This is a genomic window from Acidihalobacter sp. (assembly GCF_037381185.1).
Taxonomy (GTDB): domain Bacteria; phylum Pseudomonadota; class Gammaproteobacteria; order DSM-5130; family Acidihalobacteraceae; genus Acidihalobacter_A.
On record NZ_JARRQY010000010.1, the window covers coordinates 56,659 to 113,657 of the forward strand.

The following is a 56,999-nucleotide window of genomic DNA, read 5'->3' on the forward strand; positions in this document are numbered from 1 at the left end:
ACCTCAAGCGTTGCCAGTAACACCAAGCTCCATAACAGCATCAACCAGCAGCTCTCCGCGCTGGATCAGGCTTTGGGCAATATCATCAATAAGCAGGCGGGGGTGGGATCACGGCTCACGGCGATCAGCAGCCAGCAGTCGCTACAGCAGGACTGGGGGACGCAGTTGAAGAGCGCGCAGTCCAAGATCCAGGACGTCGACTACGCCAGCGCCATCAGCCAGTATCAGCTGCAGCTTACGGGGCTGGAAGCGGCGCAGAAAACCTATACCCAGGTGCAGGGGCTTTCGCTGTTCAAGTATCTTTGAACCCCGTAGGCTGATCTGGGCTGCCGCGCCATTCCGGGAAGCCGGTGTGGTCCCGGACGGTCGTTCGTTTCGAGTATGGCATGGGATGGATCCGGAGGTTTGACGTATGCCGCTTCGTGATTGCCGGATTATCGAACTCCCGAAGGTGTGTGATCAGCGCGGAAATCTGACCTTCGTGGAAGGGGGCAACCATGTGCCCTTCGAAATTCGGCGGGTCTACTACCTGTATGACGTGCCCGGCGGCGCGGAGCGTGGTGCGCATGCGCACAGGAATCTCAGCCAGTTCATCGTCGCGATGTCCGGCAGTTTCGATGTCGTGCTAAACGACGGCTTCGAGTCGAAGCGGTTTCATCTGAACCGTTCGTATTTCGGTCTCTACGTGTGCCCCCTGATGTGGCGCTACCTGGATAATTTTTCATCCGGAGCCGTATGCATGGTGCTGGCCTCCGAACACTATGACGAGGCCGATTACATCCGGGACTACGACACTTTTTCCGCCACGGTCGGGGCAGGATGAGCGTTCCCTTTCTGGACCTCAAGGCGGGTTTCGACGAGCTGTCCGACGAGCTTGAGGCGGCTCTGTCGCGCGTTGCCCGTGCGGGCTGGTACGTCGGCGGGGACGAGGTGGAGGCGTTCGAGCACGAATGGGCGGGCTATGTCGGCGCGTCCCACGGCGTTGGCGTCGGCAATGGGCTGGATGCGCTGCATCTGACTCTGCGCGCGTTGGGCGTCGGTCGTGGCGACGAGGTGTTGGTGCCAAGCAATACGTTCATTGCGACGTGGCTGGCCGTCAGCCATTGCGGGGCCACGCCGGTGCCGGTAGAGCCGGACGAGCACAGCTGCAATTTGAGCGCCGCCAACGTCGAGGAAGCGCTGTCGCGCCGTACGCGTGCCATCGTGCCGGTTCATCTCTACGGGCAGGCGGCGGACCTGGGGCCGATACTCGAGATTGCGCGAAGCAATGGATTGGCCGTGGTCGAGGATGCGGCCCAGGCACACGGCGCGCGTTACGAGGGACAGCGCATCGGTGCGCATTCGGATGCGGCGGCCTGGAGCTTCTACCCGGGGAAGAATCTCGGCGCGATGGGGGATGCGGGCGCGGTTACGACGCATGACGCTGAGCTGGCCGCACGCATCCGCAGCCTGCGCAACTATGGCTCCGAAGTGAAATACGAGCATGACCTACAGGGTTTCAACAGTCGGCTCGATCCCTTGCAGGCGGCGGTGCTCAGGGTGAAGCTGAAGTACCTGGACGAATGGAACCGTCGGCGGAGGAGCATCGCCGAGCGGTATGCACAGGGTTTGGAGGAAACCGGTCTGAAACTGCCGTGGACGCCCGACCATTCCGAGCCCGTATGGCATGTCTATGCGGTTTTCCACGAGTGCCGCGACGTACTGCAAAAGGCTCTGAGTGCCGCCAACATCCAGACCCTGATCCACTATCCCATACCCCCGCATCTGCAGCCCGCATACGCTGAATTGGGCTATCCGCGCGGGGCGCTCCCGGTCGCCGAAAAACTGGCCGCCCGAGAGCTGAGTCTGCCCATGGGGCCTCATCTGGCTCTTCAGGATGCCGATTGCGTGGTCACGGAAGTACGGCGCGCATTAGAATCCATGAGCTTTCAAGCCTGTCCCTGACCTTCTCCCAGAGCCTTGTTCCGTATGCAGAAGAATCCTGTTAGCACCGACCGGAAAGACGAGCAGCCGCCTGTAACCGTCGCGTTGTTTTCCTACAACCAGGCCGACACCGTCACGCAGGCCCTGGATGGAGTGCTGCGGCAGACCTACCCGATCGATCAGCTCATCGTCAGCGACGACTGCTCCACCGACGACACCTGGAGGCGGATCAACGAATATTTTGCCGGCCGGGAGATGCCCGCCTCGCTCATCGGCGATGTCACGCTGCGCAGAAACAGTCGCAATCAGGGGCTTATGGGGCATGTGGGCCACGTGCTGTCGCTGGTCAGAAACGATCTGTTCATGGGCCACGCCGGCGACGACGTGTCGCACCCCGAGCGTTTGCGCAAATGTGTCGAGCTGTACGCGTCACTGGGGTGTCCGCGGGATTTCCTGGTGCATACCGATGCCCGCATCATCGACAAGCCGGGCCAGCCGGTCTGGGTTCCGCCTGTGGTGCAGGCCAATATGGGGACGCAGCAAGGGGCGTTGTCTCTGGCGCTGCATATCGGCGCAACGGCCATGTTCACCAAGAACCTGTGGCATGACTTCGATGGCGTCGCCTATCCGGGGGTCTACGAGGACCTGATACTGGGATTTCGTGCGTTTTTGCGCGATGCCTATCACTACATCGCCGAACCCCTGGTGGACTACCGGATGCACGGCGGCCTGGGCGACCCCGAGGCGCAGGCCAATACCCCCGAGCGGCACGCCGCCATGCTGCAGCGCCAGCATGACGTGTATTGTCAGCGCATGCTCGATGCGGGCCGTGTCGGACGCGCGGATCTCGTCGACCTGCTGTCCGAAGCGCTCGCGCAACTGCGGGCGAATGGCGTCGGGGCCGGAAAGCAGGGCGCCCGGGTGCCCGAGCGGGACACCGGGGGCCCTGCGCAGCCGCCGGCTGTTGCCCGCGCGGTGGCAGCGTCGGGCCTGCCGCAGGAGCGGCAGTGGGCCGACCTTGCCGTCGCCGCATGGGAGGCCGGGGAGACGCCGGTACCGACGTTTGGCTTGGCGCTGCTCGAACACGGAACGATTTCTTCATCGCCCACGCGAGAGAGCCTGGATGCCCAGTGGCTCGGCTGCCGGCGGATCGATATCGCCCCGAAAGCTGATCCGAGCGCTTTGCTGGCCGAACTCAATACGGCACTGCCGGCCTCGGAGGGGGATTGGCTGGGTTTGATCGACGCGGGGTGCACGCTTGCTCCACAGGCATTGTTCCGCATTGCGCAGACGATACGTCGGCACCCGGACTGGGCGCTGGTCTACACCGACGAAGACAGCCTCACGGAAGACGGGCTATACGGCAATCCGCATTTCAAACCCGATTTCAATCTGGATTACCTGCGCAGCCTGCCTTATGTCGGTGGTCTCGTTCTGATTCGCCGCGACTTGTTCGAAGCTCTGGGTGGTTTCGACCCCGAAGCTGTGGGCGCGGACGAATATGATCTGGTGCTGCGTGCCTGGGAACGCCTTGAAGCCGCAGGGCAGGGAGACCGGGCCATTGGCCATGTGGCCGAAGTTTTCTATCACCGTATGCCCGGGGCCGGTCATGCGGTTCTGCCCTTGGCGGAAACGCTTGCGGCGGCGCAGGGAGCGTTGCGGCGGCATTTCTCCCGGTGCGGCGTCGATGTGCAGATAGAACCGGGTGTTCTGCCCGCGACCCAGAGGGTGCGCTATCGGCACGCCACGACTCCGCTGGTGTCGATCATCATTCCAACGCGCAATCAGCGCGTCATGCTCGAACGCTGTCTAGAGTCGCTGTTTTCGCATACGGCCTGGCCCAGCTACGAGATTCTGGTGGTGGACAACGGCAGCGACGAGGCGGATGCGCTACAGTACCTAGACGGCTTGCGCACCTTGGGGCGCGAACTCGAAGGGCGTTTGCGCGTACTGGACTATCCTCAGCCGTTCAACTACTCGGCCATGAACAATCTTGCGGCGGAGCAGGCGCGAGGCGAATACCTGTTGCTGCTCAACAACGATACCGCGGCGCTGCACGACGAATGGCTGGATGTCATGATGGCGCACGCGCAGCGTCCCGAAGTGGGCGTGGTCGGCGCGAAGCTACTGTATCCCGACGGAAAAGTGCAGCACGCGGGCGTGGTGCTGGGAGTGAACGGCCCCGCCGAGCATCCGTTCATCGGGCATGAGGCCAAGGAGCCTGGCTATTACGCGCGGCTGCAGGTGGATCAGGACTATTCTGCCGTGACGGGCGCCTGTCTGCTGGTACGCAAGACCCTGTTCGATGAGGTCAGCGGGCTCGATGCCGATGAACTGGCAGTATCCTACAGCGATATCGATCTTTGCCTGAAGATCCGCGAACGGGGCCAGCTCGTGGTGTGGAGCCCTTACGCGCTGATGCTGCACGAGGGATCGAAGAGCCAAAAGTCCGGCGTGGAATCGGCCGGCGATCAGGTCAAGCTTGAGCGCTTCGGGCGCGAGCAGGCGGTGATGTATCGGCGCTGGATGCGGCAGATTGCCGGCGATCCGGCATATAACCGTCATTTGAGCCTGAAAAGTACCGATTTCGTTGCCGAGTCCGATCCTGCCTTGTGCTGGGACCCCGGCTGGAGACCCGTGCCTCGGATCATCGCGCAGCCGGCCGATCGCATGGGCTGCGGCGAATACCGCATCATCGCTCCGGCACGGGCGCTGATTGAGGCGGGGCGCATTCAGGGGCAGGAGACCGATTGCATCTACGCCCCGGCGGAGTTGGCCCGAATCAAGCCGGACGCGTTGGTGCTGCAGCGCCAGGTCGAGCCGCACCAGATTGAGGCGATCGAACGCCACAAGCGTTTCAATGACGTTTTCTGCGTGTTCGAGATCGACGATCTGGTGACCAATGTGCCGGTCAAGAATGCACACAAGAAACATCTGCCCAAGGACCTGTACAAGCGTCTGCGGCGCGCGGTCGGCGTCTGCGACCGTCTGGTCGTCGCGACCGAGCCCCTGGCCGAGGCCTACAGCGGATTGAATGCCGACATCAAGGTGGTTCCCAACTTCATCGAGGAAGCGCGCTGGGGAGGCTTGAGTTCCACACGTGGAGTGGGGAGCAAGCCGCGCGTCGGCTGGGCCGGTGGTATCAGTCACGCTGGAGGATGTGCCGTTCAACCACGCCAAGAGTCATTTACGCCTGCTTGAATACGGTATCCTCGGTTATCCGGTGGTCTGTTCGGATCTCACGCCCTATCGCGGAGACTTCCCGGTGACGCGGGTGCGCAATCGCCACCGCGACTGGGTCGAGGCGATTCGCGAGCATGTCACGGATCTCGCAGCGAGTGCCGAGCGGGGTGACGTTTTGCGCGCTCATGTGCGCAAGCATTGGTTGTTGGAGAACAACCTCGATGTTTGGCTCGAGGGCTGGCTGGCGTAAGCCCGTCGATGAATGACCTGAGGCGGCCGTTGTGCCGCGGCGCCCGCCGCGGCTTCCGGCCGATGCCGCCCGACCGGCTCCGACTCCATCCGCGAGGGGACCGGATACCGGAGCAAATTTCCCCTAAAGTTTCCCCGGCGCCGGTCGATACCATGGGCGTAGGCAGCCAAGTGAGCTGCGCTATGAATCAGGGCGGTCCGTTTGAAGGGCCGTGGAGTCACAGCTTAAGGGTATTTGTAACGGAGGTTACGTCATGGCCCTCGTCATCAACACCAACGTTGCGTCTTTGAACGCTCAGAACAACCTCAACAAGTCGCAGGGGCAGTTGGATCAGGCGCTGGCCCGTCTTTCCTCCGGTTTGCGGATCAACAGCCCCTCCGACGATCCGGCCGGCTATGCGATTTCTCAGCGCATGAGCGCGCAGATCAATGGTTTCAACCAGGCGGTGCGCAATGCCAACGACGGCATTTCCTTCGCCCAGGTGGCCAACGGTGCGCTCAATACCGTCACCGATTCGCTGCAGCGTATCCGTACGCTGGCGGTGCAGGCGGCCAACTCGACGAACTCGGCGCAGGACCGTCAGGCCCTCAACTCCGAAGTTCAGCAGTCCATCGCGCAGGTCAACAGCACGGCGCAGGACACCCAGTTCAACGGTCAGTCCATCCTCAATGGCAGCCTCACCAGCCTGGTGTTCCAGGTCGGCGCCAACGCCGGCCAGACCATCAGCGTCAACGGGTTTGACGTGCGAGGCCAGAATCTGGGCGCCGCCTATGGCGATGGTACGAGCATCAACACCTCCAATCTGTCCTCCGCCAGCGGCACGATCACCATCAACAACGTGGCGGTCGACCTGAATGGTCACAACGGCTCGGTGAGTGACGTGGTGGCTGCGATCAACAATGCCAGCAGCCAGAGCCAGGTCTACGCCCAGCGTGCGGACAACACCAGCGGTACGGTCGGTTACACGAATACCGGCTCCGGCACCGTCTCCATTGACGGGGTGTCCATCAACGTCGCCAGCGGTGCTACGGTTTCCGACGTGGCGGCCGCCATCAATGCCTACACCACGCAGACCGGTGTTACGGCGACGACGGGCAGCGGTACCTTGACGCTCACCGATTCCACCGGCGCCGATATCACCGTGACCGGCACCGGCGGTGTTGCGGTCGCCAGCGGCGGTACCATCACCGCCGGCGTCGAACTCTATACCAAGATCGGTGGTTCGATCAGCGTCGGTGGTGATGCGACCACGTTGAGCAACACCGGTCTGTCCGGTAGCAGTGTCAACTTCGGCAGCTTGACTACGCTGACTCTGAATAGTACCAACGTGCTCACCTACGCTGGAGCGAAGACTGGGATAAAGGCGATGGACTTTGCACTGAATCAGCTCAGTCGCTGGGGTGGTCAGCTCGGCGCCCTGCAGTCGCGCTTCCAGTCGACGATCTCCAACCTGCAGTCGGCCTCGCAGAATACCGAGGCAGCCCGATCTCGCATTCAGGATGCGAACTTTGCTGCCGAAACGGCGGCATTGAGTCGGGCTCAGATCCTGCAGCAGGCGGGCGTGGCCATGGTCGCCCAGGCCAACTCCCAGCCGCAGGTGGCGCTCTCGCTGCTCAAGTAAGCAGCCGACTAGGACAAATGCGCCAGGCTCTTCTTCTCCCGCGCGAGCGGTCAACAGCGACAGCGGCAACGGTTTGCCGGTGCAGGGGCAAAAAGAGACAAAAGCGGCGATGGGAAGCGCGGTTGACAAGGCGGTGGTGCAGGTGAACGATTACCTGCAGGCGCAGAATCGGAGCCTGGAGTTCAGCGTTGATAAATCCACCGGGCAAACCATCATCAAGATAGTGGATCAGGCCAACGGCAAGGTGCTGAGGCAGATTCCTCCGGAATACGTAGTCCATCTGGCGCAAACTTTGCTTGAGCACAATGGCGTACGTAGTACCGGAATCGAATTGAAAACCTGAGGATCGAAGTTCGCGAGACTCAGGGAAGCGGTCAGCAAGGGAGCATTGTCGCCGCAGCGCATTCCGGATTCATCGGGAAACGAAGCGCCGGCAAGGTGCAAACTCAACGCTCTGATTGCGTAGGAAGGTAATCGATCATGTCCGGAACAGTCAGCTCGCCAGGAATCGGTTCGGGGCTCGATATCAGCTCGATCGTTTCGAAACTGCTGCAGGCGGATTTCGGCGCCCAGCAGAACCAGATCCAGAATCGTCAGACGACGCTCAACTCCGAGTTGTCGGCGTTCGGCACGATCAACAGCCACGTTTCCTCCATCAACGACTCGCTGACCACACTGACGGATCTCAAGCAGAGTTACAGCGCTTCTTCTTCTGACCCAGGTGTGGTCAACGTGTCCACGCAGGATGGCGCGGCTCCGGGCAGTTTCAACGTCAACGTTAGCAAACTGGCCAGCGCCCAGAGCGTTGCAAGCTCAAGCTACAGCTCGCCGACCTCGACGGTCGGCACCGGGACGCTGACCTTCCAGTTCGGTAGCTACGCCAGTGGCAGCTTCGTCGCCAACAGCAGCAGTCCCGTGCAGGTCACGATCGATAGCAGCAACGACACCTTGCAGGGCGTTGCTGGTGCGATCAACGAGGCGGACTTCGGCGTGTCGGCGACCGTGGTCAACGACGGTAGCGGTTACCGCCTGGCGCTGACTTCGAAGACCGGTACGGAGAATCAGCTCAATATCACCTCGCCGGACTCCAGCCTGTCCGGGCTGACGTACGACGGCGGCAGTACCGGCATGACGGAGACGGCTACCGCCGCCGACGCTCAGCTCTCGATCAACGGTGTCTCGGTGACCTCGCAGAGCAATACCATTTCCGATGCGGTGCAGGGGGTGAGTTTCACGCTGGGAGCAACAGGCTCCTCGACCGTGAGTGTGGCGCCGGACTCGAGTGCCGTGACCAATGCGGTGCAGGCCTTCGTCAAGGCCTATAACTCCTATGCGCAAGACGTCAGCAAGTACGCCAGCTACGATTCCAAGACCAAGACCGCCGGTGTCCTGCTTGGCGACGCCACGCTACGCGGGCTCACCAGTCAGTTGCAGAACGGCGTCGCGCAGCGTATCGCCGGTGCACCCTCGGGGTACTCGACTCTGATGGACCTGGGCATTACCGCCAACGCCGACGGCACCTTGAGTCTTGATACCAGCAAGCTGACTTCGGCGATCGCCAGCAATTACTCCGGCGTACTTACCGCGCTGCAGAGTGCCGGTACGCAGCTCGGCGGTGTGGTCAGCTCGATGACGGGCACCAATGGCATCATCACCGCGCGCACCGACAGCATCAATCAGCAGCTTACCGGTTTGCAGAGCCAGCTCACCGCCCTGAATGCCCGGATGCAGCAGGAGCAGCAGTCACTGTTGCAGCAATACAATGCGATGGACACGACAGTCGCCAACCTGAAAAACACGGGGAGTTATCTGACGCAGATGCTGGCGAGCCTGCCGGGAAGCAGCAGTTCGTCCGGTTCGTCCAAGTCATCAAGTTCCTGAGCGGCTCCGGCTGACCGGCTCAACAGACAAAATTCAAGGGCATGACGTCAATGAACCAGCAAGCGATGAAGCAGTACCAGCAGGTGGGGGTGGAAGGCTCCGTTACCGATGCCGATCCGCACGTCGTCATCCAGTTGCTCATGCAGGGTGCGCTGGAACGCATTGCCAGGGCCAAAGGCGCCCTCGCCAGAGGAGATGTCGCCCTCAAGGCCAAGCTGATTCCCCAGGCGGTGCGTATCATTGATGGTCTGCGGGTGCACCTCGATCATGAACGCGGTGGGCAAATTGCGGAAAACCTGGAATCGCTGTATGACTATATGTCGCGCCGCTTGATCGAGGCGAATGTGCAGGATGACTCCGCGGCATTGGATGAGGTGACGGCGTTGCTGGTCGAGATCAAAACGGGTTGGGATGCGATCGCGCCGGCAAGGGGCGAGGCGGGACGGGTGTGAACGACGGGCAGTCGACGCGCGTGGAACGGCTTGCGGCTCTGGTGGACGAGAGTCGGGGGCTGCTCGAACAGGCGCAGAGCACCTCTGACTGGGAGGCGCTGATGGCGCGTGAGTCGCATCTGCGCGCGCGCCTAGCAGGACTGCTTGCCGCGTCGGTAGGAGACCATGAGCTGACTGCGGTGCGTATCGCTTTGCAGGAACTGCTTGCGCTCAATCAGCAGACCGTACAGGCGGTTGAGGCGCGCAAGGCGGACGCATTCCGTGGTTTGAAGCACACTGCGCTGGTGCGCCGTGCGGCCAAGGCTTATGGGCACGCCGCCAGCGCGTAGCTGCGGTTGATAGAGCGCCGGGCCATTTTTTGTAAAGGCCATATGCTTTTTCCATAACGAAGTTCGGCTATTCTTCCCCATATGGATACTCCGGACACGACTCTCGGTGATCGCATCGTTTTTCATGGCGATCTTCCGATAACCTGGCGGCCTGTGGAGCACGACCCGAGCCGGGCCAAGCTGGCGGAGCTGAACGAGAGCAATGGCTCGCTGTTGCGGCTGTTCTCCGTGCTCGATGAGCACCTTTCCGACCCCCCCGATGGCAGTCCCGAAATCCAGCAGGCTTTCGTTCGGCTCGATGCGAAATTGAATCTGGTGCTGGACCTGGTCGGTGAAGTGCTGGCGCGGCAGCTGCAGCTGCCGTCTCTCCATCAGATCGCTTTGTCCGAATTGGGCGTCCACTGGCTGGAGCCCAAACCCGAGGCGCTTCCGGCGCGTGCGGGTCAGAAAGCCTATGTCGATTTGTACCTCAAGCCCACCTTTCCACGGCCACTGAAATTTTTCGTACAACTGGGTGTGAGCGGGCGTACGGAGAAAGGGGTGCGTTTCTCCGCGAAATTCCTTGGCGTGGGCGAAGAAGTGCAGGACGGGCTCGCCAAACTCATCTTCCGTCAACATCGCCGCATGGTCGCGAGTCAGCGTGGCGCGTGAATCTTGACGCTACCGTGACAGCTATCGTTTTTTACGCTGGTATTTTGACATCGCTGTCGGCCTGATGCATGCTTGCGGCAACTGTCGCTGATTGGCGACAGCTTGCGGGCGGATGTTCGAGCGGCGGCGCATAGCGCATGTGGCAGCCGGCTGCAGGCAAGTGCCAGGCGTGCCTGGAAGGCGTCGGGTTCAGTTGATTTCTGAACAATTTAAGAACAAAGCGATGACGAGTGCAGCAGAATCTATATCAGCGGCTGGCGATATGCCTCTGGCTGTGATCGCCGAGCCTGACAGCACGCGCGCCGGGCAGCTTCAGACGGTGCTCGAGTTCCTGGGTTACCGCGTCGAACCGCTGGCCAGCGGCGTCGGAGATGCTGCCGTGGTGCTGGTCAGTACGTTGGATGGCACCGATGCGTTGCGGCGGCTCATGGAGTCGCAGCCCGCCGGCCTATCCTCGCTGCCCCTGCTGATTCTAGGGCCGACCGAGCCGGAGGAGGCCGCGGTCGACAGGCTCGATTGGCCGCTGAGTGCGGGTGAGTTCATTTTGGCGTTGGAGCGCGTACGTGCCGGCTTTGTCTCCTCCCGCCCTCATGTGGCGGTGCAGGAAATTCCCCAGCTCGCGCGCGTGCTGGTCGGTCGAGGTGTGGCCATGCAGCGGCTCAGGAGACTGATCGAGCAGGTGTCGAAGTCAGATGCCACCGTCTTGATTCAGGGTGAGACCGGCACCGGCAAGGAAGTTGTCGCCTCGGCGGTTCATTACCTTTCTCCGCGACGTGATCAACCGTTCGTAGCGGTCAATTGCGGCGCCATTCCCGCCGATCTGCTCGAGAGCGAGTTGTTCGGCCACGAAAAAGGGGCGTTTACCGGTGCGATCACCGCGCGCCAGGGACGCTTCGAACTGGCGCAGGGCGGAACGCTGTTCTTGGACGAGATCGGCGATATGCCTCTGCCCATGCAGGTGAAACTGTTACGTGTGTTGCAGGAGCGCAGTTTCGAACGCGTCGGCAGCAACAAGAGCATCGCGGTTGACGTGCGGGTGATCGCCGCGACGCATCGTGATCTTGAGGCGGAGATTGCCGCCGGACGTTTCCGTGAAGATCTCTATTACCGCCTGAACGTATTTCCTCTCGACGTGCCGCCGTTGCGTGAACGCTGCGAGGATATCCCCGTGCTGGCCGAACACCTGTCCGCGCGCCTGGAACGAGAGGGGCGGGAGGGGGTGCGCCTGTCGCCCGGGGTGTTGGAAGCGCTGCGGCGCTACGACTGGCCCGGCAATGTACGGGAACTGGCCAATCTGATCGAGCGCCTGTCGATTCTGGTGCCCAATGGTGTTGCCGAAGTGGCCGATCTGCCGCATCGCGTGCTCGATCGCATCGGTATCGCACCGATAACGCAGGCTCCGACGGAAACGGTCGAAAGCGCTGGGCTTGTCGCCGGCCTGCCGGAAGGCGGTATCGATCTGCGTGACTATCTCGGGCAGCTTGAGGTGTCGTTTATCCGCCAGGCGCTCGAAGAGGCAGGCGGGATCGTGGCGCATGCCGCGGAGCGCCTGTGCATGCGGCGCACCACCTTGGTCGAGAAGATGCGCAAGTACGGTATCCAGCGCTCGGACGAGCCGGCCGAGGCATGAAAGGTGGGTTGAGCTGCCGGTGATAGTGCGTACGGAGGATGCGATGAGCGAGAGCACGCCGTCACAGTCGCCGCCTTCGGAGAATTCGGCGGATGCCCGGGAGCGGGCGCTGGCCGACGCGTTTGCGGCATTCAATAAGCTGTCGGAGGATCTGGCGAAATCCTACCGGGAACTGGAACTGCGGGTCGAGCAGCTCAGTGAGGAGTTGGCGGCGGCGCGCTCCGAACGCCTTGTGCAACTGGCCGAGAAGGAACGTCTCGCGAATCGTCTGAGCCAGTTGCTCGAGGCCTTGCCGGGTGCGGTCATCGTGACCGATGCCGAGGGCGTGGTGCACGAAGCCAATCCGGCTGCACTCGAATTCATGGGGAAACCGCTGCTAGGCGAACGTTGGGTCGACGTGGCGAAGACGCGTTTCGTCGGCGGTGTTGCCGAGGGTGGCGAAGTACGCCTCACCGACGGGCGACGCCTCAGTTTCACGGCGCGCGCTTTGGGCTCGGAGCCAGGCCAGATTCTGCTGCTGCAGGACGTGACGGAGGCGCGTACGCTGCAGGAGCAACTCGATCGTCATCGGCGTCTGGCGGCAATGGGTGAAATGGTCGCCGGACTTGCGCATCAGATCCGCACGCCGCTCTCGTCGGTGTTGCTTTATCTATCGCATCTGGAGCGCAAGCGCCTGGGCGATCGGCAGCGCGAACGCGTCGTGGAGCGTATTCGCGGCCGGGTTCTCCACCTGGAGGGTATGGTCGGCGACATGCTGCAGTTTGCGCGTGGGGGGACTGCCGAGCTGGTGCCCTGTAGACTGGATGCGCTGGTTTCGGAGTTCGAGGAACTGGTTGCCGTATCGCTGGCCGAGCGCGCCGCGAGCCTCGAGGTCAGTTGGGAGAGCGAAGAGCTGCGCGAGGCCTCGGTGTCCTGTCAGCGTGCCCCTCTGGCCGGCGCCTTGTTGAATCTGGCCACCAACGCGTTGCGCGCCGGGGGGCAGGATGTACGGCTATGGCTGCAGATATGGCGCCCGAGGCTGGACTCGATCGCCCTGAGTCTCGAGGACAGCGGGCCGGGTATCGATGCCGAAATCGCCGAGCGGATATTCGAACCGTTCTTCACCACGGATACGCAGGGAACCGGGCTGGGGTTGCCGGTTGTCCGTGCCGTCATGGATGCGCATGGTGGTGAGGTGGTACTGGAGTCGCCGTCGAAACTGCGCGGCGCGCGTTTCAGCTTGCGCCTGCCGGCCGGAACGTCAGGGACTGATGAGCGGGCATCCGGCGCTGACGGTTAGTGGAGTCCGGCGCGGAGTATGTCCGCGGGGTGGATGGTCGGCTTTTATGGCGGATTTGGAGGACAAGGACTTATGGGCGAGCGGCTGGCCGTACTCATCGTGGAGGACGACCTGAGTCTGCGTGAGGCGCTTTGCGACACGCTCGATATGGCGGGTTTTGAAACCCTGGCCGCTGCGGATGGCAGCGAAGCGTTGACGATCATGGCTCGGGAGGATGTCGGCATGGTCGTGGCCGACGTGCAGATGGCGCCGATGGATGGGCACGCGCTGCTGCGGCGGGTCAAGGCCGAGTATGGCGAGGTGCCGGTGGTGATGATGACGGCCTACGGCACGATACAGAAAGCGGTTGACGCCATGCGTGACGGCGCCGCCGACTACCTGGTCAAACCGTTCGAGGCCTCGGTACTGGTCGAGGTCGTCAGCCGCCTGTTGCCCGAGGAGGTCGATGATGGCGAGTTGATCGCTGCAGACCCCCGGACCCAGGAAGTGGCGGCGTTGGCGGCACGGGTGGCCGCATCGGAGGCGACGGTGATGATCACCGGGCCATCGGGTAGTGGTAAAGAGGTGTTTGCGCGCTATATCCACGCTCATTCGGCGCGCGTCCAGGGGCCGTTCATCGCCATCAACTGCGCGGCGATCCCCGAACAGATGCTCGAGGCGATGCTGTTCGGCTACGAGAAGGGAGCGTTCACGGGGGCGCACGAGGGCCGGCCGGGCAAGTTCGAGCAGGCCCAAGGCGGAACCCTGCTGCTCGACGAAATATCGGAGATGGACCTTGGACTGCAGTCCAAGCTGCTGCGCGTGCTGCAGGAGCGTGAGGTGGAGCGTCTGGGAGGGCGCAATCCGGTAGCGTTGAACGTACGGGTTCTGGCGACCTCGAATCGCAATCTGCGTGAGGAGGTGACGGCCGGACGCTTCCGCGAGGACCTGTTCTACCGTCTCAACGTGTTCCCGCTGCATTTGCCGCCGTTGGCGGAGCGCCGCGGCGATATTCTGCCGTTGGCGCGACGTCTGTTGGTTAGGCACACCAAGGGTAGCGTCTCGCTGTCGCCGGACGCCGAGCAAAGGCTGCTGGGGCATGCGTGGACGGGCAACGTGCGTGAACTGGACAACGTCATCCAGCGCGCCGCAATTCTACGCAGCGGCGACGAGATTCAGGCGCGCGATATTTATTTTGAGGAAATCGGCGTCGGGTCTGTGACGCAAGATCCAGTCGAGTCGGCCTCTGCGGATGCTTCCGAGACCGCTCTAGGGGCGGATTTGCGTCGCCGCGAGAGCGAACTGATCATCGAAACCTTGCGGGCGGTGAACGGCAATCGCAAGCTTGTCGCCGAACGGTTGGGCATCAGTCCGCGTACGTTGCGCTATAAATTAGCGAGGCTCCGCGAGGCAGGGGTTGCCATCCCGGAGTGATGGCCCCGTTTTTGCATTGTTTGCACCAGAGCGATGCGGTTGCATTCGATCATTGGACGGTGAAAAGCATGAGTAGCGCTGAAATCAATCAGGTACTGGCGCAGATGCGGGCGATGGCCGCCGCAGCCGAGGGCAATACGCAGACGCCGTCGGCAAGCGCTGGCGTGGACAAGCCCGACTTCGGCAAATTGCTGTCGGAATCCATCGACAAGGTCAACGAGGCTCAGCAGCATGCGGGGAATCTGGCCACCAGCTTCGAGGCGGGAGACCCCAATGTCAATCTAGGGGAGGTGATGGTGGCGCTGCAGAAAGCGAGCCTGTCCTTCGAGGCCATGACCCAGGTACGCAACAAGCTCGTTTCGGCGTACCAGGAAGTCATGAACATGCAGGTTTGATTGGCGGACGCTGGCATCCATGGCTTTGCTGAATCCCGAAAGGCTGCGCGCCCAGTTCGACGCGTTTTCCAAGCTGTCGATGCTGCGCCAGATCGGTCTCATGGTCGGTTTGGCCGCGAGTGTCGCGATCGGCACGGCTATCGTGCTGTGGTCGCAGCAGCCCAACTACGGCCTGCTGTTCGGCGGTTTGTCGAGCAAGGATGCCGGGCAGGTTACGGCCGCGCTGCAGCGGGCGAACATCCCCTATCGGGTCGATCCCAACAGCGGCGCGATCATGGTGCCCTCGACCCAGGTGTACAACGCCCGCATCAAACTGGCGACCGAGGGCTTGCCCAAGGGTACTTCAAGCAGCTTCGATCTGCTGGCCAAGAACCAGGGCGCGTTCGGGCTGAGCCAGTTCATGGAGACGGTGCAGTACCACCAGGCCCTACAGAAGGAACTCGAGCGCACTATTGCCAGCCTTGACAGCGTGCAGAGCGACCGGGTGCATCTGGCCATTCCTAAGCAGTCGGTGTTCATCCAGGACAGCCCCAAGCCTTCGGCGTCCGTGCTGGTCAATCTCTATTCCGGCCGCAATCTGAGCGCGGCTCAAGTCGCGGGCATCGTGCATCTGGTCGCCTCCAGCGTGCCGGGCCTGTCCACACAGAACGTCACCGTGGTGGATCAGCAGGGCAATCTGCTGACCGGCAACAACGGTTCGGCCGCGGAGCAGACCGGTTCCTCTCTCAGTTCGGCGCAATACGATCTGACCCGTCGATTGGATCGGCTGTATGCCCGCCGTATCTCGGACATTTTGTCGCCTATTGTGGGCACGAGCGGCGTGCGGGCCCAGGTGACTACCAGCCTAGACTACTCGCTGATCAATACCACCAGCGAGAAGTACGATCCCAATAGTCAGGTCGTGCGCAGCGAGCAGACCACAGACAACCGGCGCTGGGGCAAGGCCGCCAACGGCGCGGTGCCGGGTGCGCTGACCAACCAGCCGCCGCCGGCCGGTGTGCCCGCGGCGCAGTCGGCGAATAACGCCAATGCAACGACCAATAACCAGAACACGACGCGGAACAATCCGAATCAACTTCCGCTGGTGCAGGAAGACCAGAGCGCCACACGCAACTATGAGATCAACCGCACGATCCAGCATATCAAACAGGCGCCCGGCGTGGTCAAACGCCTATCGGTGGCGGTGGTGGTGGATTATCAAACCACCAAGGATGCTCAGGGCAAGGAGGTGAGCAAGCCGCTGTCGCCGCAGGAGATGACCAATATCACCAATCTGGTGAAGGAGGCCGTGGGCTTCGATGCGGCACGCGGGGATACGGTCAACGTGATCAACGCGCCATTCAAACAGGCGGCCTCGGTGCCTGCGACCGGCAGTCCGCCCATCTGGCAACAACCCTGGGTGTTCGATCTCGGCAAACAGGTTCTGGGAGCGTTGGCGGTACTGCTGCTGATCTTCGGGGTGTTGCGTCCGGTGATGCGCAGTCTGGTCAGTAGCCGCGAGTCGGAACAGCGCGAAGGCGGTGCCGTGGCGATGGATATGGCCGAAGGCGAAGGTGGTCTGGGCGAGGATCGCGTCAGTCTGACGCCGCAGATTGCCGGTGGAGCGCCGCTCGACGGTTATGACGCGCATCTGGCCAACGCGCGGCAGGTGGCGCAGGCCGATCCCAAGCGTGTGGCGCAGGTCGTCAAATCATGGGTGAACGAAGAATGAGCGAGAGCGACGGCCTTGACGGCGCATCCCGCGCAGCGATCCTGCTCATGAGCCTTGGTGAGCAGGATGCGGCTGAGGTCCTCAAGCACATGGGCCCCCGCGAGGTACAGAAGATAGGTACGGCCATGAGTACCCTGAGCAACGTTTCAAGGGCCAAGGTCAGTCGTGTGCTGGAGAGTTTCCACCATGAGATCGGCGATCAGACGGCGCTGGGCATAGGCAACGACGATTATCTGCGTACTGTGCTGGTGCAGGCGCTGGGTGAGGACAAGGCAGGCGGTATCATGGACCGCATTCTTAGCGGCCAGGGTTCACGGGGGTTGGATCAGCTCAAGTGGATGGATGCGCGCGCGATCGCCGAAATCGTGCGCCTGGAGCATCCGCAGATCATCGCCATCGTACTCAGCCATCTCGATTCGGATCAGGCGGCGGAGGTGCTCGCCCATCTGCCCGACCGCATGCGCTCCGATATCATCTTGCGTATCGCCACGCTCGACTCGGTACAGCCGGCCGCGATCAAGGAGCTTGATCAGGTGCTGGAGCGTCAATTCAGCGGCAACGCTAGCATAAAGACCTCGACGGTCGGCGGGCTCAAGAGCGCGGCAGAAATTCTGAACTACATGGATTCGAGCGTCGAAAGCGCGATCATCGAGTCGGTTACCGAGGCCGATGCCGACACTGCGCAGCGGATTCAGGATCTCATGTTCGTGTTCGATAATCTGGCCGAGTTGGACGACCGTTCAATGCAGACTCTGCTGCGCGAGGTCTCCTCGGAGACCCTGGTGGTGGGGCTCAAGGGGGCAGAAGAGGCTTTGCGTGAACGCGTGTTCGGCAATATTTCCAAACGTGCCGCAGAAATGCTGCGCGACGATCTCGAGGCGAAGGGGCCGGTGCGCCTGAGCGAGGTGGAGGCGGCACAGAAGGAAATTCTGGCGATCGCACGGCGCATGTCGGATGCCGGGGAAATCTCGCTCGGCGGCAAGGGCGGCGAACAATATCTGTGAGCGGCCTCTGGATGCGGCTTGCACAGCGCACCCCGGCCGGGAGGGTAGCTGATCATGCGCTCAAGAATTCTGTCCGAACAAACGGCCGAAGATGTATCGCTGTGGCGGGCCCCGTCGATGGAAAAGGGCTCGGAATACGCATCTGTCGAACAGGTTCGGGACTACGACGTCGGAGAGGACGATAACCATGCCGAGTTGTTGCGGCCGATGACCGCTGAGCAGCTCGAGGAGGTACAGGAGTCCGCACGTCAGGAGGGCTTTCGGCAGGGACGCGAGGAGGGGCTTGCCGCCGGAGCGCAGGAAATTGCTCAAAAAACTCAGGAATGTGCTGCATTGCTCGATGGCCTGGCGCGCCCGTTGGCAGAGCTGGATCACCAGGTGGTGGACGAGCTGATGGCGTTGGTGGCGGCGGTATCGCGCCAGATTGTTCGGCGCGAGTTGCACGCCGTGCCCGACGAGATCGTTCGCGTGGTCCGCGAGGCGCTTGCCGTGCTGCCGTCGCAGTCCGCCAATGTGAGGGTCGAACTGCATCCTCAGGATGCCGCGCTGGTCCGCGAGCTGATGCCCGAAGGCGAGGGCGAGCGCGCCTGGCGTGTGGTGGAGGATCCCTCCCTCGAACGAGGGGGCTGTCGGGTTCAGTCGGATGTGAGCCGGGTGGATGCCACGGTCGAGCGTCGCCTGAACCAGACCATCTCGGCGGCGCTGGGAGATATGCGTGGGGGTAGCAGCGCATGAGTCAGCTCATGTCCGAACGTATTTCGGCGCGCCAACAGCGCTGGGCGCACGAACTCGGGCGCGCTCGCGAGCGGACGGATTCCGCACGCAGTCTGGTCGCCGAAGGGCGCGTGACGCGTATGGTCGGATTGACGCTGGAGGCAGTGGGGCTGGAGGTGCCTGTCGGTGGTCGCTGCGAAATCGTCAATGGCGCAGGACACATCGAGGCCGAAGTCGTCGGGTTCGCGGGCGAACGCACGTTCCTTATGCCGGTAGGCGATATCCGCGGTCTGACGCCGAATGCGCGCGTGCTGCCGGTTGGCACTTCGCACCGTGTTCCCGTCGGCCCCGAAATGCTCGGGCGGGTGCTGGATGGCTCCGGGCACCCCCTTGACGGCAAGGGCCGCCTGTTCCTGTACGATAGCATCGATCTGACCGGAGCACCGATCAATCCGCTGGCACGGGCGCCGATACGGGAGCCCCTGGATGTCGGGGTCCGCGCTATCAACGGCCTGTTGAGCGTCGGGCGCGGGCAACGCATGGGGCTGTTCGCCGGCAGCGGCGTGGGCAAGAGCGTGTTGTTGGGGATGATGACTCGCTATACCGAAGCTGACATCACGGTGGTCGGGCTGATCGGCGAGCGCGGTCGGGAGGTCAAGGAGTTCGTGCAGAACAACCTGGGCGAGGAGGGGATGGCGCGTGCCGTCGTCGTTGCCTCGCCGGCCGATGCGCCGCCGCTCATGCGTTTGCACGGTGCCTGGTACGCTACGGCTATTGCGGAGTATTTCCGTAGTCAGGGATTGAAAGTTCTGCTGTTGATCGATTCGTTGACGCGCTTCGCACAGGCGCAGCGCGAGATCTCCCTGGCGATCGGCGAGCCGCCGGCGACCAAGGGCTATACTCCTTCGGTATTCGCCAAGCTCCCGCAGTTGGTGGAGCGAGCGGGCAACGGGGAGCACGACAGCGGATCGATTACGGCGTTCTATACCGTGCTTGCCGAGGGCGACGATCAGAACGATCCGATTGCGGATGCCGCACGTGCCATCCTCGACGGTCATGTGGTGCTGTCGCGCTCGATTGCCGAAGGCGGACGCTATCCGGCCATTGACGTCGAGGCTTCGATTTCCCGCGTGATGCACGATGTGGTCGATGACCGGCAGTTGGCGACGGCGCGGCGTTTCAAGCAGGTCTATTCGGCTTATTCGCAGCACCGCGATTTGATCAATGTAGGGGCCTATCAGGCGGGCAGCGATCCGCTGGTGGACGAAGCAATTGCCGTGTACCCGGCATTGGAGCGTTATCTGCGGCAGGATATGCATGAGGCAGTTGATTTTGCGCACAGCGTGAACGATCTGGGGACGCTGTTCGCGCCGGCCGGACATGCCGTGGAACAGGCGCCGGCTCAGGCTGGGGAGAATCTTAGGGGGCTTGCCGATTACCTTAGGAATCAGGAACTGTGATGAATCGCATGAGGCGCCTGAAACCCGTCCAGGATCTGGCCGCGCAGGACGAGCGCAAGGCTGCGGCGCAGCTGGGCGAGAATGTCGGCCGTGTGGAGGAGGCGCAGCAGCGTCTCGGCGAATTGCTGGCCTGGGAGCGCGATTACGCAGCCTGTATGCAACAGGGTGCGGTCAATCTCAGTGAATTGCAGAGTTATCGTCTGTTCATGGGCAAGCTGGGTGAGGCGATCGAGCAGCAGCGTGCCGCGGTTGCCGAGGCTGAGCACGGAGTATCGCAGGCGCGTACACACTGGCAGACCAAGTATGCGCGTCATGCCGCCTTGAGCAAGGTAATCGAGCAGTGCCGGAAGGACGAGGTGGCGGCTGCCGAGCGGCGGGAACAGCACCAGTTGGATGAATTCAATCTCATACGGACGCAGCCGAAATCCTAAGGCCTAGTCACATTTGTGTCGAGCATGGCCGATGACGTGAGGTTGGCTCGGATCCTGCTTTAGCTAATTACAAACCTGCATCCAATGATGTACCGGAGATTTTCGAGGAAGCCGGCCCCGATCAACATGGAAGAGCTAAGAAATTGAACAGTCCTTCCCCTCAGTTGCAGATGCCCTCGCACGTCGATGCGAAACCCGCTGCGTCGCCAGGCACGGCGGGAACAGGCGATTCCGCCGCGCAGGGTAGCGACAGCGGTTTTGCCAAAGCGTTGCGCATGTTGCAGGTTCTGGCGCAGGACGGAGTACAGATCTCCGCAGGCCAGGCCGGCAAGGATCAGAAGACGTCCCTGACGGATTCCACGCGGAAGCAATCCTCCGACGGCAAGGATTTGCCGCTGACCGCTTTGCTGTTGCCGCTGCTGCAGCAGATCCAGGCTGCCGCTCCTGCCCATGCAGGCACAGGTGATGCGGCCAAGTCTGCTACCGATGCGGCGGGCGGTGAGTGGGCCAAGACATCGTTGGCGCAACTGCGGGACATGATGCAGTTGCTGAGCGGTCAGAAAGGTTCTTCGTCGGATGCGGGTGAACTCAAGGCATGGCTGACGGCGTTGACGCAGGCTGCCGGCGGCAAAGCCGGAGAGCCCACGGTCGTATCCACGAACGCTTCGATAACCGCCGCTCTGACTGCGCACGCCGGTGCCGGTGCCGGTGGCGCCGGGACGGTTGGGAATACTCAGACGCAACAGCAGACGGCCTCGGCTCAGGCACCGTTGACGCTGGCGGACCCCGGGTTCGCGAACGCGCTAGGCGAACGCGTTTCCTGGATGACCGGTAGTGCCGGCAATCATGCGGCGCAATTGCAGCTGCATCCCCGCGAACTCGGGCCCATGTTGGTGCATGTCAAGGTCGATGGTCATCACACGGAAGTGTTATTCCAGACTCAGCACGCGGCGGTCAGGGATGCTTTGGAAGCGGCGCTGCCGCGCTTGCGCGAAATGCTGGGACAGGGTGGCCAGCAGGTCAGCGTCAATGTTCAGCAACAGGCCGGAGGCTGGTCCGGTCAATCCGGACAGGGGCAGCAGCAGATGTCGCAGCAGTGGACGTCGCAGGCCGCATGGTCCGGTTTCACTCCGATTGACGGAGTAGAGCCATCGTCCGAGTTGTCCAGTCCCCTGGTGCGCTGGTATGGGCTGTCGAACGGCATGATTGATACTTACGTCTAGTGCCCTGTCCCGCTAGGTCACCCGGCATACGCTGAGGTGTGGGCGGGTGTGGTGGATCGCCAAGTATACTAAAGTGTGGCGGGAGACATCTTGACTCGACAGACGAGAGTGAGCGGGCACCGCGCAAGGAGAACGTCCGGCCTCGCAGCCGTTCGGCCGGCGCTTCCCTAAATATTTCTTTCGGCGTACCGACATAAACTCAGTGAGGTGCGGAATGCTCCGTGCCGCCGTTTCATCAGAAAACAACAGGTTTACGTTACGAGCGAGAGGGGTATGTCGATGTTTTTGATCCCGCATACGATCAAGGGCCGCCTGTTGGGTGCGGCTGGACTTGCGATGTTGCTGGTGCTAGCGGCGGTGGTGGTCACGCTGTCGTTCGAAATCAAGACGCGCAAGATGTTCGATAACGTGGTCGATATCGACCTACCGCTGGAGCATGCGGTGCAAAGCATGAGCAGCGAAGGATTGTTGTCGGGTATTGCCATCCGCAACAAGATGATCGATCCACTGACGCCTCCGCGGTGGGTCAAGGTTGCAGAGGGTTCGATGCGGCGTTTCGACGAGTCGCTGAAGATCGCTCTGGAGCGGTCGCCCAAGGATAGCGAATTGCACAAGACGATCGAACAGGTCGCCGGGTTGTGGAAGCAGAATCGGACGCAGCGTCAGGAAATCATCCAACGCCTGCAGGCCAATGACTTCGTCAAGGCGCGCCAGATCCTGAGCCATCAGTCTCATCCCGTTTGGACGCAGATCCGTGTTCTGTTGCAGAAGGCGGATAAGTTGACTCTAAGCGTTGAAAGTGGGCAGAAGGTGCAGGTACAGAGGATGCTGACCCAGGCCGCCTGGTGGAGCACAGTGTTGCTGATGTTCTCGATGTTGGTCGGCGGTGGTCTGACCGGTCTGGCCATCGTCGGCTTGATTCGCCGGATACGGCGGGTGGTGAGAATGATGGACGAGATCGCCCAGGGCGAGGGCGACCTGACGCGGCGTATGGAACTGAGCGATCGTGACGATGAGCTGGATCATCTGTCCGGCGCTTTCAACCGTTTTGTGGAACGGATCCAGCGTCTGGTGGGTCAGGTGGCGGGTTCGACGTCGCAGTTGTCGGCGGCGGCCGAGGAGCTGTCGGCGACCAGCGAGGAGATTTCCGAGCAGACCAACCTGCTGGCGCTCAACGCGGCGATCGAAGCGGCGCGAGCGGGCGAGCAGGGTCGGGGCTTTGCGGTGGTGGCGGACGAGGTGCGCACGCTGGCGCGTCGCACGCAGGACTCGACCGAAGAGATCCGCGGTATGATTGAGCGGCTGCAGGGCGGGGCGAAGAACGCGGTGGGCGTGATGCAGACGAGCCGCGAGCGAGCGCGCTCGGGTGTGGAGCAGGCGCGCGGAGCGGGCCAGTCGCTGGAATCGATCACGCGTTCGGTGGGCCAGATCAACGACATGAATGCGCTGATTGCGACGGCGGCTGAAGAGCAGACGGCGGTGGCTGAGGAGATCAACCGGAATGTGACGAGCATCAGCGCTTCGACGCAGCAGACGGCGGGTGCCTCGCAGCAGACGGCGGCGGCGAGCGAGGAGCTGGCGCGCCTGGCGGCGCAGCTGCAGGGCCTGGTCGGACAGTTCAAGGTGTAATAGTCGAGAGGATAGAATTCGGCGTCGGATTTTCGACGCCGATTCGTCGAAAGGGGAGCGGCGCTCCCCTTTTTGTTTTGTATAAATTTGTTTTTGTTGTATTTTTTGTTTTTGGCCCGCCCCTTGCTTATGCTGTCGGGCGGCGTATCGCATATTCTGGCCTCAGGCTATGGAATAACAATCAGGAGAACATCATGGCGGATGAACAGCCGCAGAAAGGCGGTTCCAAGCTCAAAAAGATCATCATCATCGCGGTCGTCGTCGTGCTGTTGTTGGTGGCTGGTATAGGCGCAACCCTGTTCTTCACGGGCGTGTTCTCGAAGAAAGGTGGAGCCGGAGCCGATACGGCTCATGCGACCGAGGCCAAACATCCGCCGATCTATTTCTCGATCACACCGGCGATGGTGGTCAACTTCCAGAACCCGACCAAGGCACGCTATCTGCAAGTGGCGATCGACGTGATGGCACGCGAGCCGAAAGTGATCGAAGAGGTCAAGACGAACATGCCGGCGATTCGCAATCGCCTGATCATTCTGCTGAGCGGCCAGAGCTACGAGGATATCAGCACGGCACAGGGCAAGGAGAAGCTGCGTAAGGAAGTGCTCGGTAGCATCAACAAGGTGCTCAAGGAAGCCGGCGCCCATGGTGAGATCGAGCAAGTCTATTTCACTAATCTCGTGATGCAGTAGGCCTGGTATGGCGAACAACGAAGTCCTTTCCCAGGAAGAAATCGACGCCCTGCTGCATGGCGTCGACAGCGGAGATGTCGATACCTCCGAGGAGGAAATTCCGTCCGAAGGGGCTCGTTCCTATGATCTGGCTAGTCAGGAACGGATCGTACGTGGGCGCATGCCCACCTTGGAGATGATCAACGAAAGGTTCGCCAGACATCTGCGTATCAGTCTGTTCAACATGCTGCGCTTTGCTGCCGAGATCGGCGTCAAGAACATTCGGGTGCTCAAGTTCTCCGAGTATGTACGTAGCCTGTTCGTGCCGACCAGCCTGAATCTGGTGCGAATCCGGCCCCTGCGCGGTACGGCCCTGTTCGTGGTCGATCCGCAGTTGGTGTTTATCCTGGTAGACAACTTCTTCGGCGGTGATGGCCGCTTCCGCGCCAAGATCGAGGGCCGCGACTTTACCCCCACCGAGATGCGCGTAGTGAGTCTGTTGCTGGACAAGGCGTTCGAGGACATCAAGGAAGCCTGGGCGCCGGTTATGGATCTGAGTTTCGAGTACATCAACTCGGAAGTGAATCCGCAGTTCGCCAACATCGTCAGCCCGACCGAGGTGGTGGTGGTGTCGACTTACCACATAGAGTTGGAAGGCGGCGGGGGGGATCTGCACATCACCATGCCTTATTCGATGATCGAGCCGATTCGCGATGTGCTCGATGCCGGCATTCAGAGCGACCGCACCGAGATCGACGAGCGCTGGCTGCGCAGCTTGCGCGAGGAGATATCGGAGGCGCCGGTGGAGGTCGTCGGCGTATTGGCTGAAACCGAGCTGACGCTGGCGGAGGTGATGCGCTTGAAGTCCGGCGACATCATTCCCTTCGACATGCCCGACAACATGTTGCTGCGCGCGGAAGACATGTCGGTCATGCGCGGCCGTTTCGGTGTGCATCGCGGTCAGAACGCGGTGCAGATCGTCGAACACATCAAGCGCGACTATTGATTGTCCGGGAGGTTGACCCATGAGCGCAGACCCCAAAGATCCCGAAGACCAGGCGGCCGAAGATGCCTGGGCCGAAGCGCTTGCCGAGCAAGCCGAGACTGAGCAGGCCGAAACCGAGCAGGCCGAGGCCGGACAGCAGGCTGCCGAGGAGGTGGGTAATTCCGAGGAGGCGGGTAAACCCGAGGATGCCTATGAGAAGGCGTCGTTCGGCAAGCTTGAGAATGTGGCTGCGAGCGAGGGCGGCGGAGCTGGTCTGGATTTGAGTGGCGAAGGTACGCTGGACGTCATTCTAGATATTCCGGTTACGGTTTCGATGGAAATCGGCCGCACGCGCCTGCCGATCCGCAATCTGCTGCGCCTGAACCAGGGCTCGGTGGTCGAATTGGACCGTCTGGCCGGCGAGCCGCTGGATGTGCTGGTCAACGGTACCTTGATCGCGCATGGCGAGGTGGTGGTGGTCAACGAGAAGTACGGCATCCGCCTGACCGATGTGATCAGCCCGGCCGAGCGGGTCCGCAAGCTGAAATGAGAGTGGCGATGAAGTTGTCGACACGATGGATGCTGGCGCTGCTGTTGGCGTGGCCTGCGGACGTGTTCGCGGGACAGGTGGTGGGCTCTGCCGCGCAGGCGGCTGCGCCGCAGGTTGGAGATCCGTTCAGTTTGGCCTCGCTGGGACAGTTCGTGTTCGGGTTGCTCGTGGTGGTCGGAATGATCTTTGCCTTGGCCTGGATGCTGCACCGCATGAACCGCATCCAGGGTGGTGTGCAGGGACGTATGCGCATTCTCGCCGGTCTGCCGCTGGGTTCGCGCGAGCGGGTGGTGCTGGTGCAGGTGGGCGATGAGCAGATTCTGCTGGGCGTGGCGCCGGGGCGGGTATCGCGCCTGCACGTGTTGGAGCATCCCCTCGAAACCAAGTCGGTTGAGCCGGAGAACGACGAGAGCTTCCGCAAGCGGCTGGCCGCGGCAATGCAACGGAGGCGGCCGCAATGAAGGCGCTGCGCTGGCTGTTTCCGCTGTTTCTCGTGGCGCTCCCGGCAGTGGCGGGAGCTGCTCCCGGCACGTTGCCGCTGGTGACCGTGACGCCGGCCGCCGGCGGCGCGCAGACCTATTCCGTCAGCCTGCAGGTGCTGACGGTGATGACGCTGCTCAGTTTCTTGCCGGCCGCGCTGATCATGATGACCTCGTTCACTCGCATCATCGTAGTGCTGGCGATCCTGCGTCAGGGGCTGGGTACGGCGCAGACGCCTTCCAACCAGATTCTGATCGGTATGGCGCTGTTTCTGACCTTTTTCATCATGTCGCCAGTCTTCACCCAGGCCTACAACACTGGGATCAAGCCCTACATGGCGGGTCAGATGCAGGCGCAGACGGCCATCGAGACGGCCGCCAAGCCGTTCAAGACGTTCATGTTGCACCAGACGCGGCAGTCGGATCTGGCACTGTTCGCGCGCATCTCCGGCCACGGCAAGTTCAAGACCCCGCAGGACGTACCGTTCTCGCTGCTGGTGCCGGCTTTCGTGACCAGCGAACTCAAGACCGCCTTCCAGATCGGCTTCCTGATTCTGATTCCGTTTCTGGTCATCGATCTGGTGGTGGCCAGCGTGCTGATGTCGATGGGCATGGTGATGCTCTCGCCGATGATCATCTCGCTGCCGTTCAAGCTGATGCTGTTCGTGTTGGTCGACGGTTGGACGCTGATCATGGGCACGCTGGCGTCGAGTTTCTATCACTGAGGATATGCCGATGATGACTTCGGACACCATTGTTGCGGTCGGTCAGGAAGCCATGAAGGTCACCATGCTGCTGTCCGCCCCGCTGCTGCTGACGGCGCTCACGGTGGGCGTGCTGATCGGCATGCTGCAGGCTGCCACGCAGATCCAGGAGATGACGCTGAGCTTCATCCCCAAGCTGATCGCGATGGCTCTGGCGCTGGTGTTTCTCGGGCACTGGATGCTGAACGTTGCAGTGGACTATACCCATGCGCTGTTCACCAGCATCCCGGGGCTGATCGGATAGGCCGGTGCTTACGCTGTCGACCACTCAAGTCGCGGCCTGGGTCGGAGGCGTGATCTGGCCGTTCGTGCGTATCGGTGCGATGCTGGTCGCCGCGCCGGTGTTCGGTGCCGGCACGGTGCCGGTCAGCGTGCGTCTTGCGCTGTCGCTGGTGCTGGCCTGGGCGTTGCAGCCGTTCCTGCCCGCCGTGCCGGCAGTCGATCCGGTCAGCGTTGAAGGTGGGTTGGTGACTGCCTCGCAGGTTTTGATCGGCGTGGCGATGGGCTTCATTCTGCAGATGGTGTTCAGCGCAATGGTGCTGGCCGGTCAGGCGGTCGCGCTGAGCATGGGGTTGGGCTTTGCCACGTTGATAGATGCCCAGAACGGGGTGCAGGTGCCGGTGGTCAGCCAGTTGTACGTGATCCTCTCCACGCTGCTGTTCCTGGCTCTGAACGGGCATCTGCTGTTTATCGATATGCTGGTGCGCAGTTTTCATCTGCTGCCGGTCGGGCCGCTCATGCTGAGCAGTGACGCGCTGTGGCAGATCGTGCGCTGGGGTGGAACGATGTATGCGGCGGCGATTCTGGTGGCGCTGCCGGCGGTGGCTTCACTGATGCTGGTCAATGTGGCTTTCGGCGTCATCACGCGTGCCGCTCCGCAGCTCAATATCTTCGCGGTGGGTTTCCCGATGACCCTGATGCTGGGTTTCGTGCTGATCCTGTTCAGTCTGCCGACTTTGGCGCCGCGCTTTTCCGGCCTGCTCCATCAGTCGTTCATGCTGATGCGCGGCGTACTCGGAGGGTAGGACGTGGCCGCCGGCGACGATTTCCAGGAACGCACTGAACAGGCAACCCCCAAACGCCTGCGCGAGGCGCGTGAGAAGGGGCAGGTTCCGCGTTCGCGCGAGTTGAACACCATGGCCGTGTTGCTGGCGGCATCCGGTGGCCTGCTGACGCTCGGACCAAGCCTCGGCCAGGGTTTGTACGATCTGGTGCGCAACGGTCTCGTTCTGAATCGCAGCCTGGTCACCGATCCAGCAATGATGTACCCGGTCATGGTCGGCACCATTCGGCAGGCCTTGTGGCTGTTGACGCCGATGCTGCTGTTGCTGGTGCTGGCGGCCCTGATCGCCTCGGTGGTTTTGGGCGGACTGAATTTCAGCGCCCAGGCCCTGAGTTTCCGTTGGGATCGCCTGGATCCGGTCAAGGGTCTGGGCAGGGTGTTCTCGGTCAACGGCCTGATGGAGCTGGCCAAGGCGTTGGTCAAGTTCCTGCTGGTGGCCAGCGTGGCGGTGATGCTGCTCTGGTACGACGCGCCGAAGTTGGTGGGGTTGGGCAGTCAGAACCTGCTGCCGGCCATGGTGCATGCCGGTTCGATGATCGGCTGGGGATTTCTGTTGCTGTCGGCGACGCTGGTGCTGATTGCCTCGGTGGATGCGCCGTTCCAGCTCTGGCAGCACGCCAAACAGCTGCGCATGACCCGCCAGGAAGTGCGTGACGAAAGCAAGGAGACCGAAGGCCAGCCCGAGATCAAGGGACGCCAGCGCGCACTGCAGCGAGAGATTGCCCGCCGCCGCATGATGGAGGAGGTGCCGCGGGCGGACGTGGTGGTGACCAACCCGACGCACTTCGCCGTGGCCCTGCGCTACGACGAGGATGGCGCGGGTGCGCCCAAGGTCGTGGCCAAGGGCACCGAACTGGTCGCGGCGCGCATTCGCGAGCTGGCACAGGAGAACGACGTGCCGGTGCATTCCGCGCCGCCTCTGGCGCGTGCGCTGTATACCCACACCCGGCTTGGCGAGGAGATCCCGGCGGCTTTGTACGTGGCCGTGGCGCAACTGTTGGCCTACGTCTACCAGCTCAAGGCCGGGGTCGCGGAGGCCGGGGCGGAACTGGAGCTGCCGATTCCGCAGGAATACGCCGTGCCCGGTGCAGAGGAGCGTGAGTGATGGCGGAGCAGGCGACCGGAGTGATGGGCAACGTGCGCAGCCTGGCCGCATTCGGCCTGGGCGTGCCGGTGGTGTTGCTCGCCATGCTGGCGATGATCACGCTGCCGTTGCCGCCGTTTGCGCTGGACGTGCTGTTCACCTTCAATATTGCGCTGTCGATGGTCGTCGTGCTGATGACCGTGTACGCGCGGCGTCCGCTGGATTTCGCTATCTTCCCCACGGTTCTGCTGATCGCCACGCTGCTGCGCCTGGCGCTCAACGTCGCCTCCACGCGCGTGGTGCTGCTCAACGGCTACACCGGCACCGGCGCCGCCGGGCGCGTGATCGAGGCTTTCGGCAACTTCGTCGTCGGCGGCAACTACGCCGTCGGTCTGGTGGTGTTCATCATCCTGGTGGTGATCAATTTCGTGGTCGTCACCAAGGGTGCGGGCCGTGTGTCGGAAGTGAGCGCCCGCTTCACCCTGGATGCGATGCCCGGTAAGCAGATGGCGATCGATGCGGATCTCAACGCCGGCATCATTACCCAGGACGAGGCCCGGGTACGGCGCGAGGATATCGGCCGCGAGGCGGATTTCTACGGCTCCATGGACGGCGCCAGCAAGTTCGTGCGCGGCGACGCCGTGGCCGGCATCATCATCCTATTCGTCAACATCATCGGCGGTTTGGTGATCGGCATGGTGCAGCACGCCATGAGCCTTTCGCAGGCCACCCACAACTACGTTCTGCTGACCATCGGCGACGGACTCGTCGCGCAGATTCCGTCGCTGCTGCTGGCGACCGCCACGGCAATCATCGTCACCCGCGTGTCCTCGGCGCAGGATATGGGCGAGCAGGTGGTCACGCAGCTGTTCGGCTCTCCGCGTGCGCTGTTCATCACGGCGGGCGTACTCGGCCTGCTCGGCATGGTGCCGGGTATGCCGAACGTCGTGTTCCTGGGGCTGGCCTCCATTCTCGCCGTCGGCGGCTTCATGATCATGCGCGGACGCCAGCAGGCCGAGGCGGCCGCCGCGGAACCGCCCGAGGGGCCGGTCGAGCCGCAGCAGCGCGAGCTGTCATGGGACGACGTTGCACCGGTCGATATCGTTGGTCTGGAGGTTGGCTACCGCCTGATTCCGCTGGTAGACAAAAGTCAGGGCGGAGTGTTGATGACGCGCATCAAGGGCGTGCGGCGCAAGCTCTCGCAGGAGCTGGGCTTCCTCGTGCACCCCGTGCACATCCGGGATAATCTCGAACTTACCCCCAATGCCTACCGCATCAGCCTCAACGGCGTGCCCGTCGGCGAGGCCGAGGTGTATCCCGACCGCGAGCTGGCGATCAATCCGGGGTCGGTGTTCGGGCAGTTGGACGGGCTCGCCACGCGTGATCCCAGTTTCGGTCTGGAGGCGGTGTGGATCGAGCCCGGCAACCGCGACCAGGCTCAGACTCTGGGCTATACCGTGGTCGATGCGGCCACCGTGATCGCCACGCACCTGAGCCAGATCCTGCAGGCCCATGCGCACGAGTTGCTGGGTCACGAAGAGGTCCAGCATCTGTTGGACATGCTTGGCAGGAGTGCACCCAAGCTGGTCGAGAACCTGACCCCGAAACCGCTGCCGCTCGGCGTGGTGCTCAAGGTGTTGCAGAATCTGCTGGCCGAGGGCATTCCGATCAGGGACCTGCGCACGATCGCCGAATCCTTGGCGGCCCAGGCCGGAAAGAGTCAAGACCCCGACGTTTTGAGTTCCAGCGTACGGGCCTCGCTGAGCCGTACGATCATCCAGCATATCTACGGCATGGCGGACGAACTGAATTTGATGACGTTGGATCCCACGCTGGAACAGATGTTGCAAAAGTCAGTGCAGAGTGGCGGCGGATTGGCGCTGGAGCCGGGTCTGGCCGAACGTTTGCAGCAGGCGGTCGGCGAGGCGGCGCAGCGTCAGGAGTTGGCTGGAGAGCCTGCGGTACTGGTTGTTTCTCCGGATCTGAGGCCTTGGTTGGCGCGCTGGCTGCGTTCCGCGGTTCGCGGTCTGCACGTGCTGGCGTTCACGGAAATTCCGGACAACAAGCGCCTGCGCATCGTGGCCACCGTTGGCGGAGAGTCCGGCGGTACCTCGCCGGGCCGCGCGGCATGAGGAAGGCCTTGTCTGAGGCCTTCCTTGGGGAAGGGTTTGAGGGGTTCGAATGAAGATCAAACGCTTTATGGCTCAGGACATGCGTCAGGCGATTCGCTTGGTGCGCGATTCGCTGGGCGCCGATGCGGTGATACTTTCCAGCCGTCAGGTCGACGGCGGCATCGAGTTGATGGCGGCAGTCGATTTCGACGCCGAGTTGGTCGCGGACATGACGCGGCGCAGCGAGCCGGCCCCGCGGGCAGCCGCGGCTTTGCCGGCTGCCGCACCCAAAGCCGCTACCCCTGCGGTTGCCGCAAGCCTGCGCGAGGATGCACCCTGGCCGCGGACGGAGCAGCCGGCGAAGGTTGCGAAGCCAAGTGCCGAGGAGGACGACAGCGCGACGGTGAGCGCGTTACGGCGCGAGCTGGCATCGATGCGCGATCTGCTGGAAGGACAGCTGGCGCGCATCGCCTGGAGTGAGTTCGCGCGTGAGCGCCCGCGCCAGGCCGAGGTGGTGCGTCAACTCGAGCGCATGGGGATGGATGCCGATCTGGCACGGGCCATCGCAGAAGCCGGTCCACCCACGGATGACTTTCGACATGCATGGCGCGATGCGCTGGCGACGCTGGCCGACCGCCTGCATCTAGGCAACGATGAGATTGTGCAGGATGGTGGCGTTATCGCCTTGCTCGGGCCCACGGGCGTCGGCAAGACGACCACCCTGGCCAAGCTGGCTGCGCGCTACATCATCCGCCATGGACGCGGTCATGTGGCCCTGGTGAGTACCGACGGGTACCGCATCGGCGCACATGCCCAGCTGACGACGCTGGGCCAGTTGCTCGGCGTCCCGGTTTATCAGGCCGAATGCGCCGAGGAACTGCGCCGCCTTCTGCCAGGTCTCAACGACAAGCGTCTGATATTGATCGATACTCCTGGAATGTCACCTCGGGACGAACATCTACAGGAACAGTTGCAGGCGTTGGCTGATGTGCCCGAAGTGCGTCTGTACATGGTGCTGGCCGCGAATATGGCGCGCGGCGCCTTGGGTGAGACGCTGCGGCGTTTCGGGCAGGCGCCGTTGAGTGGCGTCGTCTTGACCAAGCTGGACGAGGCGGAGAGCCTGGGAGAGCCGTTTTCGGCGTTGATCGGATATGGAGGCCTGCGTTTGAGCTATCTTGGTACTGGGCAGCGCATCGCGGAGGACCTCGAGCCGGCGCGGCTGCAGCGACTGCTGGGGCAGGCTGTGGAACTGGCCAAACGCCGCCGCAGCGAAGACTGGAGCATGGTCGGTGCACGAGGCAATGACAGGAGTTCGAAGCATGCTTATGCCGGATAAGGCCGAAGATCAGGCTCAGGGCCTGCAGCGGGTGCGGGAGTCGCAACCGGTGCGGGTACTCGCCGTGACCAGTGGCAAGGGCGGCGTGGGCAAGACGAACGTTTCGGTGAATCTGGCCACCGCATTGGCCGGTCTCGGCCGCCAGGTCATGTTGATGGATGCGGATCTGGGGCTGGCCAATGTGGACGTGGTGCTCGGTCTGCAGACCACCGCCAATCTGTCGCACGTCATCAGCGGCGAGTGCACTCTGGACGAAATCCTGGTGTCGGGGCCGCGGGGGATTCAGGTGGTGCCGGGGGCATCGGGCGTGTCGCGCATGGCCGGTCTCTCGCAGGCCGAGCATGCCGGATTGATCCGAGCCTTCAGTGAGTTGAGCGTGCCGCTGGACGTACTGGTGGTCGATACCCCGGCGGGTATTTCCGACGAGGTGATCAGTTTCAGCCGCGCAGCACAGGAGGTCATCGTCGTAGTCTGCGACGAGCCGGCTTCGATGACCGACGCCTATGCGCTGATCAAGGTGCTCAGTCGCGAACACGGCATCGGGCGTTTCCATATCCTGGCCAACCGGGTGCGCGACGGACAGGAAGGCAATGTCCTCTACCGCAAGATGGCGGCTGTGTGCGGTCGTTTTTTGGACGTGACCCTGCACTACATAGGGGCGGTCCCGGAAGATCCGATGTTGCGTCAGGCCGTGCAGCGTCAGGGCGCGGTGGTGGAAATGTACCCGGGCAGCCCTTCCGGCCGCGCATTCAAGAATTTGGCTCTGCGTGCCGATAACTGGCCTGTACAGAGCGGCACACGGGGGCATTTGGAGTTTTTTGTCGAGCGTTTGCTGAACGCGCCATCGGCAGTCGAAGCACTGTGGGGCGATTGAGCATGTATGCGGTGAGTGATACGCAGGATGTCGATCGGCTGGTGGCGCAACACGTTCCGCTGGTCAAGCGTATCGCTTATCACCTGATCCACCGCTTGCCCGCCAATGTGCAGGTCGACGATCTGGTGCAATCGGGGATCGTGGGGTTGATCGAAGCGGCCCGTAACTACCAGTCGGATCAGGGAGCTAGCTTCGAGACTTATGCCGGCATCCGAGTACGCGGCGCCATGCTGGACGAAGTGCGGCGCAGCGATTGGGCGCCGCGCTCCGTGCACCGCAAGGCGCGCGAGTTGTCTGCTGCCGTGCGTGCAGTGGAGAATCGTGTCGGCCGTGCGGCGCGCGATGCCGAGATCGCGGAGGAACTGGGTGTCGACCTGAATGAATACCATCAATGGGCACGCGATGCGTCAAGCCATCAGGTGTTCAGTTTTAATGACTCGCTGGGCGAGAGTGAAAGCGAAAGTCGCGACGCGACATTGCCTGGCGGCGGACATAATCCGTATGAGGCGCTGGCGGATGATGACTTTCGAGAGGCATTGGCGAGTACAATTGCCGGTTTGCCGGAGCGTGAGGCGTTAGTGCTGTCGTTGTACTACGACGACGAGCTGAATTTGCGCGAGATCGGTGAGGTCTTGGGCGTGACCGAATCGCGGGTATCGCAGATCCACAGTCAGGCATTGGTGCGATTGCGAGCGAGGATGGTCGACTGGCGGGGCTAGCGCTGCGTCTACAGCGTGTTAGCGTGATCGGATTCCGGCCTGTTGGGCGCCAAGCAACGTCCGAAACATGAATCAAAACAATGAGGTGTGTTTGTGAACAAGGACATGCAGATTCTCGTCGTGGATGATTTTTCGACGATGCGTCGCATCATCAAGAATCTCCTGCGCGAACTGGGCTTCAACAACGCCGCAGAGGCGGATGACGGCACCAGTGCGTTGCCGATGCTGCAGACCGGCAAATACGATTTCCTCATCACCGACTGGAATATGCCGAAGATGCCGGGCATCGAGCTTCTCAGGGCTGTGCGGGCCGACCCGAAGCTCGCCTCGCTACCGGTGCTCATGGTCACGGCGGAGGCGCGCCGGGACCAGATCGTCGAGGCGGCGCAGGCCGGTGTCAACGGCTATGTGGTCAAGCCTTTTTCGGCGGAGACGCTGAAGGAAAAAATTGAAAAAATCTTCGAGCGTCTGGAAGGGTGATGTCGTGAGCGATCAGGAAAACAATCAGTCGGAAAGTACGGACGACCGCCTGCAGGTGGCGCGCAATCTGGTGAGCGCGCTGGAGAGCGGCGATGAAAGCGAAGTGGCAACGCTGCTGGACACGCTGGGCGCCCAGCACGAGCGAAGCCTGTTCAATGAGTTGGGACGCCTGACGCGCCAGCTGCACGAAGCGCTGAACAGTTTTCGCATGGATTCGCGTCTGAGCGAAATCACCGAAACCGATATCCCCGACGCCAAGGAGAGGCTCAGTTACGTGGTCACCATGACCGAACAGGCCGCGAACCGGACGCTGAATGCGATCGAGGACAGCATGCCCCGCCTGAGCCGTATCAGCGACCGTTCGGGTGAACTTGCGCAGAGCTGGGAGCGTTTTCGCAGCCGCGAACTGGATGTGCAGGAATTCCGTGAACTCAGCCGCGAATTGAGCGAGTTCCTGGGGTGCGCGAAGGAAGAGAGCGTCGCCGTTTCCGCGCAGCTTTCCGAGGTCATGATGGCGCAGGATTTTCAGGATCTGACCGGCCAGGTGATCCGCCGTGTCATCGATCTGGTGCAGGAAGTCGAAGAGGGACTGGTCGGTCTGGTGCGGGTCGCCGGCGAGCGCATGGCCCGTACGACTGAAGAAATCCCGACTGCGGCCGAAAACAAGAATGACAGCCATGGTTACGGACCGGCCGTGCCGGGCGTGGACAAGGCTGACGTCGTACACGGTCAGGATGAAGTCGACGATCTGTTGTCCAGTCTCGGTTTCTGATTCTGAAGAACGATTGGCGTATCCGTGCCCGCGGCTTAGCTGTGAACGTTGATTTCATCGACAACGGCGGCGCTTTGGTTGGCAGGCGTTGCGGTATGGCAAGGGGAAATACATGAGTATCGGGGCGGACGACGAACTGCTGCAGGATTTTTTGATCGAAGCCGGTGAAATCCTGGATGGCCTCGGCGGCCAGTTGTTGGATCTCGAGCGCGATCCCGCTGATTCCGACCTGCTGAACGCCATATTCCGAGGCTTTCATACCATCAAGGGTGGTGCTGGCTTCCTCGGGCTGCACCCGTTGGTTGATGTCTGTCATCACGCCGAGGACGTTTTCAACCAGCTGCGCCAGGGCGAACGCCAGGTCGATGCCGGGTTGATGGACGTCATTCTGGCGGTGGTGGATGCTCTGAATGTGATGTTCACCACCCTGCGGGCCGGTAGCGAGCCAGACCCCGCTGACGAGGCGCTAATGTCGCGCCTGACCGCACTGGCCGCGGGCGAGCAGGTGGAAGTCGCGCCGCCGCCGGCTGCTGTCGATGAAGCCGACGCGGAATTCGAAGCCATGCTCGAGGCATCTGCGGAGCCGGAGGTGGCGTCAGCGTCTCAGGAGTCTGAAGCCGACCAGTCCGGTGCGCAGTCGGACGAGATTACCGATGCGGAATTTGAGGCTCTGCTGGATCAGTTGCACGGCGAGGGCAAACATAGCGGTCAGCCGGAAGGGGAAGAACCGGCCACGCCCGCCGCCTCCGGCGGCAACGAGATTAGCGAGGATGAGTTCGAGGCACTGCTCGATCAGTTGCATGGCGCCGGTGCCGCGCCGCAGGGCGGCAGCGGACAGACTGCCGATGCGCCCAAGCCCAAGGCAGATGGCAAGTCCGAGGTGAAGGCGAAGCAGGACAATAGCAAGCCGTCTGCCCCGGCTCGGCCCGAATCTCGGCCCGCGCCGGCGGCTGCTCCCAAGGCGGTGCAGACGCCACCGGCCGAGACCACCGTACGCGTCGACGTCGAACGCCTGGACGACATCATGAATCTCGTCGGCGAATTGGTGCTGGTGCGCAATCGCCTGGTCACGCTCAGTACGCGGACTAACGATGAGGCGGTGTCAGGGGCGATTTCCAGCCTGGAGCTGGTCACGACCGATCTGCAGAACGCCGTCATGCGTACGCGCATGCAGCCGATCAAGAAGGTTTTCGGACGTTTTCCGAGAGTGGTGCGGGATCTGGCTCGCAACATGGCCAAGGAAGTGAACCTGGAGCTGCGGGGCGAAGAGACCGAATTGGACAAGAATCTGGTCGAGGCGCTGGCGGATCCGCTGGTGCATCTGGTACGAAACTCGGTCGATCACGGGATCGAGATGCCTGACGTGCGCGCCCAGGCCGGCAAGCCGACGACAGGAGAGTTGTTGCTGTCTGCCGAACAGCAGGGCGACCATATCCTGTTGGCCATCGAGGACGACGGCAAGGGCATGGATCCGGACATACTTCGGGCCAAGGCGGTCGAGAAAGGTCTGATGGACGAGTCGTCCGCTAATCGTCTGAGCCGGGCGGAAGTGTTCGACCTGATTTTCCAGCCTGGCTTTTCGACCAAGGAGCAGGTTTCCGACATCTCCGGGCGCGGTGTGGGCATGGATGTGGTCAAGACCCGTATCGCAGGGCTCAACGGCAGTATCGAGATCGAGTCGGAACCTGGCCGTGGCACCGTCATCCGGATTCGCCTGCCCTTGACGCTGGCGATCGTGCCGACGCTGATGGTCAAGGTCGGTGGGCGTCCGTTCGCAATCCCGCTGAGTTCGATTGGTGAAATCCTCGATTTCGATCTGAATCACACCAAGCAGGTGGACAATAAGGAAGTCATCGTGGTGCGGGAAAAGGCGCTGCCACTGGTGCGACTCGGGCGCTGGCTGGCGCCGGGTGTGCCGGAGCGGACGCGCGACGGCTTGGGGCACGTTGTGGTGGTTCATATTGGCACCAAACGGGTCGGTTATGTGGTCGACGATCTGCTCGGCCAGGAGGAAGTGGTGATCAAGCCGCTGGGGCCGGGGTTGCGACAGGTACCGGGCTATGCTGGAGCGACGATTACCGGTGACGGCCATTTGGCGTTGATCCTGGATTTGCCGGGTATCATGCGCGCGCACGGACTGGCCGCGTAGGCACAGTTGGAAGGGGTGGCACCGAACGGGAGGTGCGCTTCTTGGCAAGGAGTTAGGGAATGGCAATACGGGTACTGGTCGTCGACGATTCGGCGTTTTTCCGGCGTGCGATCAAAAGTATGCTCGAAGCTGATCCGACGATACAGGTCGTGGGAATGGCCGGGAACGGACAGGAGGCCGTCGAGCAGACGCTCACTCTGAAGCCCGACCTTGTGACCATGGACATCGAGATGCCGGTCATGGACGGCATTACCGCTTTGCGGCGGATCATGGCGCGCAGTCCGCGTCCGGTGCTGATGTTCTCCTCCCTGACCCAGGAGGGCGCGCGCGCAACGCTCGATGCTCTAGATGCGGGGGCGGCGGATTTTCTGCCCAAACAGTTCGAGGAAATTGCCCGCGACCGGGTCGAGGTCGGACGTGTGCTGTGTCAGCGCATCAAAACGCTGGCCCGACGCGCACCTCACGCGCCCGCGGCCCCGCGCGTGCCAGCGGCGCCGGTACGCAGTGCGCCTTCCGTAGCGGCCCGTCCCGGCGTCTCGGTGCGCGATTGCAGTCTGGTGTTGATCGGAACCTCGACTGGCGGACCGGTGGCCTTGCAACGTGTGCTGACCGCTTTGCCCGGTACCTTCCATCGTCCGTTGGTCCTCATCCAGCACATGCCAGGGGCGTTCACGCCGACGTTCGCCGAACGTCTGAACGGTCTGTGCGCCATCGAGGTTCGTGAGGCGAAAGATCAGGACGTGCTGCGCCCCGGCTTGGCTCTGCTCGCGCCTGGCGGTAAACAGTTGCAGATTGAGGGAAATGCCGGTGCGTTGCGCGTGCGGGTAAGCGAGAGTCCGCCCGAATTGAATTACAAGCCCAGTGTCGATGTCGCTTTCACTTCGGCCGAGCGTGTCAACGCGGGCAAGAATCTCGGCGTGATTCTCACCGGTATGGGAGCGGACGGACGTGAGGGCGCGCGGCTGATGAAGCGCAACGGCTCAGTGGTGTGGTCGCAGGATCAGGCGAGTTGCACCGTATATGGCATGCCCGCGGCGGTGGCGGAGGCCGGCTTGAGCGACCGTGTGTTGACGCTTGCCGATGTCGGGCCCGAACTGGCCAGGAGTTTCTAGTGCGATGCCCGAGCCGGCGACTGCTTGCATGTCGAGCGCGCCGTGCACCGGTGGCGGAGGGTTGAGCTGTGGATATTCTTTCCCTGCTCGGCCTGCTGGTGGCCTTCGGAGCTATCGTCGGCGGCAACTTCATCGAAGGCGGCCGTGTGGAGTCGCTGCTGCAACTGACCGCATCGTGGAATGGTGCCAGTTGGCGCGAAAGGAAGGGCTGCTGGGTCTTGAGGCGCTGTCCGAGCAACTCGACGAACCGTTTTCACGCAAGGGCTTGCAGTTGTTGGTCGATGGCCGCGAACCCGAATCGATCCGCTCGATCATGGAGGTCGAACTGGAATCGTTCGAGGAGCAGGAGATGCATGCGGCAAAGGTGTTCGAGGCGGCGGGAGGGTACTCGCCGACCATCGGCATACTCGGTGCCGTGATGGGCTTGATCCACGTGATGGAGAATCTGGCCGATCCGTCCAAGTTGGGCGAGGGCATCGCAGTGGCGTTCGTGGCTACCATCTATGGTGTGGGTTTGGCAAACCTGATTTTGCTGCCGGTCGCTGGCAAGCTCAAATCCATCATCCATGCACAGGGCCGTATGCGAGAGATGACGATCGAGGGTCTGACGGCAATCGCGGAAGGTGAGAATCCGCGGGCGATCGAAGCCAAGTTGCGCGGATATTTGCAGTAGCGGGAAACGAGGCGAGGCTGACATGGCTGGCAAACGCAGGAAAATGCCGGAAGAGCACATCAACCATGAACGCTGGTTGGTGTCCTATGCGGACTTCATTACCTTGCTGTTCGCCTTTTTCGTGGTCATGTATGCGATCTCGTCGGTCAACGAGGGCAAGTACCGCATATTGTCAGAGTCGTTGGTCGCTGCGTTTCGCACGCCTCCGCATAGCCTCGAACCGATACAGGTCGGCAAGGTCGAGGCGGCGGGGCCGCCTGCGGATGCCCCGCTCAAGAGCTTTCCGGCGCCGATGCGTCTGGATGGTTTGCCGGAAAGCATGGCGCCCAAGCTTGAAACGCCCAAGAGAGCGGCGCGTCCGGCCCCGCCCGATATCCGGAAGATGGGGGCGACGATCGAAAAGCGGCTATCCGGACTCATTTCCTCGAAGATCGTCAGCGTCAACGTGCATAAGGAATGGGTCGACATCAAGATCAATACCGATCTGCTGTTCTCCAGCGGCAGCATCGTGCCGGCTCCTGGTGCGAAGCCCGTGATTCAGGACGTTTCGCAGGCCTTGCGTTCGCTTCCGGTGCAGATACAGGTGGAGGGATTTACCGACAATGTTCCCATTCATTCGCCGATATTTCCCTCCAATTGGGAGCTTTCGGCGGCACGTGCCGCTTCGGTGGTGCACCAGATGACGGAGAACGGTATTCAACCGCAGCGTCTGGCCGCTGTCGGCTATGGTCAGTATCACCCCGTGGCCAGCAATGCCACACCTCAGGGACGGGCCCAGAACCGTAGGGTGGAGCTGGTGGTGGTAGCGGAAAATACCCCCTTGCCTTCGAAAGCCATGCCTACGGCTTTCATGAATCCGAAATACTCGGGAGGCGGTTGAGATGCGTACCTGGGCAGTTGCCAACCAGAAAGGCGGCGTCGGTAAAACGACCACCGCGGTCAGCCTGGCAGGTCTGCTGGCGCGACGCGGCGAACGGGTGTTACTGGTAGACCTCGATCCGCACGGCTCGCTGACGAGCTATTTTCGCTTCGATCCGGAAGGGGACGGCGCCGGTGTGTATTCGCTGTTCCAACGCCGGGCACAGGGGGAGCCGTTGGCTCCGCTCGAACTGCTGCGTCCTACGGGAGTGGATGGTATCGATCTGTTGTGCTCCAGCACCGCGATGGCGACGCTGGATCGTCAGCTCGGCGCGCGCGAGGGTATGGGACTGGTGGTCGCCGATGCCTTGGGTGCGCTGAATGGCCGTTATGCCCGCGTGCTGATCGATTGCCCGCCAATGCTAGGCGTGCTGATGGTGAACGCCATGGCCGCCTGCGAACAACTGCTGATTCCTGTACAGACTGAGTTTCTTGCACTCAAGGGGCTGGAGCGCATGTTGCGCACCGTGTCGATGGTGGCGCGTTCGCGCTCATCGGGTGAACTCAAGCACACTATCGTGCCCACGATGTTCGACCGGCGTACCCGGGCCGCGGTCGAGGCGCTGAGGCAACTGCGAGGTGACTACGGCGACAATGTGTGGAAGGGCGTGATTCCGATCGATACGCAGTTCCGCGAGGCCAGCAAGTCCGCGATTCCCCTGACCACCTTGCGTCCCGGTGCCCGAGGCAGCCGTGCTTACGCACAGTTGCTGGAATGGTTGGAAGGCCGGATGACGGCTTGGCCGATGGAGGTAACCCATGGCGCGGCAGTCTGAGAGCAAGACGACTCTGCTGGCTCAGGATCAGGCACTTGACGCGTACCTGGACGCGCTGTTGCAGGTCTCTACGGAGCAGGTGCCGCAGGAGGCTGAGATGGCGGCGCCGGAAGTCATTGCGCCGTCGCGTGCTCTGGCGCTGGTGCCCGTCCCGAAACCAGAGTCGAAACCAGAGCCGGAGGATGGTGTGCCGGAGTGGGCGCGGGAAAAGTTCCAGTGCCTGCTGTTCCATGTCGGTCCCCTCAAGCTGGCGGTGCCGCTGGCCAAGCTGACGCGCATCCAGCCGTGGGGGGAACACATCACTGCGACGCCGGGACGGCCGGACTGGTTTCTCGGCCTGTTGGCGCGCGACGGCGGCAAGACGGGTGTGATTGATACGGCCCGTCTGGTGTTCCCCCGCGATCGTCGTTCGCAGGCGGCGAAGAGTGAGCCGGAATCGGGGCCTGGACATATTCTTTTGGTGGAGGGTGGCCGCTGGGGGCTGACCTGTGACAGCTTGGGAGATGTCATTGAACTGCAGCCAGAGGCCGTGCGCTGGCGTACACAGCGCACGGCGCGCCGCTGGCTGGCGGGTACGGTGCTCGACCAGATGTGCGCATTGCTCGATGTTGAAGTCTTGGCACGGATGGTGGCCGAGGATGAGTCCGTACTGGCGTGATTGATGTTCGCTCCTGGCCAGGAGCGGCGCCGGGCGGTGGAATCGTGACGAACAGAGGTAGGCAAAAGTGGCAGACGACAAACAGAAAATTCAGAACGAAGTTCTGCAGTGCGTGACGTTCGAACTGAATGGAGAAGTCTACGCATTGGACGTGATGCGCGTACAGGAAGTGCTCCGGGTTGGTGAAATTTCGCCGGTGCCCGGGGCCCCCGACTACGTGCTGGGTATCATCAATTTGCGCGGCAAGGTCGTCACCGTGATCGACGCGCGCCTACGTTTGGGCATGAGCTACTCTGAAAATACCGACTTGAGCCGGATTATCGTGCTTGAGGCGGCTGGACAGGATGTGGGTATCCTGGTGGATGGCGTGGCGGAAGTCGTGCAGATTCCGCGGGGAGATATCGATCCCAGCCCCAGCGTGGGTAACGAGGAGGCCGCGCGCTATATCGAAGGTGTGGCGTCGCGTGACAAGGAACTGGTCATCGTGGTCGACGTCGACAAGCTGCTGAGCGAAGAGGAATGGGCCGAACTCGCCGCCATTTGAGTTCGATCCTTCGGCATCATGGCCGATGAGGTAGGGCCGCTGCAGCCCGGATTGCCGTCGACGACGGTGGGCGAACGCAGGCGTTCGTCGCAGGATGGACGCATGCGCAAACCGACGCGCTCGACGCATGAGGATGCACTGCAAGAAGACGACGGACAGACACCGAAACCGCCGCGTCGACCACCTTCAGGGGGTATTATCGACGAGTATGCGTAGGGGCACGCTGATCGAATGGGTGCGGGAGTGTGACCGCTCATAATCGGCGTATCTTCGGAGCAGGAGCGTTTCCAGCCCATCGTATCGCTTTGCGCTGCTGGCCTGAGTCGCCGCTGCCAAGGCTGTGGATAATTTTGAGATAGATTCTATGCATTTCGACTGGCTGAGCGTGTTGCTGGCGCTGGATCTGATCTACTTCCCGGTGATCGCTCTGTGGGCTGCCTGGCAGGTGCTGAAACTGCGGCGGGAGCGGAGCGTCCGTGACGAGGATGGCGACGGTCTCGGGCGTTTGGAGCGTGAACTGGCGGAATTGCAGCATGTCGTGGAAGCTGGACGGCATCGGGATGCCGAGTTGGAGGAGCGCTTCGATACGCTCTACACGCGTCTGCGCGAACGCCTGGACAGCCTGGAACTGCAGGCTCAGGCCGGTGGTGTGCATTCGCAGGCGCTCAAACTGCTGCAGAGTGGGATGTCTCCCGATGAGCTGGTGTCGGTGTGTGGGTTGACGCGTGGTGAAGCCGATCTGCTGAAGGCCTTGTACGATGCAGGGCAGCAGAGAGTGGCAGCAGGCGGAGAAGGCTGAGTCGCGTCAGAATCCGGCTCTGGCGTGTTTTGACAGGCTGTCCTGGTCTCGCTCGGCTGGCCAGATTGACGCGAAAGCCTGATCCGGAAAGACTTTTCCGCGGCGAAAGGGGAGGAATCGGTCCCTAGTCGTTACCGTTATCGACCGTTTCTTCGTCGCTGTTCAAGGCTTCGGGGCCGCCGCCGCTCAAGCGGTACGCGAACGCCAGCACTTCGGCGACCGCCAGATATAGGGTCTCGGGAATTTCGTCGCCCAGCGGGACGCGTGCCAGCAGGCCGGAGAGTTCGGCATCCTGGCGAATAGGTACGTCATGTGTCCGTGCCCGCTCCAGTATTTGTTCACCGATTACGCCATAGCCTTTCGCTGTTACCCTCGGAGCACCTTCGCCGCTATAGTGCAGCGCTACGGCGAGCAGGCGGCGTTCTGTCGGGTCCTTCGTGCCGGGTGGAGATGAACGGCTCATGCGCGCGTGTCCACCAGGCTGCTGTCCATATCCGAAAGGTTTTGCGGCGGCGCCGGGGCGTTTCCGTGATAGGCGTGCAGGGCTCCCGGTTGCAGGCCTTGGTCGCGCCAGGCGGCGGCGAGTTCTGGCAGGGCGTTTTCTATCCGTCGTGTCGTGGCCTGCTGTTCGGCCCAGAAACGCGCCGAGACACTACCGCCGATGCTCGCCACGCGTGCTTCCAGCGGACCCAGCCCCGGCAGATCCAACTGCAGTCTGACCGACCAGTCCGGCGGGATATCGGATTCTTCATGCCGACTGCCCGTATCGGCGTCGATTTCCAGGCGTACCTCCTGAAATCCCTGCGCGGTACGAACCGGAAGTTCCACGAACAAATGCGTACCGGTACCTGCGGTTTGCGTGCTGTGCAACTGGTTGAGGCTGATGCGCGCAGTCATGCCTTCGAGGTCGGAGCGCACCGTCCGCGCGTCGGCAGGAGAAAGTCCCGCAATCGTTTGCATCAGTTGCAGTTTTAGGTCGGCGGAGGCCGGAGGACGCCCCTGCTGTAGGTTGGCTTCCAGATGATTGCCGGATGTAGACAGGGTGCTGCGCAGGCCTTCGGCCTGGCTCAGCTTCTGCGGAGTTGGCAGGGTGGCGAGCAGGTTTTCCAGGCGCTGTGCGGATTGTGAACCGAGCTGCGGAAGTTTGGCGGTCAGCGTCTGCAGGGCGCTCGATAGCTTGCCTTGCTGTGCCAGTAGCGTTCTCACGCTTTGTTCCAGGCTGTTGACTGCCTGCCGAGCGGTGCTTTGGCGGCCGGTCTCAGGTGCCTGGGGGGTTGTTGAAAGTCGCTGCAGTACGGGTTCGGGTTGGGTGCGTTTGACCTGAAGTTGCAGCGTGTCTCCCGCCTGTAGCGGGGTTTGCGATCGAACCGCGTATTCGTTGCTGCCGATACGCAATACGGCCTGCCCGCCGCCCGCCTCGGGCGGCGTGCCTGTCACGACCATGGCCTTGAGTACCTGGCCGGTTTTCCATGCCTGCAGGGCATTGGGGCTTACGCCTCCAGTGCCGAGGCGGGCATCGACGCGAATGCCGGTTTGCATATGCCCTGGGCCTCTTTCGTCGGGCTGTTGTGATTCTACTCGTGCGGCGCTGGTGCAAAGCGGTTGCGGAGTCGGAGGGTATCCTCCATCAGCTCAGGAATTCGCGAATGGAGGCGATTTCCTCTGCAGCGTCTTCGAGCACCTGCAGCGTGCGATCGGATTCGAGTGCGCCGAGGCCGAGTTTGTTGAATGCCGGAACTTCGGTTATCTCGGGCATCGGCAGGGGGGTTGGCGAGCGCAGGTTGGCGTATAGACGTGCAGCGATAACCACGTCACACAGGTCGGGTTTGGGATCGTCATCGCGTTCCCAGTGTTCGGCTTCCTCGGCGGTGCGGATGAAGTCGCGATCGAAGCCCCATTCCTTGAGCAGCAAGCCGCCGATCATCGGGGTGAACCTGTGCAGCGCACGATCGACTTCTTCCTCGGTGGCTGGAAGCGATTCGAGATACAGGAGAATTGGTACGGCTCCGATGCGATGCAATAGACCGCCGAGAAGCGCTCGATCCGGGTCGATATGACGAATGTGACGCGCAATCACGTAAGCCAGAGCCGAGACTTCCACGCTCAGATCCCAGCTCTTGCGCATATGTTGCGAGATGCTTGGCGATTGGGTCTTGAAGGAGCCATGCAGGGCGATGCTCATGGCCAGGCTGGAGCTGCGTTTGAGTCCGAGGCGGGTGGCCGCGTCGCGAATGGAATCGACGGGCCGCGAACCGCGGTAGGCGGCACTGTTGGCGGCCTGGATGAGGCGCGCCGCCAGCGAGGGGTCGGTTTGAATGATTTTAGCGATGTCGTTGATGCCGGAATCCGGATCGTCGGCCAGCATGCGTACGCGGACTGCCACTTCAGGCATGCTGGGAAGCTTCATCTGGCCATTGTGGAAAGCCTGATACAACTGCGCGAGCATGCCGCCTTCGACATCGTTGAGGCTCGCTTCGTCGACGTCGTAGGAGGCGCTGATCAGCTCTTGTATGGCCGCTCGGTTGATGCTTAGAAGCCGCGCCGGCGTGGTGGTGGTCGCATATTCGATCTGCTCTGCGGCGTTGTCTGCGAACACGGGATGCTGAACGCGCTTGGGATCGAGTTCGGGATCGAGATGTTCGACCACAGAACCCTGACCGATCAGATCCATGGAACCCTCGATAAGATAGCTGATCCAGCGTTCTCCGTTGCGCGCCGGCAGGCGTTTGCCGACCTCTATGCTGTCGAGGCGAGACCGTTTGAGCAGTTCGGTGCGATCTGCATCGGATAGGCCGTCCAGAGGAATAAGTCGAGCGAGAAAGTCGGTGGAAAGTTCGAGCGGTGGCATGTTGGGGCAGTGGCCTGTGTGTATGGCGTACCGCGGCAGATTACCATCTTGCCGCGCCTGTTCACATGACTGAGATGGACAGAGGCTAGACGATATTCAGAGTCTCGGGACCAAGGCGCGGACGCAGGTAATGGCCGGACCGTGCCAAGCTGTGCAACACAGAACCGGCACTTCTACGGCGCTCCTTGCAGGCACACGAGTGTCGCTATCCTCCGTTCGACTTAGGGATACGCTGATTCAATGGCCATGCGGGCGATATTTGCCACGTTGCGCGCTGCTTGCTCCTTCGCCTATCCAACTTGGTGTGTCTCACTCGCTAAGCTGCGGGCGCCTTGCGGTTCATTCTGCTCGCTTATTTAATCAGCGCATTCTTAGTAAGTTCGGAGTGCCGTAGAGATCGGCTCAGTCATTCTGTTCCAGCAGTTTGAGTACGGTCGAGGCGAGTTCGTCCGGTTGGAATTTGGGCAGGAAGCCGTTCGCGCCGACGCGTTCGATCATGGCCTGGTTGAATGACCCGCTCAGCGAGGTATGCAGGATGATAGGGAGTTTCGCCAGCCGTTCGTTGGCACGCAGGCTGCTGCAAAGCGTGTAACCGTCCATGCGCGGCATTTCGATGTCCGAAACCACTGCGTCGAACCATTCTTCCGGGGCGCTCTGTGCGGCCATGGCTTCGAGTTTCTCCAGCGCCTCGCGCCCGTCGTTGGCGAGTTCGACCTCGACGCCGATCTGCTCCAGCGTACGCCGAACCTGGAGCCGCGCGACCGAGGAATCGTCGACCACCAGCACGCGGTGGGGCCTCTCCTGCTGCACCGTGGCGGCTTCGTTACGCAGGTTTTCGGAGACTTCCGTCGAAATGCCGCGGACATCGGCCAGGATGCGTTCCACGTCGAGAATTTCGATGAGCTGGTCTTCGTGCTGGGTGACCGCAGTCATGTAGTGCCCGGAGCGGCTGCTGTTGGGCGGGGGCAGCACGGCTTCCCAGCTGATGTTGATGATGCGGTCGACCGCGTCGACGCGGAAGCCCTGAACCATACGGTTGAACTCTGTGACGATGATGAAGCCCTGGCCCATCGGTACCTGGCTATGACGCCCGAGCGGGCTGGCGAGTGCGATCAGCGGTGTGGCGTGGCCGCGGATATCGGCTATCCCTAGAACATAAGGGTGGGCCTGAGGGACGGGCTTGTACTTGGGCTCGGGAATGACTTCGCGGACCTTGAAAACGTTGATGGCAAAAAGTTGCCGCGCATCGATCTTGAACAGGAGCAGTTCGAGCCGATTCTGCCCGGCCAATTGGGTGCGTTGGTCGACGCTGTTGAGGATGTTTGACATGAGCCTCTCCGGGCTTGGCTTGATTGATGTGCGGACAAGTTCTCCGGCAACAAGTGCTGCGCCGCTTTGGGCACAGCTTGCGGGGCCTGTCCGGCCATTCGCCTCCTGAGGAGGTCTTGCATTATAAATCGGCAGATGTAGCTTGAAGTTTAGCTTGTATCGGCCTGTATGCGTCGGTTCGTTGGTCTGTCGTTCTCATGGGATCAGCTTCGGGCGCGATATTTGCTAAAGCATTTAGCATGTTTCTGTTCATGCTCTAGGAATTGTGGCGAAGAAGGTATGTCGAATGACAAAAAAATGACGATGATGGGTGGTCGAGGCGAGCGCGTGATCGGATATTGGCGCGCCATAGTCTTGTTCAGTTGTCTGTTTGCGTTCTTTGCTCCGTCAACGACTTTCGCAGAACAGTTCCAGACGCTCGCTTCGATCCGTAAGATAGCGGCCGACTATGCTCGCGGGGAGGCGCGGCAGGCTATGCCTGCCGCGCGCTTGGAAGTGCGCTCCGCGACGCTGGATTCGCGCTTGCGGCTGCCTTTGTGTCAGCGCCCTCTGAGGCCTTCCATGCCCTCCGGGAGTAGCAAGGTTGGGCATACTGTGGTCAGTGTGCGTTGCATCGGCGCACACTCATGGAAACTGTATGTGCCGGTCGACGTCAAGGCGCGGCTCAAGGTTCTGATTGCCGCGCAGCCCCTGGAGCGCGGGGCTCAGGTCAGTGGGGCTATGCTGAGTATGGCCGAACGCAATGTGGCGCGCTTGCCTTATGGCTATTTTACGCATCGCAATGCGGTGCTTGGGCAGGTGTTGCGGCGTAATCTGTCCGCCGGCGAGGTGCTTACTCCGGGGATGCTGCATCCGCCTTTGCTGGTAAGACGGGGGCAGGTGGTGACGCTGACTGCCGGCGCGGAAGGATTCAGCGTCAGTACTCAGGGTGTAGCCCTGCAGAACGGGGAGCGTGGCGCTCTGGTGCGGGTGCGCAACAGCCGTTCGAAACGGGTCGTGCAAGGAGTGGTGACGGGGTCCGGGCAGGTGAGCGTGCAAGGCTGAGTGTGATTCGCGGGTGCCGTGTTTCAAGCCTTGTATACTGTTATGGAGGAGTGACTTCACGGCGATGCGATTGATTGGAAGATAGGCCTAAAGTTATTCCGATCCTTGCCGATAAGACTTGCAGGAAAGAAGTAATGAACCGCTGGTTGCGGCGGTAGGGAGTTGATAATGAGTATCGACGTCAAGGACGTGCAGCAGCTTGGGACGCGCCCAGCCGGCTCGACGGTTGCCGGCAAGGCTGATAAGGCAGGAGCTGCGGCGGCGTCTGGAGAGTCTGTGAAAACCGGCGCCGGTGCTGCCGGCGATTCGGTCAGCCTGACGCAGACCGGCATGCAACTGGCGCAAATGGAAAAACAGCTTGCTCATCAACCAGCGGTCGATTCGCAGCGGGTTGAGCAGATTCGCCAGAAACTCCAGTCCGGCGATTACAACATCGATCCCACGCGCATCGCCAACAAGCTGTTGGGATTTGAATTCCCCTCCAAGTCCTGAGTTCAGAGAGGAAAAGCCCGATGAGCAGCGAAGTATTCCAGAGGTCCCTTTTCGACGCGCTTCGGGATGAGTTGTCCGGTGCGGAGTCCTTGCGCGCCGTGCTTGAGCGCGAGGCTGAAGTGCTGACTTCGCTGCAGATCGAAGATATCGGCGCGGTGGTCGCTCAGAAGCAGGAAATGGTGGCGGCGCTGCAGGACGCGGCCGAACGCCGCAATGCCGCGGCCGAAGCATTGGGTTTCAAAGCCGATGCTTCCGGCGTGATGGCGTTTATGGAGCAGGCAGAGCCGACAGCTGCGCTGCAGGGGGTTTGGCGGAGGCTGGAAGCAGAGATTTCGGCCTGCGCCGAACTCAACCGGCACAACGAGATGTTGAACAGGGGAGGGCAGCGCCGCATTCAGCAACTGATGCGTCTGCTGCGCGGTGAGCCCGCGGAACCGCTGACCTATGATCAGTTGGCGCGCAGCACCGCTGCCGGCCTCTGAGCGCCCGCAGTTGTAAGGCGCAGAGTGCCTTGACTGTCTCGGGTGGAAGGAACCTCCTTTTTCTTTCGCGAATCCCAAGTCAAGTACTTCACGAACGGATCGACACGAACGGATCGATATGAGCGCTCGGCCCATGTGCTGGTCGCCGAATCATCGTATATTGAAAGACGGCGAACCTGCTGGCTTGCTTGGCGCTTTGGCGCGTTATAATGCGAGTAGGCCGCGTCCGACTTGCGGTGGTTTATCGCGTGATTGGGGGTACGGCGTTGGCCGACAATCGTCTCACTGAAGCTGAATACGACGCTTTCCGAGAATTTCTGGCACGTTCCAGCGGAATTGTTCTGGGAGAGCAAAAACACTATTTGGTCGTCAGCCGGCTCAGCCGGCTTGCGCGCGACGCCGGTTTGGGTTCCCTGAGCGAGCTGCTGGCGCGTCTGCCGCGCGACCGGGCGCTTGCGCGGGAAGCGATAGAGGCGATGACGACCAATGAGACCTCCTGGTTTCGCGACCGCCACCCTTATATGAATCTGCGTGACCATATCCTGCCCGAGCTTGGGGCGCGCTCGCGTTCCCTGCGGGTCTGGTCTGCGGCCTGCTCCTCGGGGCAGGAGCCCTATTCCATTTCCATCATGGTTGATGAGTCGCAGCGTATGCATCCCTTGGTGCCCGCGCCGCAGGTGCAGATCGTGGGTACCGATGTCGCGGAGCGGGTGATACGCGATGCGCAGTCGGCCACCTACGATCGATTCAGCATGGGCCGGGGTATAGACGACGAACTCCGTGCACGCTATTTCGTGCAGCATGGCGAAACCTGGGAGCTGAACGCCAGGATCAAGTCGCGCGTCAGCTTCCGCGTGTTCAATCTGCTGGAGAGCTACGCGGCGCTTGGCCGCTTCGATGTAATCTTCTGCCGCAATGTGTTGATCTATTTTTCGGCGGCGACGAAGGAGGACGTCCTCCGGCGTCTGGCTCAGGCCCTGAATCCAGGGGGTTATCTCATGCTGGGGGCGGCGGAAACGATTGGTGGTGCGGGCGAACTTCTGGAACTGGTGCGCTTTGGCGCCGGCAGCGGGTACCGGCGCCGCGCTTGAAGCGGGTTTCCATGGGACGTATGTAAATGGTGCTGACCCGGGAGATCAGTCGTCCTTAGGTTGTTTGCGAAGCTGTTCGCGTTCGAGGTGGGTGACGCTGCGCTGCAGCAGTCTCTGATCCTGCGGTCGCAGCTCGCGGAACGCTAGTCCGACCTGTGCATTCTTCTGGTTTTCGTTACGCTGCATATGGCGGACTTCAGCCTTGACCGAAAGCTGCCCCTGACCCGGTAGATCGATTTCGCAATCCTCGACGATGGTGCCCAGCTCCAGGTCGTCGAGTTCCTTGAGCAATGGCAGGATAACGGAAAGACCTCCGATGGAGAGATCGCGGAGCTGGCCGTTTAGCGGAGCGTTGTTGTCGCCTTTGATGTGGACGGGAGTTCTGATGCCCATGGACACGACGGCGCGAAAACTTTCACGGCGCTGTTGATGGCGCACGGCGTGCGGAAGGCTAATGCGATGGAAGGCGATGCCGTCCTCGATGCCGGAGTCGCGGATGTCGGTCTGGAACGCGGTTTTGACGCCATGCAGCTGGCCCAGAATCCATAGCTTGCCGCTCCGCGCCATCATCTGGTTGCCTTGCTCGGGAACGAATTCGTCCAGGATCAGCGCCTTGTCCTTTTTGCGTATTTCGACGATTGCCGTGCTGAATGCATGTCGACCGCCGTCGAGCAGGGCGGTCAGCAAAGTGCGTTCGCGCCGAAGTTCGTCAAGCAGGTGTACGATGCGGTTCTCGTCCTGAATGATCTGGTAGTCAGGTTCGATATCCGGCGGTTTTGAGAAGGACTGTTGAATCAATGCCCGGTCCAGCTTATGTCTGTGTGCATCTTAGCTGAATTTGCCCGTCGGGAACGAATGTCGATCCGGTTTCGAGTCTGTCAAGATACGCAAACCGCATTGCGTCCCTGGGTCTTGGCCTGATACATGGCTGCGTCGGCACGGGCAAAGAGCGTTGTCGGGTCCTCGTCGTCGCGCAGCTGGCTGACGCCCAGGCTGATCGTCGGGGAGACCTTGCCGCCGCCTTCGAGCAGGCAGGTGTGGTCAGCGACTGCCGCCCGCAGTCGCTCGGCGATGCTCCCGGCGAATGTTGCATCGACGCCGCTCAGTACGAGTACGAATTCCTCGCCGCCGTAGCGGAAGATCAGGTCGAAGTCGCGCAGGCTGCCACGCAGATGTTGCGCCACGCAGCGGATGACCTGATCGCCGCTGAGATGGCCAAAGCGGTCATTGATGCTTTTGAAATGGTCGATGTCGACGAGGACCAGGCTCATGGGTCGGTTTGCGCGGCGCGACAGGCTTATTTCGCGTTGCAGCTGGTGCATCATGTTGGAGCGGTTGCACAGACCGGTCAGCGGGTCGGTATATGCGGAGCGCAAGGCTTGCTGGTAGCGCAGTGCATTGCGCAGGGGATACATCAGCAGCGTGAGCAGGTCTTCTACGTACTGGGATTCGGATTCCTCGAACGGTTTGGCGCGGTAGAGTTTGAACTCACCGAGTTCGTCGTCTTCTAGTTTGAGCGTGTAGGCAAGCTCGTGCCGGTTCAGGTGTCCGTCCTGGCAGTTGATTGCCTCCGACCGATGGCGGTAGCGGTAGCCGTCAAGGCCGACTTCGCGGGTGATCAGTCGTGCGAACTCTTCGACCAGCTCCTTCGCGTCGAGGGACTGTTGCAGTCGTAGCAGCAGATTCAACGCGTTGTTCTGGGCGGTCGAGCTGGCGGTATCCCGGGGTGTGGAGGCTTCGCCGCTTTTTGCCTTGTTGAAATCGAAAATTGCCATGAGAGTCGCATCCGTGTGTTTGCAAAGCTTTGAATGCGAAACTCGTGCCAGATGTGGAGTATTCTTTAAAATCCTTTTAAATCAGGCTATTGCTATATTCTAGAGGAGCGGTCCTGATGAATATGACGGATGTTTGACGTCGACTCATGGGGAGGCGCTCATCAGCGTCAATAATTTCTTCACATCGATTCGGTGGCTTCCGTCATGCCAGGCGTGAACTCAGTCGCATTCGGGACCATAGGGTGTATGACGGGTGCGGTCGTGTTCGTGCATGCGGTAGTGTACGAACCGGTCCAGTTCGGTGAGACGCATGAATGGATTGCAGGCGGCTTGTTCTTCCAGTGTTGAGACGGTTTTGACCGCGTAGTTGTGGCCCGGATGGATGGTGGTGGCGGCGGGCAGGTCCGCACGCAGATGCCGCAGGGTGTCAAACATCATTTCCGGATCACCGCCCTTGAGGTCGCAGCGTCCGCAGCCGAACACGAACAGGGTATCGCCGGTGATCAGGTCGTCGCCGAGATGGAAACAGGCCGAGCCGGGTGTGTGTCCGGGGGTGTGCAGGACCTCTATCTTGGTCTCCCCGAGGCCGATGCGGTCGCCGCCGTGGTGCAGGCTGGGCCGTGCCAGAGGGTGGCCCCAGAAGTCCGCTTCGGGCTTGAGCAGGTGTAGTTGCGCATCGCTGTCCTCGAGCACCGCATCGATTCCATTGATGTGGTCGTGATGGCTGTGGGTGAGCAGGATGTCCGTGATGCGTACGCCTTCGCGCTCTGCGAGCGCCAGTACGGCGGGAACGTCCCAGGCGGGATCGACCACGGCTGCCCGGTTGCTGGTGAGGTCGTGCACGAGGTATACGAAATTTTCCATTGGCCCCAGCTCTAGGGCATGAATACGATAGCTTTGGGAGGGGGTGATCATGGCACGCGTCTCCTGGTCGAGCGGGTGTCGTGGGCGGAGGTGTTCGTGAAGGATTTTCCAGATTGCGCCATACCGGTACGACCGCGCAAGGGGCGTGGTGCCGTCGGCAATCCGGCGGGGCGTTTCGAGACCCTGTCCAGGGTGGCCGAGGATGACGGCTGGTTCAGGGAAGCTCAAAGCGAATCGTTGCGTACTACGCTCGAGGTGGATACCGCGCGCAGTGTGATCTCGCGCAACAGCTCGCCGGACGTCCCGTTCGAGCAGTCGGTGAATCCCTATCGCGGTTGCGAGCACGGTTGCGTGTACTGCTTCGCCAGACCCACGCACGCCTATCTCGGGCTATCGCCGGGACTGGATTTCGAGACCCGGCTGTTCCACAAGCCGGACGCGCCGGAACGTCTGGCCGAGGAGCTTTCCGGGCGCGGCTATCGCTGCCGCCCGATTGCGTTGGGCATCAATACCGACGCCTACCAGCCGGTGGAAAGACGTACCCGCCTGACACGGCGGCTGCTGGAGGTCTGCGCCGACCGTAACCAGCCGGTATCCATCGTTACCAAGTCCGGCTTGATCGAGCGCGACCTGGATCTGCTGGCGCCGATGGCGGCGAGGAGCCTGGTGCAGGTCATGGTGTCGGTAACCACTCTGGATAACGGATTGGCGCGTAGGCTGGAGCCGCGTGCGACAGCGCCTGCGGGCCGCCTGCGTGTGGTCGCGGCACTGCGACAGGCCGGGGTGCCGGTCGGCGTGCTGTGTGCGCCGATAATTCCGCTGGTTAACGATGCTGAGATCGAGGCCATTCTGGAGGCGGCGCGCGATGTCGGCGTCATTGCGGCCGGTTATGTCATGTTGCGGCTTCCGCATGAGGTCAAGGATCTCTTTCGCGAATGGCTGCACCATCATCTGCCGCTTAGGGCCGATCACGTCATGAGCGTGTTGCAGCAGATGCGTGGCGGCCGGGACTACGAGTCCACCTTCGGGGCGCGCATGCGCGGCCGCGGGCCGTTTGCCGACCTGGTTGCGCAGCGTTTCGCGCTGGCCAGTCGGCGTTGTGGCCTTGACCGGGGCCTGCCTCCGCTGGATTGCTCGCGATTTCGGGTGCCGGCTCGCCAGGGTGATCAGCTGGCGCTGTTCTGAGCGTTCAACTGCCTGCGGGGCAGCGGCCGCAGACGCAGCGCGGCGGCATACAGCGCGGATACGTCAGTGGCGATCTTCTGCAACAGCGGTTCGATCAGCAAACGCTGTTCGTAAGCGGACACCTCGCTGGACGGGGTTTCGCGCAGTGCGGCATCGGTCGCTTCGAATGCGGTCAGTTCCGGGCGGACCTCGAGTCGTCCGGCAATCGTTCCCGCCACGGCGTCGAGCGTCAGCAGGAGCTGGTCGGTCCAGCGTTCGAGCGCATCGCGGGGATAGGCTTGGAGCGGAGCGCCGAGGTGTTCGCCCAGCGCAGTCAGGTGCCGACTCATGCGTTCGTTGTACGAGACGAGGCTGAGCGTGCTGGCGACGTCGCCGCGCGTATGCGCGGGTTCGGCGAGCAGGTTCTGGTAGGCCGCATCGGTATTGACGGCCTCCAGCTCGGCCAGGCGCCGCAATCCATGTGTCGTCTGGTCGAATTCGCCGCCGCCGGCCAGGCGTTCGAGTATGGCCTGAGCGTAGTCGCGGTTGGCTTCGAGCGCCTGCGCGAGTTGCAGCGGCAGACGTTCGCGCTGCCAGCTGGGCCAGAGCCAGTAGCCGGCCAGCAGTGCCAGCACCGCGCCGGCCATGGTGTCGGCGATGCGCTCGAATATGGCCGGGGTATCGCCCGGCATCAGCAGGTCGAGCAGAAGAATGACGAAAGGGGTGAGCAGGGTGACGCCGAGCGTGTAGCGACTGCGCAGGAACAGCAGGGTGAGAAAGATGAGCGGCAGAAGGGTCAGTTCGATGAGCAGCCGTTCGTGCACCAGGGTGATCAGCACTCCGGCGATGGCAACGCCCGCGATCGTGCCGATCGTGCGTTGCACGGAGCGCTGGCGGGTGCCCCCGAAATCAGGCTGCAGCACGACCATGACCGATAGCGGTATCCACAGTCCGTGCGGTAGATGCGGCCAGGTGTAGCAGGCCGTTGCGGTAGCCATGGCCAAGCTCATCCGCAGCGCGTGGCGAAAGATCAGCGAACGGGTGTTGAGATTGGCGCGCAACGCGAGCCGGCCGCGGCGGATCAGGTCGCCGATGTAGATGCGCGGCAGCAGGCGGTTGCCGAGGCCGTGTTCCTTGCCGAACAGCTGGGTCAGTATTTCGGCTGCGTTGTGCAGGTGCAGCAGCGTGCGGTCCAGTACGCCGATGGCGTGCTGAAGGTTGAGCTGCAGAGTGTCGGGAATGTCCTCGCTCCGGCGCGTGCGTTCGAGTTCCTCGCGCAGTTCGGTCAGCCCGTCTGCGAGCGGTTGCAGGTCAAGTTCGCCGCCGCCGCGGTTCAGGTGATGGGCGATAACAAGGTTGGCATCGGCCAGCGCGGAAACTGCCCTGGTGTAGATCGCTAGTGCGTTTTCAGACTCGCGACCCTCACTGCGTTGAATGTCGGCCAATGTGACGGCGTTGGCGCCTATGCGGGCGGCACTGCGTACCAGGACGAGCAGGCGCGGCAGAGTGAGGCTGCGTCCGTCGGTGCCCGAGCTGAGTTGGCCAATGGCCTGACGAGCCCGCTCGATGCTTTGGCGCAGGGCATGGCGGCGTTGGGCGATTTGTTCCTCGGAGGCGGTGAAATCCTTATTGGCGGCGGTGCGTACGAGCGCGGCGACCTTGGCGAAGCAGTCCGCGACTTCGTATTCCAGGCGTTTGTAGGGGCGTAGCGACCAGAGCGCGAGTGCAACGCACAGGGTCCAGACGGAGCCGAGTAGCAGCGCCCCGGCATATTCCAGCGCCGAGATCGATGCGCTGCCGCCCAGAGCTGTGCCGATCAGGTATGAAACGGCGGTTGCGAAGCCGAGCGAGGTGCCAAGCTGGCCTAGACTGCGGGCAAGGCCTACCGCCAGGGACAGCAGCGTCATGCCAAGCGTGACTGCCCACCACCAGGGCATGAGCAGGCTGCCTAGTGTTGCTGCAGTCGGAACCAGGATGCAGGCCAGCAGCAGGGTAAGCACCCGCCCGCGATAGGAGCCGCCAACGTCCGCCATGGTGCTCTGCAGCGCACCGATGGTTGCCAGCAAGCTTACGGTCGGATGACCGAGGGCGTTCAAGGCGATCAGCGGCGTGCCCACGGCGATTGTGCCGCGCAGGGCGACCGAGAAGTGCAGCGAGAACGGCAGAGTGCCAAGAAGGCGGCGGAGAGGGGGCATGCGGCAGCTGGGTGGCGGTGGGGATGTCCTCTTATTGTGCCATCCCTGCCGCGGTCTTCGCTGGGAATCAGATCTTGAGTGCGGAGCCGGTACGACCGGTTGCGGGGTAAGTGGACGGGCCGGCGTGTACGAGGCTGCGATAGAAGTCCGCGAGACGCTCGGCTTGGGCGCGAGCGCTCCAGCCACGGACATAGGCCGGACCCTCCGTGGCTAGACGCTCGCGCAGCCCGGGATCGCGGAGTAGGTGCAGGACCTTGGTGCTGAAGTCTTCCAGGTCGTTTTCGGCTATGAGCGCGCCGCAGCCCGGTTTGAGCACGTCGCGTGTGCCCATGACGGCAGTCGACACCACGGGCACGCCCAGCGCGAGCGCTTCGAGCAAGACTAGGCCTTGGGTTTCGGTGCGCGAGGCGAACACGAAGGCGTCGCCGGCGCGGTAGCAGTCGAGCAGTTCGCGCTCACGGTCCAGATAGCCGACGAAGCGGATGTGTGCGCTTAGGCCGAGGCGTCGGCTGAGGCGTTTGAGATAGGGCACCGCCGGTCCGTCGCCAGCAATGATCAGCACGACCTGCTGCAGATCGCGCCGAACGCGGTCCAGCATCCGCAACAGAAAACCGATGTTCTTCTCGTGGGCGATGCGCCCGACGTGCACCAGCGTGGGTTGGTCGGCGCCGATGTCCAGACGGCTGCGAAAGACTTGTCCGTCGCCGCCGTGGAAGTTTTTCGAATCGATGCCGGTAGGGATCACGGAAACCGGTGTGTGCACCCCGTAGGCGCGCAGGCGTTCGGCCATGGCTTCCGAGGGCACGACCAGGCCGTCGAGATCGTTGCATTGAAGGGCGGAGAAGCGCCGCGCGATGAAGCGGGCTAAGGATTTGGGCAGGATCGGCAGGTAGTGGTACAGGTACTCCTCAAAAAAGGTATGGTAGGTTTCCACTCGAGGAATGCCGAGTCGGCGGGCCAAGCGCACGCCGGCGTGGTGTGCTACGAATGGTGTCTGGATGTGCAGGATGTCGTACTCCTGC

Annotated in this window: 57 protein-coding genes and 1 pseudogene (2 of these 58 only partly in view); 49 read left to right on the forward strand and 9 right to left on the reverse strand. The window is 62.1% G+C overall.

The window, feature by feature from the left end; translation table 11 throughout:
- From flgL to P8014_RS04990, 44 genes and pseudogenes are all read left to right on the forward strand, one after another.
- Positions 1-306: the final stretch of a flagellar hook-associated protein FlgL gene (gene flgL / locus P8014_RS04775; RefSeq protein ID WP_337816162.1), read on the forward strand. 897 nt of this gene lie to the left of the window's left edge; the window shows 306 of its 1,203 coding nt (coding positions 898-1,203); the start codon falls outside the window, past its left edge; its stop codon occupies positions 304-306.
- Positions 307-412: 106 nt separating this feature from the next.
- On the forward strand, positions 413-823 hold the full coding sequence (locus P8014_RS04780) for an FdtA/QdtA family cupin domain-containing protein (protein WP_337816163.1): 411 nt from the start codon (positions 413-415) through the stop codon (positions 821-823).
- Positions 820-1,944 carry a DegT/DnrJ/EryC1/StrS family aminotransferase gene (locus P8014_RS04785; RefSeq protein ID WP_337816164.1) on the forward strand — a complete coding sequence of 375 codons (1,125 nt, stop codon included), beginning with the start codon at positions 820-822 and terminating at the stop codon, positions 1,942-1,944. The genes P8014_RS04780 and P8014_RS04785 overlap by 4 nt, the downstream gene beginning before the upstream one ends.
- A 24-nt stretch (positions 1,945-1,968) precedes the next feature.
- The gene (locus tag P8014_RS04790) at positions 1,969-5,124 is read left to right on the forward strand and encodes a glycosyltransferase family 2 protein (RefSeq protein WP_337816165.1); all 3,156 of its coding nucleotides are present in this window, start codon (positions 1,969-1,971) and stop codon (positions 5,122-5,124) included.
- Positions 5,084-5,356, forward strand: coding sequence for a hypothetical protein (locus P8014_RS04795; protein ID WP_337816166.1), 273 nt, complete (start codon positions 5,084-5,086; stop codon positions 5,354-5,356). Before P8014_RS04790 ends, P8014_RS04795 begins: the two co-directional genes overlap by 41 nt.
- Before the next feature lie 253 nt (positions 5,357-5,609).
- Entirely contained in the window at positions 5,610-6,977 is a 1,368-nt protein-coding gene (locus P8014_RS04800) for a flagellin (RefSeq protein ID WP_337816167.1), read from the forward strand.
- Between the two features lie 79 nt (positions 6,978-7,056).
- Positions 7,057-7,320: a flagellar protein FlaG gene (locus P8014_RS04805; RefSeq protein ID WP_337816249.1), complete on the forward strand. Its 264-nt coding sequence runs from the start codon at positions 7,057-7,059 to the stop codon at positions 7,318-7,320.
- 137 nt (positions 7,321-7,457) lie between these two features.
- Positions 7,458-8,858, forward strand: a complete 1,401-nt coding sequence (fliD, locus tag P8014_RS04810; protein WP_337816168.1) for a flagellar filament capping protein FliD — start codon at positions 7,458-7,460, stop codon at positions 8,856-8,858.
- A gap of 50 nt (positions 8,859-8,908) precedes the next feature.
- On the forward strand, positions 8,909-9,310 hold the full coding sequence (fliS, locus tag P8014_RS04815) for a flagellar export chaperone FliS (RefSeq protein ID WP_337816169.1): 402 nt from the start codon (positions 8,909-8,911) through the stop codon (positions 9,308-9,310).
- On the forward strand, positions 9,307-9,639 hold the full coding sequence (locus P8014_RS04820; RefSeq protein ID WP_337816170.1) for a hypothetical protein: 333 nt from the start codon (positions 9,307-9,309) through the stop codon (positions 9,637-9,639). The genes fliS and P8014_RS04820 overlap by 4 nt, the downstream gene beginning before the upstream one ends.
- 81 nt (positions 9,640-9,720) lie before the next feature.
- The gene (locus tag P8014_RS04825; RefSeq protein ID WP_337816171.1) at positions 9,721-10,290 is read left to right on the forward strand and encodes a PilZ domain-containing protein; all 570 of its coding nucleotides are present in this window, start codon (positions 9,721-9,723) and stop codon (positions 10,288-10,290) included.
- A gap of 262 nt (positions 10,291-10,552) precedes the next feature.
- Positions 10,553-11,920, forward strand: a complete 1,368-nt coding sequence (locus P8014_RS04830) for a sigma-54 dependent transcriptional regulator (RefSeq protein WP_337816172.1) — start codon at positions 10,553-10,555, stop codon at positions 11,918-11,920.
- A gap of 43 nt (positions 11,921-11,963) precedes the next feature.
- A complete protein-coding gene (locus tag P8014_RS04835) occupies positions 11,964-13,199 on the forward strand; it encodes an ATP-binding protein (RefSeq protein WP_337816173.1) in 1,236 nt (411 codons plus the stop codon).
- Positions 13,200-13,271: 72 nt separating this feature from the next.
- Positions 13,272-14,612, forward strand: a complete 1,341-nt coding sequence (locus P8014_RS04840; RefSeq protein ID WP_337816174.1) for a sigma-54 dependent transcriptional regulator — start codon at positions 13,272-13,274, stop codon at positions 14,610-14,612.
- 68 nt (positions 14,613-14,680) lie between these two features.
- Positions 14,681-15,007, forward strand: a complete 327-nt coding sequence (fliE, locus tag P8014_RS04845) for a flagellar hook-basal body complex protein FliE (protein WP_337816175.1) — start codon at positions 14,681-14,683, stop codon at positions 15,005-15,007.
- A gap of 19 nt (positions 15,008-15,026) precedes the next feature.
- A complete protein-coding gene (gene fliF, locus P8014_RS04850; RefSeq protein ID WP_337816176.1) occupies positions 15,027-16,718 on the forward strand; it encodes a flagellar basal-body MS-ring/collar protein FliF in 1,692 nt (563 codons plus the stop codon).
- Complete coding sequence (gene fliG, locus P8014_RS04855) at positions 16,700-17,722, forward strand: flagellar motor switch protein FliG (RefSeq protein ID WP_337816177.1); 1,023 nt, start codon at positions 16,700-16,702, stop codon at positions 17,720-17,722. The genes fliF and fliG overlap by 19 nt, the downstream gene beginning before the upstream one ends.
- A 54-nt stretch (positions 17,723-17,776) precedes the next feature.
- Complete coding sequence (locus tag P8014_RS04860; protein WP_337816178.1) at positions 17,777-18,457, forward strand: flagellar assembly protein FliH; 681 nt, start codon at positions 17,777-17,779, stop codon at positions 18,455-18,457.
- A gap of 8 nt (positions 18,458-18,465) precedes the next feature.
- Positions 18,466-19,896 carry a flagellar protein export ATPase FliI gene (fliI, locus tag P8014_RS04865; RefSeq protein WP_337816179.1) on the forward strand — a complete coding sequence of 477 codons (1,431 nt, stop codon included), beginning with the start codon at positions 18,466-18,468 and terminating at the stop codon, positions 19,894-19,896.
- Positions 19,896-20,327: a flagellar export protein FliJ gene (gene fliJ / locus P8014_RS04870; RefSeq protein WP_337816180.1), complete on the forward strand. Its 432-nt coding sequence runs from the start codon at positions 19,896-19,898 to the stop codon at positions 20,325-20,327. The genes fliI and fliJ overlap by 1 nt, the downstream gene beginning before the upstream one ends.
- 143 nt (positions 20,328-20,470) lie before the next feature.
- The gene (locus P8014_RS04875; RefSeq protein ID WP_337816181.1) at positions 20,471-21,550 is read left to right on the forward strand and encodes a flagellar hook-length control protein FliK; all 1,080 of its coding nucleotides are present in this window, start codon (positions 20,471-20,473) and stop codon (positions 21,548-21,550) included.
- A gap of 273 nt (positions 21,551-21,823) precedes the next feature.
- A complete protein-coding gene (locus P8014_RS04880; RefSeq protein WP_337816182.1) occupies positions 21,824-23,179 on the forward strand; it encodes a HAMP domain-containing methyl-accepting chemotaxis protein in 1,356 nt (451 codons plus the stop codon).
- 194 nt (positions 23,180-23,373) lie between these two features.
- A complete protein-coding gene (locus tag P8014_RS04885) occupies positions 23,374-23,868 on the forward strand; it encodes a flagellar basal body-associated FliL family protein (protein WP_337816183.1) in 495 nt (164 codons plus the stop codon).
- Positions 23,869-23,875: 7 nt separating this feature from the next.
- On the forward strand, positions 23,876-24,853 hold the full coding sequence (gene fliM / locus P8014_RS04890) for a flagellar motor switch protein FliM (protein ID WP_337816184.1): 978 nt from the start codon (positions 23,876-23,878) through the stop codon (positions 24,851-24,853).
- A 19-nt stretch (positions 24,854-24,872) separates the two neighbouring features.
- Positions 24,873-25,382: a flagellar motor switch protein FliN gene (gene fliN, locus P8014_RS04895; RefSeq protein ID WP_337816185.1), complete on the forward strand. Its 510-nt coding sequence runs from the start codon at positions 24,873-24,875 to the stop codon at positions 25,380-25,382.
- An 8-nt stretch (positions 25,383-25,390) separates the two neighbouring features.
- Positions 25,391-25,843, forward strand: coding sequence for a flagellar biosynthetic protein FliO (gene fliO / locus P8014_RS04900; RefSeq protein WP_337816186.1), 453 nt, complete (start codon positions 25,391-25,393; stop codon positions 25,841-25,843).
- Positions 25,840-26,586 (forward strand): flagellar type III secretion system pore protein FliP, encoded by a 747-nt coding sequence (gene fliP / locus P8014_RS04905; protein WP_337816187.1) that lies wholly within the window; start codon positions 25,840-25,842, stop codon positions 26,584-26,586. Before fliO ends, fliP begins: the two co-directional genes overlap by 4 nt.
- A 13-nt stretch (positions 26,587-26,599) precedes the next feature.
- Positions 26,600-26,869 carry a flagellar biosynthesis protein FliQ gene (gene fliQ, locus P8014_RS04910; protein WP_337816250.1) on the forward strand — a complete coding sequence of 90 codons (270 nt, stop codon included), beginning with the start codon at positions 26,600-26,602 and terminating at the stop codon, positions 26,867-26,869.
- Between the two features lie 4 nt (positions 26,870-26,873).
- Positions 26,874-27,650 carry a flagellar biosynthetic protein FliR gene (gene fliR / locus P8014_RS04915; RefSeq protein WP_337816188.1) on the forward strand — a complete coding sequence of 259 codons (777 nt, stop codon included), beginning with the start codon at positions 26,874-26,876 and terminating at the stop codon, positions 27,648-27,650.
- 3 nt (positions 27,651-27,653) lie between these two features.
- The gene (gene flhB, locus P8014_RS04920; RefSeq protein WP_337816189.1) at positions 27,654-28,793 is read left to right on the forward strand and encodes a flagellar biosynthesis protein FlhB; all 1,140 of its coding nucleotides are present in this window, start codon (positions 27,654-27,656) and stop codon (positions 28,791-28,793) included.
- A complete protein-coding gene (gene flhA, locus P8014_RS04925; RefSeq protein WP_337816190.1) occupies positions 28,793-30,904 on the forward strand; it encodes a flagellar biosynthesis protein FlhA in 2,112 nt (703 codons plus the stop codon). Before flhB ends, flhA begins: the two co-directional genes overlap by 1 nt.
- A gap of 49 nt (positions 30,905-30,953) precedes the next feature.
- Entirely contained in the window at positions 30,954-32,219 is a 1,266-nt protein-coding gene (gene flhF, locus P8014_RS04930; RefSeq protein ID WP_337816191.1) for a flagellar biosynthesis protein FlhF, read from the forward strand.
- Positions 32,203-33,093, forward strand: a complete 891-nt coding sequence (locus P8014_RS04935) for a MinD/ParA family protein (RefSeq protein ID WP_337816192.1) — start codon at positions 32,203-32,205, stop codon at positions 33,091-33,093. Before flhF ends, P8014_RS04935 begins: the two co-directional genes overlap by 17 nt.
- A gap of 2 nt (positions 33,094-33,095) precedes the next feature.
- Positions 33,096-33,812, forward strand: coding sequence for an RNA polymerase sigma factor FliA (locus tag P8014_RS04940; protein ID WP_337816193.1), 717 nt, complete (start codon positions 33,096-33,098; stop codon positions 33,810-33,812).
- 105 nt (positions 33,813-33,917) lie between these two features.
- Positions 33,918-34,292, forward strand: coding sequence for a chemotaxis response regulator CheY (gene cheY / locus P8014_RS04945; RefSeq protein WP_337816251.1), 375 nt, complete (start codon positions 33,918-33,920; stop codon positions 34,290-34,292).
- 4 nt (positions 34,293-34,296) lie between these two features.
- Positions 34,297-35,064 (forward strand): protein phosphatase CheZ, encoded by a 768-nt coding sequence (locus tag P8014_RS04950; protein ID WP_337816194.1) that lies wholly within the window; start codon positions 34,297-34,299, stop codon positions 35,062-35,064.
- A 112-nt stretch (positions 35,065-35,176) separates the two neighbouring features.
- Positions 35,177-37,213, forward strand: a complete 2,037-nt coding sequence (locus P8014_RS04955; RefSeq protein ID WP_337816195.1) for a chemotaxis protein CheA — start codon at positions 35,177-35,179, stop codon at positions 37,211-37,213.
- A 59-nt stretch (positions 37,214-37,272) separates the two neighbouring features.
- Entirely contained in the window at positions 37,273-38,325 is a 1,053-nt protein-coding gene (locus P8014_RS04960) for a chemotaxis response regulator protein-glutamate methylesterase (RefSeq protein WP_337816196.1), read from the forward strand.
- 68 nt (positions 38,326-38,393) lie between these two features.
- Positions 38,394-38,998, forward strand: a pseudogene (locus P8014_RS04965) (flagellar motor protein).
- Positions 38,999-39,020: 22 nt separating this feature from the next.
- Positions 39,021-39,878 (forward strand): flagellar motor protein MotD, encoded by an 858-nt coding sequence (gene motD / locus P8014_RS04970; RefSeq protein ID WP_337816197.1) that lies wholly within the window; start codon positions 39,021-39,023, stop codon positions 39,876-39,878.
- A 1-nt stretch (position 39,879) separates the two neighbouring features.
- Positions 39,880-40,692, forward strand: a complete 813-nt coding sequence (locus P8014_RS04975) for a ParA family protein (RefSeq protein ID WP_337816198.1) — start codon at positions 39,880-39,882, stop codon at positions 40,690-40,692.
- Positions 40,676-41,350 (forward strand): chemotaxis protein CheW, encoded by a 675-nt coding sequence (locus tag P8014_RS04980; protein ID WP_337816199.1) that lies wholly within the window; start codon positions 40,676-40,678, stop codon positions 41,348-41,350. Before P8014_RS04975 ends, P8014_RS04980 begins: the two co-directional genes overlap by 17 nt.
- Before the next feature lie 67 nt (positions 41,351-41,417).
- On the forward strand, positions 41,418-41,894 hold the full coding sequence (locus tag P8014_RS04985) for a chemotaxis protein CheW (protein WP_337816200.1): 477 nt from the start codon (positions 41,418-41,420) through the stop codon (positions 41,892-41,894).
- A 364-nt stretch (positions 41,895-42,258) separates the two neighbouring features.
- Positions 42,259-42,693: a DUF2802 domain-containing protein gene (locus tag P8014_RS04990; RefSeq protein ID WP_337816201.1), complete on the forward strand. Its 435-nt coding sequence runs from the start codon at positions 42,259-42,261 to the stop codon at positions 42,691-42,693.
- 124 nt (positions 42,694-42,817) lie between these two features.
- Here the strand turns inward: P8014_RS04990 and P8014_RS04995 are convergent, their stop codons facing one another.
- The 4 genes from P8014_RS04995 to P8014_RS05010 form a co-directional block, all read right to left on the reverse strand.
- A complete protein-coding gene (locus P8014_RS04995) occupies positions 42,818-43,156 on the reverse strand; it encodes an EscU/YscU/HrcU family type III secretion system export apparatus switch protein (RefSeq protein WP_337816202.1) in 339 nt (112 codons plus the stop codon).
- Positions 43,153-44,232: a flagellar hook-length control protein FliK gene (locus P8014_RS05000; protein ID WP_337816203.1), complete on the reverse strand. Its 1,080-nt coding sequence runs from the start codon at positions 44,230-44,232 to the stop codon at positions 43,153-43,155. The genes P8014_RS04995 and P8014_RS05000 overlap by 4 nt, the downstream gene beginning before the upstream one ends.
- An 88-nt stretch (positions 44,233-44,320) precedes the next feature.
- Positions 44,321-45,541 (reverse strand): HDOD domain-containing protein, encoded by a 1,221-nt coding sequence (locus P8014_RS05005; RefSeq protein ID WP_337816204.1) that lies wholly within the window; start codon positions 45,539-45,541, stop codon positions 44,321-44,323.
- Between the two features lie 402 nt (positions 45,542-45,943).
- Positions 45,944-46,870 (reverse strand): chemotaxis protein CheV, encoded by a 927-nt coding sequence (locus tag P8014_RS05010; protein ID WP_337816205.1) that lies wholly within the window; start codon positions 46,868-46,870, stop codon positions 45,944-45,946.
- Positions 46,871-47,176: 306 nt separating this feature from the next.
- Here P8014_RS05010 and flgA point away from each other — a divergent pair, with 306 nt between their 5' ends.
- The 4 genes from flgA (at position 47,177) to P8014_RS05030 (ending at position 49,979) form a co-directional block, all read left to right on the forward strand.
- Positions 47,177-47,914, forward strand: a complete 738-nt coding sequence (gene flgA / locus P8014_RS05015; protein WP_337816252.1) for a flagellar basal body P-ring formation chaperone FlgA — start codon at positions 47,177-47,179, stop codon at positions 47,912-47,914.
- A 168-nt stretch (positions 47,915-48,082) separates the two neighbouring features.
- The gene (flgM, locus tag P8014_RS05020; protein WP_337816206.1) at positions 48,083-48,406 is read left to right on the forward strand and encodes a flagellar biosynthesis anti-sigma factor FlgM; all 324 of its coding nucleotides are present in this window, start codon (positions 48,083-48,085) and stop codon (positions 48,404-48,406) included.
- Positions 48,407-48,426: 20 nt separating this feature from the next.
- Complete coding sequence (locus P8014_RS05025) at positions 48,427-48,888, forward strand: flagellar protein FlgN (protein WP_337816207.1); 462 nt, start codon at positions 48,427-48,429, stop codon at positions 48,886-48,888.
- A gap of 209 nt (positions 48,889-49,097) precedes the next feature.
- Positions 49,098-49,979 (forward strand): protein-glutamate O-methyltransferase CheR, encoded by an 882-nt coding sequence (locus P8014_RS05030; protein WP_337816208.1) that lies wholly within the window; start codon positions 49,098-49,100, stop codon positions 49,977-49,979.
- 45 nt (positions 49,980-50,024) lie between these two features.
- Here the strand turns inward: P8014_RS05030 and P8014_RS05035 are convergent, their stop codons facing one another.
- The 3 genes from P8014_RS05035 to P8014_RS05045 form a co-directional block, all read right to left on the reverse strand.
- Positions 50,025-50,777 (reverse strand): PilZ domain-containing protein, encoded by a 753-nt coding sequence (locus tag P8014_RS05035; protein WP_337816209.1) that lies wholly within the window; start codon positions 50,775-50,777, stop codon positions 50,025-50,027.
- A gap of 80 nt (positions 50,778-50,857) precedes the next feature.
- Positions 50,858-51,754: a GGDEF domain-containing protein gene (locus tag P8014_RS05040; protein ID WP_337816210.1), complete on the reverse strand. Its 897-nt coding sequence runs from the start codon at positions 51,752-51,754 to the stop codon at positions 50,858-50,860.
- Between the two features lie 219 nt (positions 51,755-51,973).
- Positions 51,974-52,669, reverse strand: a complete 696-nt coding sequence (locus P8014_RS05045) for an MBL fold metallo-hydrolase (protein WP_337816211.1) — start codon at positions 52,667-52,669, stop codon at positions 51,974-51,976.
- Between the two features lie 69 nt (positions 52,670-52,738).
- Here P8014_RS05045 and P8014_RS05050 point away from each other — a divergent pair, with 69 nt between their 5' ends.
- Entirely contained in the window at positions 52,739-53,803 is a 1,065-nt protein-coding gene (locus tag P8014_RS05050; RefSeq protein ID WP_337816253.1) for a PA0069 family radical SAM protein, read from the forward strand.
- Here P8014_RS05050 and P8014_RS05055 read toward each other — a convergent pair.
- Together P8014_RS05055 and P8014_RS05060 are read right to left on the reverse strand one after the other, a co-directional pair.
- Positions 53,785-55,977, reverse strand: coding sequence for an FUSC family protein (locus P8014_RS05055; protein WP_337816212.1), 2,193 nt, complete (start codon positions 55,975-55,977; stop codon positions 53,785-53,787). The two genes, P8014_RS05050 and P8014_RS05055, sit on opposite strands and share 19 nt — an antisense overlap.
- 67 nt (positions 55,978-56,044) lie before the next feature.
- A protein-coding gene (locus tag P8014_RS05060) for a glycosyltransferase (protein ID WP_337816213.1) crosses the window boundary here: on the reverse strand, positions 56,045-56,999 show its 3' portion. It continues 245 nt past the right edge of the window; 955 of the gene's 1,200 nt are visible here — the last part of the coding sequence; its start codon lies beyond the right edge, outside the window; its stop codon occupies positions 56,045-56,047.

Bases quoted from the DNA above. Each gene is read 5' to 3' on its own strand.
- P8014_RS04990 (WP_337816201.1), top strand. From the start codon at position 42,259: ATGCATTTCGACTGGCTGAGCGTGTTGCTGGCGCTGGATCTGATCTAC.
- fliS (WP_337816169.1), top strand. From the start codon at position 8,909: ATGAACCAGCAAGCGATGAAGCAGTACCAGCAGGTGGGGGTGGAAGGC.
- P8014_RS05025 (WP_337816207.1), top strand. From the start codon at position 48,427: ATGAGCAGCGAAGTATTCCAGAGGTCCCTTTTCGACGCGCTTCGGGAT.
- P8014_RS04800 (WP_337816167.1), top strand. From the start codon at position 5,610: ATGGCCCTCGTCATCAACACCAACGTTGCGTCTTTGAACGCTCAGAAC.
- flhF (WP_337816191.1), top strand. From the start codon at position 30,954: ATGAAGATCAAACGCTTTATGGCTCAGGACATGCGTCAGGCGATTCGC.
- P8014_RS04860 (WP_337816178.1), top strand. From the start codon at position 17,777: ATGCGCTCAAGAATTCTGTCCGAACAAACGGCCGAAGATGTATCGCTG.
- P8014_RS05055 (WP_337816212.1), bottom strand. From the start codon at position 55,977: ATGCCCCCTCTCCGCCGCCTTCTTGGCACTCTGCCGTTCTCGCTGCAC.
- P8014_RS04790 (WP_337816165.1), top strand. From the start codon at position 1,969: ATGCAGAAGAATCCTGTTAGCACCGACCGGAAAGACGAGCAGCCGCCT.
- flhA (WP_337816190.1), top strand. From the start codon at position 28,793: ATGGCGGAGCAGGCGACCGGAGTGATGGGCAACGTGCGCAGCCTGGCC.
- P8014_RS04940 (WP_337816193.1), top strand. From the start codon at position 33,096: ATGTATGCGGTGAGTGATACGCAGGATGTCGATCGGCTGGTGGCGCAA.
- fliE (WP_337816175.1), top strand. From the start codon at position 14,681: ATGAGTAGCGCTGAAATCAATCAGGTACTGGCGCAGATGCGGGCGATG.
- fliM (WP_337816184.1), top strand. From the start codon at position 23,876: ATGGCGAACAACGAAGTCCTTTCCCAGGAAGAAATCGACGCCCTGCTG.
- P8014_RS05010 (WP_337816205.1), bottom strand. From the start codon at position 46,870: ATGTCAAACATCCTCAACAGCGTCGACCAACGCACCCAATTGGCCGGG.
- fliD (WP_337816168.1), top strand. From the start codon at position 7,458: ATGTCCGGAACAGTCAGCTCGCCAGGAATCGGTTCGGGGCTCGATATC.
- P8014_RS04995 (WP_337816202.1), bottom strand. From the start codon at position 43,156: ATGAGCCGTTCATCTCCACCCGGCACGAAGGACCCGACAGAACGCCGC.
- P8014_RS05005 (WP_337816204.1), bottom strand. From the start codon at position 45,541: ATGCCACCGCTCGAACTTTCCACCGACTTTCTCGCTCGACTTATTCCT.
- fliO (WP_337816186.1), top strand. From the start codon at position 25,391: ATGAAGTTGTCGACACGATGGATGCTGGCGCTGCTGTTGGCGTGGCCT.
- P8014_RS05040 (WP_337816210.1), bottom strand. From the start codon at position 51,754: ATGGCAATTTTCGATTTCAACAAGGCAAAAAGCGGCGAAGCCTCCACA.
- motD (WP_337816197.1), top strand. From the start codon at position 39,021: ATGGCTGGCAAACGCAGGAAAATGCCGGAAGAGCACATCAACCATGAA.
- fliI (WP_337816179.1), top strand. From the start codon at position 18,466: ATGTCCGAACGTATTTCGGCGCGCCAACAGCGCTGGGCGCACGAACTC.
- P8014_RS04785 (WP_337816164.1), top strand. From the start codon at position 820: ATGAGCGTTCCCTTTCTGGACCTCAAGGCGGGTTTCGACGAGCTGTCC.
- fliF (WP_337816176.1), top strand. From the start codon at position 15,027: ATGGCTTTGCTGAATCCCGAAAGGCTGCGCGCCCAGTTCGACGCGTTT.
- P8014_RS04955 (WP_337816195.1), top strand. From the start codon at position 35,177: ATGAGTATCGGGGCGGACGACGAACTGCTGCAGGATTTTTTGATCGAA.
- fliN (WP_337816185.1), top strand. From the start codon at position 24,873: ATGAGCGCAGACCCCAAAGATCCCGAAGACCAGGCGGCCGAAGATGCC.
- P8014_RS04880 (WP_337816182.1), top strand. From the start codon at position 21,824: ATGTCGATGTTTTTGATCCCGCATACGATCAAGGGCCGCCTGTTGGGT.
- fliQ (WP_337816250.1), top strand. From the start codon at position 26,600: ATGACTTCGGACACCATTGTTGCGGTCGGTCAGGAAGCCATGAAGGTC.
- P8014_RS04835 (WP_337816173.1), top strand. From the start codon at position 11,964: ATGAGCGAGAGCACGCCGTCACAGTCGCCGCCTTCGGAGAATTCGGCG.
- fliJ (WP_337816180.1), top strand. From the start codon at position 19,896: ATGAATCGCATGAGGCGCCTGAAACCCGTCCAGGATCTGGCCGCGCAG.
- P8014_RS04780 (WP_337816163.1), top strand. From the start codon at position 413: ATGCCGCTTCGTGATTGCCGGATTATCGAACTCCCGAAGGTGTGTGAT.
- P8014_RS04980 (WP_337816199.1), top strand. From the start codon at position 40,676: ATGGCGCGGCAGTCTGAGAGCAAGACGACTCTGCTGGCTCAGGATCAG.
- P8014_RS04840 (WP_337816174.1), top strand. From the start codon at position 13,272: ATGGGCGAGCGGCTGGCCGTACTCATCGTGGAGGACGACCTGAGTCTG.
- P8014_RS04960 (WP_337816196.1), top strand. From the start codon at position 37,273: ATGGCAATACGGGTACTGGTCGTCGACGATTCGGCGTTTTTCCGGCGT.
- P8014_RS04975 (WP_337816198.1), top strand. From the start codon at position 39,880: ATGCGTACCTGGGCAGTTGCCAACCAGAAAGGCGGCGTCGGTAAAACG.
- P8014_RS04885 (WP_337816183.1), top strand. From the start codon at position 23,374: ATGGCGGATGAACAGCCGCAGAAAGGCGGTTCCAAGCTCAAAAAGATC.
- fliG (WP_337816177.1), top strand. From the start codon at position 16,700: ATGGGTGAACGAAGAATGAGCGAGAGCGACGGCCTTGACGGCGCATCC.
- P8014_RS05030 (WP_337816208.1), top strand. From the start codon at position 49,098: ATGCGAGTAGGCCGCGTCCGACTTGCGGTGGTTTATCGCGTGATTGGG.
- P8014_RS04935 (WP_337816192.1), top strand. From the start codon at position 32,203: ATGCTTATGCCGGATAAGGCCGAAGATCAGGCTCAGGGCCTGCAGCGG.
- P8014_RS05045 (WP_337816211.1), bottom strand. From the start codon at position 52,669: ATGATCACCCCCTCCCAAAGCTATCGTATTCATGCCCTAGAGCTGGGG.
- flgM (WP_337816206.1), top strand. From the start codon at position 48,083: ATGAGTATCGACGTCAAGGACGTGCAGCAGCTTGGGACGCGCCCAGCC.
- cheY (WP_337816251.1), top strand. From the start codon at position 33,918: ATGCAGATTCTCGTCGTGGATGATTTTTCGACGATGCGTCGCATCATC.
- P8014_RS04830 (WP_337816172.1), top strand. From the start codon at position 10,553: ATGCCTCTGGCTGTGATCGCCGAGCCTGACAGCACGCGCGCCGGGCAG.
- P8014_RS04825 (WP_337816171.1), top strand. From the start codon at position 9,721: ATGGATACTCCGGACACGACTCTCGGTGATCGCATCGTTTTTCATGGC.
- flgA (WP_337816252.1), top strand. From the start codon at position 47,177: ATGGGTGGTCGAGGCGAGCGCGTGATCGGATATTGGCGCGCCATAGTC.
- P8014_RS05000 (WP_337816203.1), bottom strand. From the start codon at position 44,232: ATGCAAACCGGCATTCGCGTCGATGCCCGCCTCGGCACTGGAGGCGTA.
- fliP (WP_337816187.1), top strand. From the start codon at position 25,840: ATGAAGGCGCTGCGCTGGCTGTTTCCGCTGTTTCTCGTGGCGCTCCCG.